General features: G+C 58.3%; 63 protein-coding genes (2 of these 63 cut by a window edge). 19 read left to right on the top strand and 44 right to left on the bottom strand.

The genetic code is table 11. From position 1 onward, the window contains the following. The 20 genes from HKX44_RS03170 to fabD form a co-directional block, all read right to left on the bottom strand. Positions 1–270, bottom strand: partial view of a phage tail tape measure protein gene (locus HKX44_RS03170; RefSeq protein WP_276149847.1) — the beginning only. 390 nt of this gene lie to the left of the window's left edge; only the first 270 of its 660 coding nucleotides appear in the window; the start codon lies at positions 268–270; its stop codon lies beyond the left edge, outside the window. Beyond that, on the bottom strand, positions 263–478 hold the full coding sequence (locus HKX44_RS03165; protein ID WP_276149846.1) for a rcc01693 family protein: 216 nt from the start codon (positions 476–478) through the stop codon (positions 263–265). Before HKX44_RS03165 ends, HKX44_RS03170 begins: the two co-directional genes overlap by 8 nt. Continuing rightward, positions 475–789 carry a gene transfer agent family protein gene (locus HKX44_RS03160; RefSeq protein WP_276149845.1) on the bottom strand — a complete coding sequence of 105 codons (315 nt, stop codon included), beginning with the start codon at positions 787–789 and terminating at the stop codon, positions 475–477. Before HKX44_RS03160 ends, HKX44_RS03165 begins: the two co-directional genes overlap by 4 nt. 2 nt (positions 790–791) lie before the next feature. Further along, positions 792–1,214, bottom strand: coding sequence for a phage major tail protein, TP901-1 family (locus tag HKX44_RS03155; protein ID WP_276149844.1), 423 nt, complete (start codon positions 1,212–1,214; stop codon positions 792–794). Positions 1,215–1,240: 26 nt separating this feature from the next. Next, positions 1,241–1,651: a DUF3168 domain-containing protein gene (locus HKX44_RS03150; RefSeq protein ID WP_276149843.1), complete on the bottom strand. Its 411-nt coding sequence runs from the start codon at positions 1,649–1,651 to the stop codon at positions 1,241–1,243. After that, entirely contained in the window at positions 1,648–1,986 is a 339-nt protein-coding gene (locus HKX44_RS03145) for a phage head closure protein (RefSeq protein ID WP_276149842.1), read from the bottom strand. Before HKX44_RS03145 ends, HKX44_RS03150 begins: the two co-directional genes overlap by 4 nt. Then, entirely contained in the window at positions 1,983–2,582 is a 600-nt protein-coding gene (locus HKX44_RS03140; protein WP_276149841.1) for a head-tail connector protein, read from the bottom strand. Before HKX44_RS03140 ends, HKX44_RS03145 begins: the two co-directional genes overlap by 4 nt. A gap of 159 nt (positions 2,583–2,741) precedes the next feature. Then, the gene (locus HKX44_RS03135; RefSeq protein WP_276149840.1) at positions 2,742–3,905 is read right to left on the bottom strand and encodes a phage major capsid protein; all 1,164 of its coding nucleotides are present in this window, start codon (positions 3,903–3,905) and stop codon (positions 2,742–2,744) included. 87 nt (positions 3,906–3,992) lie between these two features. After that, complete coding sequence (locus HKX44_RS03130) at positions 3,993–4,571, bottom strand: HK97 family phage prohead protease (RefSeq protein ID WP_276150792.1); 579 nt, start codon at positions 4,569–4,571, stop codon at positions 3,993–3,995. Positions 4,572–4,648: 77 nt separating this feature from the next. After that, positions 4,649–4,873, bottom strand: a complete 225-nt coding sequence (locus HKX44_RS03125; RefSeq protein ID WP_276149839.1) for a hypothetical protein — start codon at positions 4,871–4,873, stop codon at positions 4,649–4,651. Beyond that, positions 4,866–6,038, bottom strand: coding sequence for a phage portal protein (locus HKX44_RS03120; RefSeq protein WP_276149838.1), 1,173 nt, complete (start codon positions 6,036–6,038; stop codon positions 4,866–4,868). Before HKX44_RS03120 ends, HKX44_RS03125 begins: the two co-directional genes overlap by 8 nt. Before the next feature lie 193 nt (positions 6,039–6,231). Then, on the bottom strand, positions 6,232–7,458 hold the full coding sequence (locus HKX44_RS03115) for a terminase family protein (protein ID WP_276150791.1): 1,227 nt from the start codon (positions 7,456–7,458) through the stop codon (positions 6,232–6,234). Positions 7,459–7,510: 52 nt separating this feature from the next. Further along, on the bottom strand, positions 7,511–7,855 hold the full coding sequence (locus tag HKX44_RS03110) for a hypothetical protein (RefSeq protein ID WP_276149837.1): 345 nt from the start codon (positions 7,853–7,855) through the stop codon (positions 7,511–7,513). A 292-nt stretch (positions 7,856–8,147) separates the two neighbouring features. Further along, entirely contained in the window at positions 8,148–9,308 is a 1,161-nt protein-coding gene (gene mltG / locus HKX44_RS03105; protein WP_276149836.1) for an endolytic transglycosylase MltG, read from the bottom strand. Positions 9,309–9,311: 3 nt separating this feature from the next. After that, entirely contained in the window at positions 9,312–10,568 is a 1,257-nt protein-coding gene (fabF, locus tag HKX44_RS03100) for a beta-ketoacyl-ACP synthase II (protein WP_276149835.1), read from the bottom strand. Between the two features lie 82 nt (positions 10,569–10,650). Then, positions 10,651–11,184, bottom strand: coding sequence for a GNAT family N-acetyltransferase (locus HKX44_RS03095; protein ID WP_276149834.1), 534 nt, complete (start codon positions 11,182–11,184; stop codon positions 10,651–10,653). A 167-nt stretch (positions 11,185–11,351) separates the two neighbouring features. Beyond that, a complete protein-coding gene (locus HKX44_RS03090) occupies positions 11,352–11,585 on the bottom strand; it encodes an acyl carrier protein (protein WP_276149833.1) in 234 nt (77 codons plus the stop codon). 201 nt (positions 11,586–11,786) lie between these two features. Continuing rightward, positions 11,787–12,524, bottom strand: coding sequence for a 3-oxoacyl-[acyl-carrier-protein] reductase (fabG, locus tag HKX44_RS03085; RefSeq protein ID WP_276149832.1), 738 nt, complete (start codon positions 12,522–12,524; stop codon positions 11,787–11,789). Between the two features lie 16 nt (positions 12,525–12,540). After that, positions 12,541–13,104 carry a hypothetical protein gene (locus tag HKX44_RS03080; RefSeq protein WP_276153183.1) on the bottom strand — a complete coding sequence of 188 codons (564 nt, stop codon included), beginning with the start codon at positions 13,102–13,104 and terminating at the stop codon, positions 12,541–12,543. Next, positions 13,104–14,036 (bottom strand): ACP S-malonyltransferase, encoded by a 933-nt coding sequence (gene fabD, locus HKX44_RS03075; RefSeq protein ID WP_276149830.1) that lies wholly within the window; start codon positions 14,034–14,036, stop codon positions 13,104–13,106. Before fabD ends, HKX44_RS03080 begins: the two co-directional genes overlap by 1 nt. A 142-nt stretch (positions 14,037–14,178) precedes the next feature. Between fabD and HKX44_RS03070 the strand changes: the two genes are divergently transcribed. Continuing rightward, positions 14,179–15,381: a cytochrome b/b6 domain-containing protein gene (locus HKX44_RS03070; protein WP_276149829.1), complete on the top strand. Its 1,203-nt coding sequence runs from the start codon at positions 14,179–14,181 to the stop codon at positions 15,379–15,381. Positions 15,382–15,464: 83 nt separating this feature from the next. Here the strand turns inward: HKX44_RS03070 and HKX44_RS03065 are convergent, their stop codons facing one another. Beyond that, a complete protein-coding gene (locus HKX44_RS03065) occupies positions 15,465–16,034 on the bottom strand; it encodes a YceI family protein (protein WP_276149828.1) in 570 nt (189 codons plus the stop codon). Positions 16,035–16,286: 252 nt separating this feature from the next. Further along, on the bottom strand, positions 16,287–16,781 hold the full coding sequence (locus tag HKX44_RS03060) for a hypothetical protein (RefSeq protein ID WP_276149827.1): 495 nt from the start codon (positions 16,779–16,781) through the stop codon (positions 16,287–16,289). 333 nt (positions 16,782–17,114) lie between these two features. Here HKX44_RS03060 and HKX44_RS03055 point away from each other — a divergent pair, with 333 nt between their 5' ends. The 4 genes from HKX44_RS03055 to rplI all read left to right on the top strand — a co-directional run bounded on the left by HKX44_RS03055 (position 17,115) and on the right by rplI (position 19,909). Then, positions 17,115–18,494, top strand: a complete 1,380-nt coding sequence (locus HKX44_RS03055; RefSeq protein WP_276149826.1) for an MATE family efflux transporter — start codon at positions 17,115–17,117, stop codon at positions 18,492–18,494. A 151-nt stretch (positions 18,495–18,645) separates the two neighbouring features. Then, positions 18,646–19,008: a 30S ribosomal protein S6 gene (gene rpsF / locus HKX44_RS03050; protein WP_276149825.1), complete on the top strand. Its 363-nt coding sequence runs from the start codon at positions 18,646–18,648 to the stop codon at positions 19,006–19,008. A gap of 29 nt (positions 19,009–19,037) precedes the next feature. Further along, positions 19,038–19,265, top strand: coding sequence for a 30S ribosomal protein S18 (rpsR, locus tag HKX44_RS03045; RefSeq protein ID WP_005852865.1), 228 nt, complete (start codon positions 19,038–19,040; stop codon positions 19,263–19,265). A gap of 11 nt (positions 19,266–19,276) precedes the next feature. After that, positions 19,277–19,909, top strand: a complete 633-nt coding sequence (gene rplI / locus HKX44_RS03040) for a 50S ribosomal protein L9 (RefSeq protein WP_276149824.1) — start codon at positions 19,277–19,279, stop codon at positions 19,907–19,909. A gap of 437 nt (positions 19,910–20,346) precedes the next feature. On the opposite strand, the gene HKX44_RS03035 is transcribed toward rplI, so the two are convergent. The 4 genes from HKX44_RS03035 to HKX44_RS03020 form a co-directional block, all read right to left on the bottom strand. Then, the gene (locus HKX44_RS03035; protein ID WP_276149823.1) at positions 20,347–20,652 is read right to left on the bottom strand and encodes a hypothetical protein; all 306 of its coding nucleotides are present in this window, start codon (positions 20,650–20,652) and stop codon (positions 20,347–20,349) included. Positions 20,653–20,884: 232 nt separating this feature from the next. Beyond that, entirely contained in the window at positions 20,885–22,219 is a 1,335-nt protein-coding gene (gene tig / locus HKX44_RS03030; protein ID WP_276149822.1) for a trigger factor, read from the bottom strand. Positions 22,220–22,378: 159 nt separating this feature from the next. After that, positions 22,379–23,263, bottom strand: a complete 885-nt coding sequence (locus HKX44_RS03025) for a type IV pili methyl-accepting chemotaxis transducer N-terminal domain-containing protein (RefSeq protein ID WP_276149821.1) — start codon at positions 23,261–23,263, stop codon at positions 22,379–22,381. Positions 23,264–23,368: 105 nt separating this feature from the next. Then, on the bottom strand, positions 23,369–23,665 hold the full coding sequence (locus tag HKX44_RS03020; protein ID WP_276149820.1) for a DUF2312 domain-containing protein: 297 nt from the start codon (positions 23,663–23,665) through the stop codon (positions 23,369–23,371). Positions 23,666–23,779: 114 nt separating this feature from the next. On the opposite strand from HKX44_RS03020, the gene HKX44_RS03015 reads away from it, so the two are divergent. Both HKX44_RS03015 and HKX44_RS03010 read left to right on the top strand, forming a co-directional pair. Then, on the top strand, positions 23,780–24,019 hold the full coding sequence (locus tag HKX44_RS03015; protein WP_276149819.1) for a hypothetical protein: 240 nt from the start codon (positions 23,780–23,782) through the stop codon (positions 24,017–24,019). A gap of 161 nt (positions 24,020–24,180) precedes the next feature. Further along, the gene (locus tag HKX44_RS03010) at positions 24,181–24,603 is read left to right on the top strand and encodes a TIGR01244 family sulfur transferase (RefSeq protein WP_276149818.1); all 423 of its coding nucleotides are present in this window, start codon (positions 24,181–24,183) and stop codon (positions 24,601–24,603) included. 119 nt (positions 24,604–24,722) lie between these two features. Here HKX44_RS03010 and HKX44_RS03005 read toward each other — a convergent pair whose 3' ends face one another. The 5 genes from HKX44_RS03005 to HKX44_RS02985 all read right to left on the bottom strand — a co-directional run bounded on the left by HKX44_RS03005 (position 24,723) and on the right by HKX44_RS02985 (position 30,833). Then, positions 24,723–25,991 carry a FliM/FliN family flagellar motor C-terminal domain-containing protein gene (locus HKX44_RS03005; protein ID WP_276149817.1) on the bottom strand — a complete coding sequence of 423 codons (1,269 nt, stop codon included), beginning with the start codon at positions 25,989–25,991 and terminating at the stop codon, positions 24,723–24,725. An 81-nt stretch (positions 25,992–26,072) separates the two neighbouring features. Further along, complete coding sequence (locus HKX44_RS03000) at positions 26,073–28,778, bottom strand: sensor histidine kinase (protein WP_276149816.1); 2,706 nt, start codon at positions 28,776–28,778, stop codon at positions 26,073–26,075. After that, positions 28,775–29,041: a hypothetical protein gene (locus HKX44_RS02995; protein WP_276149815.1), complete on the bottom strand. Its 267-nt coding sequence runs from the start codon at positions 29,039–29,041 to the stop codon at positions 28,775–28,777. Before HKX44_RS02995 ends, HKX44_RS03000 begins: the two co-directional genes overlap by 4 nt. Before the next feature lie 13 nt (positions 29,042–29,054). Continuing rightward, entirely contained in the window at positions 29,055–29,420 is a 366-nt protein-coding gene (locus tag HKX44_RS02990; RefSeq protein ID WP_276149814.1) for a response regulator, read from the bottom strand. A 117-nt stretch (positions 29,421–29,537) separates the two neighbouring features. Then, positions 29,538–30,833 carry a helix-turn-helix transcriptional regulator gene (locus HKX44_RS02985; protein WP_276149813.1) on the bottom strand — a complete coding sequence of 432 codons (1,296 nt, stop codon included), beginning with the start codon at positions 30,831–30,833 and terminating at the stop codon, positions 29,538–29,540. Positions 30,834–31,070: 237 nt separating this feature from the next. Here HKX44_RS02985 and HKX44_RS02980 point away from each other — a divergent pair, with 237 nt between their 5' ends. The 5 genes from HKX44_RS02980 (at position 31,071) to HKX44_RS02960 (ending at position 36,409) form a co-directional block, all read left to right on the top strand. Next, positions 31,071–32,417: a substrate-binding protein gene (locus tag HKX44_RS02980; RefSeq protein WP_276149812.1), complete on the top strand. Its 1,347-nt coding sequence runs from the start codon at positions 31,071–31,073 to the stop codon at positions 32,415–32,417. Between the two features lie 105 nt (positions 32,418–32,522). Next, on the top strand, positions 32,523–33,554 hold the full coding sequence (locus tag HKX44_RS02975; protein ID WP_276149811.1) for a branched-chain amino acid ABC transporter permease: 1,032 nt from the start codon (positions 32,523–32,525) through the stop codon (positions 33,552–33,554). Positions 33,555–33,558: 4 nt separating this feature from the next. Next, the gene (locus HKX44_RS02970) at positions 33,559–34,758 is read left to right on the top strand and encodes a branched-chain amino acid ABC transporter permease (RefSeq protein ID WP_276149810.1); all 1,200 of its coding nucleotides are present in this window, start codon (positions 33,559–33,561) and stop codon (positions 34,756–34,758) included. An 11-nt stretch (positions 34,759–34,769) separates the two neighbouring features. Further along, the gene (locus tag HKX44_RS02965; RefSeq protein WP_276149809.1) at positions 34,770–35,534 is read left to right on the top strand and encodes an ABC transporter ATP-binding protein; all 765 of its coding nucleotides are present in this window, start codon (positions 34,770–34,772) and stop codon (positions 35,532–35,534) included. Between the two features lie 122 nt (positions 35,535–35,656). Further along, the gene (locus tag HKX44_RS02960; protein ID WP_276149808.1) at positions 35,657–36,409 is read left to right on the top strand and encodes an ABC transporter ATP-binding protein; all 753 of its coding nucleotides are present in this window, start codon (positions 35,657–35,659) and stop codon (positions 36,407–36,409) included. A 68-nt stretch (positions 36,410–36,477) separates the two neighbouring features. Here HKX44_RS02960 and HKX44_RS02955 read toward each other — a convergent pair whose 3' ends face one another. Then, the gene (locus HKX44_RS02955; protein WP_276149807.1) at positions 36,478–37,986 is read right to left on the bottom strand and encodes an AMP-binding protein; all 1,509 of its coding nucleotides are present in this window, start codon (positions 37,984–37,986) and stop codon (positions 36,478–36,480) included. Positions 37,987–38,129: 143 nt separating this feature from the next. On the opposite strand from HKX44_RS02955, the gene accB reads away from it, so the two are divergent. From accB to aat, 3 genes are read left to right on the top strand one after another with little or no spacing between them, the layout of a single operon-like run. Beyond that, positions 38,130–38,633 carry an acetyl-CoA carboxylase biotin carboxyl carrier protein gene (gene accB / locus HKX44_RS02950; RefSeq protein ID WP_276149806.1) on the top strand — a complete coding sequence of 168 codons (504 nt, stop codon included), beginning with the start codon at positions 38,130–38,132 and terminating at the stop codon, positions 38,631–38,633. A gap of 11 nt (positions 38,634–38,644) precedes the next feature. Continuing rightward, the gene (gene accC / locus HKX44_RS02945; RefSeq protein ID WP_276149805.1) at positions 38,645–39,997 is read left to right on the top strand and encodes an acetyl-CoA carboxylase biotin carboxylase subunit; all 1,353 of its coding nucleotides are present in this window, start codon (positions 38,645–38,647) and stop codon (positions 39,995–39,997) included. A gap of 6 nt (positions 39,998–40,003) precedes the next feature. Then, a complete protein-coding gene (gene aat, locus HKX44_RS02940; RefSeq protein WP_276149804.1) occupies positions 40,004–40,639 on the top strand; it encodes a leucyl/phenylalanyl-tRNA--protein transferase in 636 nt (211 codons plus the stop codon). Here the strand turns inward: aat and HKX44_RS02935 are convergent. Next, the gene (locus tag HKX44_RS02935; RefSeq protein WP_346348165.1) at positions 40,603–40,980 is read right to left on the bottom strand and encodes a DUF2155 domain-containing protein; all 378 of its coding nucleotides are present in this window, start codon (positions 40,978–40,980) and stop codon (positions 40,603–40,605) included. The genes aat and HKX44_RS02935 overlap by 37 nt on opposite strands. After that, entirely contained in the window at positions 40,977–41,360 is a 384-nt protein-coding gene (locus HKX44_RS02930) for an NADH:ubiquinone oxidoreductase subunit NDUFA12 (protein WP_276150789.1), read from the bottom strand. Before HKX44_RS02930 ends, HKX44_RS02935 begins: the two co-directional genes overlap by 4 nt. A 177-nt stretch (positions 41,361–41,537) precedes the next feature. On the opposite strand from HKX44_RS02930, the gene HKX44_RS02925 reads away from it, so the two are divergent. Further along, on the top strand, positions 41,538–43,253 hold the full coding sequence (locus HKX44_RS02925; protein WP_276149803.1) for a glycosyltransferase 61 family protein: 1,716 nt from the start codon (positions 41,538–41,540) through the stop codon (positions 43,251–43,253). On the opposite strand, the gene HKX44_RS02920 is transcribed toward HKX44_RS02925, so the two are convergent. The 4 genes from HKX44_RS02920 to HKX44_RS02905 form a co-directional block, all read right to left on the bottom strand. Further along, a complete protein-coding gene (locus HKX44_RS02920) occupies positions 43,250–43,612 on the bottom strand; it encodes a RidA family protein (RefSeq protein ID WP_276150788.1) in 363 nt (120 codons plus the stop codon). The two genes, HKX44_RS02925 and HKX44_RS02920, sit on opposite strands and share 4 nt — an antisense overlap. 268 nt (positions 43,613–43,880) lie before the next feature. Next, the gene (gene clpX / locus HKX44_RS02915) at positions 43,881–45,146 is read right to left on the bottom strand and encodes an ATP-dependent Clp protease ATP-binding subunit ClpX (RefSeq protein ID WP_276149802.1); all 1,266 of its coding nucleotides are present in this window, start codon (positions 45,144–45,146) and stop codon (positions 43,881–43,883) included. A gap of 123 nt (positions 45,147–45,269) precedes the next feature. Further along, positions 45,270–45,935 (bottom strand): ATP-dependent Clp protease proteolytic subunit, encoded by a 666-nt coding sequence (locus HKX44_RS02910; protein WP_276149801.1) that lies wholly within the window; start codon positions 45,933–45,935, stop codon positions 45,270–45,272. A gap of 384 nt (positions 45,936–46,319) precedes the next feature. Further along, positions 46,320–47,543 carry a zinc ABC transporter substrate-binding protein gene (locus HKX44_RS02905; RefSeq protein WP_276149800.1) on the bottom strand — a complete coding sequence of 408 codons (1,224 nt, stop codon included), beginning with the start codon at positions 47,541–47,543 and terminating at the stop codon, positions 46,320–46,322. A 78-nt stretch (positions 47,544–47,621) separates the two neighbouring features. Here HKX44_RS02905 and HKX44_RS02900 point away from each other — a divergent pair, with 78 nt between their 5' ends. From HKX44_RS02900 to HKX44_RS02890, 3 genes are read left to right on the top strand one after another with little or no spacing between them, the layout of a single operon-like run. Then, positions 47,622–48,101, top strand: coding sequence for a transcriptional repressor (locus HKX44_RS02900; protein WP_276149799.1), 480 nt, complete (start codon positions 47,622–47,624; stop codon positions 48,099–48,101). Then, positions 48,098–48,847 (top strand): metal ABC transporter ATP-binding protein, encoded by a 750-nt coding sequence (locus tag HKX44_RS02895; protein ID WP_276149798.1) that lies wholly within the window; start codon positions 48,098–48,100, stop codon positions 48,845–48,847. The genes HKX44_RS02900 and HKX44_RS02895 overlap by 4 nt, the downstream gene beginning before the upstream one ends. After that, positions 48,844–49,638: a metal ABC transporter permease gene (locus tag HKX44_RS02890; RefSeq protein ID WP_276149797.1), complete on the top strand. Its 795-nt coding sequence runs from the start codon at positions 48,844–48,846 to the stop codon at positions 49,636–49,638. Before HKX44_RS02895 ends, HKX44_RS02890 begins: the two co-directional genes overlap by 4 nt. Before the next feature lie 5 nt (positions 49,639–49,643). Here the strand turns inward: HKX44_RS02890 and kynU are convergent, their stop codons facing one another. The 6 genes in view from kynU to HKX44_RS02860 are tightly spaced (at most 56 nt apart) and all read right to left on the bottom strand, a layout consistent with a single transcriptional unit that may run on beyond the window. After that, positions 49,644–50,834 carry a kynureninase gene (kynU, locus tag HKX44_RS02885; RefSeq protein ID WP_276149796.1) on the bottom strand — a complete coding sequence of 397 codons (1,191 nt, stop codon included), beginning with the start codon at positions 50,832–50,834 and terminating at the stop codon, positions 49,644–49,646. Next, positions 50,835–51,662, bottom strand: a complete 828-nt coding sequence (locus HKX44_RS02880) for a tryptophan 2,3-dioxygenase family protein (RefSeq protein WP_276149795.1) — start codon at positions 51,660–51,662, stop codon at positions 50,835–50,837. Beyond that, positions 51,659–53,278 (bottom strand): AMP-binding protein, encoded by a 1,620-nt coding sequence (locus HKX44_RS02875; RefSeq protein ID WP_276149794.1) that lies wholly within the window; start codon positions 53,276–53,278, stop codon positions 51,659–51,661. The genes HKX44_RS02880 and HKX44_RS02875 overlap by 4 nt, the downstream gene beginning before the upstream one ends. A gap of 1 nt (position 53,279) precedes the next feature. After that, positions 53,280–54,428, bottom strand: a complete 1,149-nt coding sequence (locus HKX44_RS02870) for an acyl-CoA dehydrogenase family protein (RefSeq protein WP_276149793.1) — start codon at positions 54,426–54,428, stop codon at positions 53,280–53,282. Positions 54,429–54,484: 56 nt separating this feature from the next. After that, positions 54,485–55,285 carry an enoyl-CoA hydratase family protein gene (locus tag HKX44_RS02865; protein ID WP_276149792.1) on the bottom strand — a complete coding sequence of 267 codons (801 nt, stop codon included), beginning with the start codon at positions 55,283–55,285 and terminating at the stop codon, positions 54,485–54,487. After that, a protein-coding gene (locus HKX44_RS02860; protein ID WP_276149791.1) for a MarR family transcriptional regulator crosses the window boundary here: on the bottom strand, positions 55,275–55,379 show its 3' end. 360 nt of this gene lie beyond the right edge of the window; only the last 105 of its 465 coding nucleotides appear in the window; the start codon falls outside the window, past its right edge — the gene reads right to left on this strand; it ends in the stop codon at positions 55,275–55,277. Before HKX44_RS02860 ends, HKX44_RS02865 begins: the two co-directional genes overlap by 11 nt.

Below are 55,379 nucleotides of genomic sequence, written 5' to 3'. Positions count from 1 at the left end.
GTATGTGGTGTTGGCCAACGACTGCGCTACGGTTTTCAAAGCGTCCGACATCTTCATGCCGTCAAAAATCACCCCATCAAACGCACGCCGCAATCCCTTGCTCAACCCCTTCTCTAGTGTCTGAATATCCTTGCCAGTCGCCGCGAGCGATCCGCTCATGCGGCGTAGTTCGCTGTCAAAACCCGAAACCAGCGCACCCGTGGTGGCCAGTGTTGCATTCAGATCTTCGGCATGGCCTTCAAGCCCACCATAATCGTCAAAATCACCCATCATCCTGCCCCTTTTCCCTGTCTGGATAGGCGGCCATCAGCGCCGCCAGCCCGTCGCGCAACATCGGCTTTTCCTGTGCAGAAGTGCCCAGCATCAGCTGCAATTCAACTGGCGTCAGCGCCCAGAACACGTCCGGTGCCAACCCCAACCCGTGCAGCCCGACACGCATCAGCGCTGGCCAGTCCAGCCCCTGTCCGGCCTGCGTCATTCGGGCATCACAAATGACCGCGCCAACAGTTCCGCCGCCACCTTTGCCGCCGCCGTCGGCCCGCCTTCAATTTTGGCCTTTGCCACTTGCGCGTCGGTTATCTCGCTGCCGCCACCACGCAGCCCGGCGCCCAGCAAGGCTACCACATCGCGGCTGGTGAAGCGGCTCGTCTCAAAACGTTCCACCAATCCAACCATTGAAGCCTCGCCCAACCCCTCTTCCAGCTCGGCCAGCGCCCCAAGGGTCAGCCGCGCAATGCACCGTTTCCCGTCAATAACAAGGGCCACATCCCCTCTCCACCGGTTGGCCATGCTCAGACCACCACGTCAGGGGTGAAAATCAGAATACCTGCGGATTGCAGGCTCAGCTCATAAGTCGCCTCGCCATTCAATTGCCCCGCATATTCCAGCGCCGTCACCTGAAACGACCCTTCAACCACACCAAAGGCCGGGATCACGATCTGAAAATCCGGCGTCAGCCCGTCAAAAAACAACTGGCGTGCGCGCTCATCTGTCCCCTCGTCACGAAACACCCCCGAACCGCTAATGGCCGCCGACCGCACACCGGCCCCCGCCAACAGCTCGCGCCAGCCGCCCTCACTGTCCAGCGTCGTCACATCCACCGCCTCGGCGTTAAAACTCACCCGTGTCGCCCGCAGGCCCGCGATGGTTTCAAACTGACCGTCGCTTGTCATATCCACTTTGACCAAAAGGTCCTTACCTGCCTGAACAGCCATCGCTTTTCTCCTGTAAATCCAAAAATTCAGTCGTCCTGCACACGTGCGGCAAAGCGCAGATCAATCTGACGCGTTGCGGCCGCTTCCACCCGTGCCGCCCGCGCCCGCTCAAACCGCAGGCTCACCAGCCGCCCGCGGCTCAACACCAGATCACCGTCGTGCAAAACATCGCTGATCGCGGCGGCGGCCTCCTTGGCCTGTGCAAACCCGGGGCTTGAGGTGATCACCGATACCGTGAACCGGTGAACCGCCCCCGCACCACTGCCATCCGATGCGTCCCGGACCTCTTCACTGCCCAAACGCACATAGATCACAGGCAAGGTCCCCGTTGGCACAGCGTCATAAATCGCACTACCCACGATCCCCCCCAGCGCACTATCTGCGTTCAGGGTCTCGTAAACCGCCCGTTGCAAAGGGCCCGACATCGCAAAGCTCATACTACGACCTCCTCTTCGACAAAGCAGGTCAGGTAGCGCCCCTCGGGGTCACGTTCCGCCACGGCCTCAATCGGAAAAATCCGCACGCCCTGTCGGAACCTTTGCTGTGGTTTCGGGCGTTCCGGTGTGCCAAAGGGGGCGCCGCGCACAACGATCTTGAACCCCATGCGGCTGACCGCTGTGCCGATCTGTGCCGTCTCACGACCGCTACGCGCCGTGATCTCTCCCCAGACCGTGCCCAACACGACCCACCCCTCGATAAAGCCACCAGCCCCATCACTGGCCCGCTCGGGCGCTTCCAGCACAAACGCCTGGTTCAATCGCGGCGCACTCATTTCACGGCCCCCGCACCAATGCGGAGGTGCCGATACCGCTCCACCAGGCTCGATACACCAAAGGGCATACACCCGTTGCTCAGGCCGGTGTCGTGGCGGTATTCATAGTAATGCGCGGCCAGCATCAGGACCGCCTGACGCAGATCGCTGGGCACCCCATCCCAATCCGTCGCAAACCCCGCATCAAAGGAAATCACCACAGAACCGCCAGATGGCACAGCAGGCAAACTTGCACCGGTGGCCCGCAGTTTCGGCGTATCCGTGTGCCGCTCAAGCCACCAGCTGCCAGCAGCGACATCGGTCCGGCTACCATCGCGCCCGACCTGTTCCACCCCGCTCACCGCATTCACCGGCGCAACCGGCAAGACATGTGCCCCACTATCGCGCCAGGCGGAAACCGATGTCGAAAAACTGCGCTCCAACAATACCTTACCTGTGCGCCCCTCAATAGCGGCAAGCGCGGCTCTCAGAAACGACCCCAGAACCACGTCCTGCACGTCATCCACCGCAAACCCACTGCCCAAACGCAAATGCGCCTTAAAAACCTCTACCGGCAGGGCCGCGTCAGGAATGGCTGTCTCTTCGATCAACATCATGGAATTCTCCAATTTTCGGTCCCCGGCCTGCGGGTCTGCTAAACTCGGACGCGCGACCACCTGCCCTGCTCGGTCAGAGGGGAGCAGCTAGGCAAAGCAGGCAACACAGACGCGCGTCCGAACCGGGGTCAAACGCCCCCGGTTCGCTGTCGGTGCGCCTTAAGCCACGCCGAGTTTCATCAACTTGATTGCCGCAAAATCGCTGACATCACCGCCCACACGTTTGGTGGCATAGAACAGGACATGCGGTTTGGCGCTGAACGGGTCGCGCAGGATGCGCAGATCAGGGCGTTCGGCCACGGTGTACCCAGCGCGGAAATCACCAAAGGCAATCGAGAAACTGTTGCTGGCCGCATCCGGCATGTCCTCGGCCACCAGCACCGGATAGCCCATCAGCTGCGCAGGTTCCCCCGCCGCCAAACCGTCAGACCACAAGAACCGCCCATCTGCATCGGTCAGCTTGCGCACCAACCCCGCCACCTTGGAGTTCATCACAAACGCACCGTTGGCGCGGTACTGCGCCCCCAGCGCATATACCAGATCAACAATTGCTTCCGCCGTCACCTCCGCGTCAACCTCAGAAGGCACATAGCCAAGGTTGCCCCAGGTCCAGACGTCATTGTCCACCGCCGGATGGGTCAGAAACCCCATGGGCTTGTCGATCCCGTCACCGTTCACAAAGGCACCCGCCTCAGCTCGGGCAAACTTGTCTGCAATCCGGCCGGCCAGCCAACCCTCGATGTCAAACGCGCTGTCATCCAGCAACCGCTGCGATGCCTTGGGCAAGGCGCTCAATTCATGCAAGCCGATGGTGATCCGGTCAATCTGCGGCGTGTCTGTCTCGGCCTGTGGTCCCGCCTCTGTCGCCCATCCAGCCCCTACATCCGTGTGATCCACCAGCACGTCATAGGATGTCGCCTCGACCTGCACGACGCTCGAAATCGCCCGGATCGACGCAGTTGCATTCAGCACGGATTGCACCGTTGCACTGGTCTGCGGATCAACCAGATAACCGCCATCGGAATTCACCGCCGTCGACAGGGATTTCCCTTCCAGCTCAAGCCCGCGCAGCCCATCATCATCACCATTGCGCAGATAAGTACTAAACGCTTTCTGATGCGGCGCTCCGGTCTCTGTCGCTCCCGCAAGGGGGGTACGCGCAGGCAGTGTCATTTTTCGATCCAGCATGGTCATCCGTTCTTCTGTTTGTTGAATTTTTGTCTCGATTTCAGCCTGAAAGCCCTTGAAGTCAGTGACAAATCCCGTCACTGCCGCGCGCACTTCCTCAGCCGGGGACACCCGCCCCAGTTCCGTCTTGCTCATCCGTCACTCCCGAGTTTGCCGCGACACTTTGTGTTTCTGTCGGATGTGGATGCATCTCACGATGCCCACCAACACAACGCGCCTTGGCTAGATTTCCGGCGCTGGCTCCCGCTGCGCCAACCTCTGCCGCGCCCCCTCAAAGGACGCCGCCATATCACGCAGCATGTCACCGACGGCGATCACCTCGCCTTTCGCTGATACCCGCGCACTGGGCAGCATCGGAAAGGTCACCAGTGACACCTCCCAAAGCTCCAGTTCCGACAAGAGCCGCTGGCCCTTGGTGTTCTTTGTCGCCTTCACCGTGCGATAGCCGATCGACAACCCGTCAATTGCACCCGCAGCCACCAGCGCCGCCGCCTCGCGTCCTTTGGCGACACTGTCCAGAATGCGCCCCTTAACGAACAACCCCTTGCTGTCCTCGCGCACTTCATCCCAAATACCGATTGGTTGTGATGGATCATGTTGCCACAGCATTTTGATGCTGCGCCCCGCCTGCGCCACGGTCTTTAGCGACGTTTCATAAGCGCCGGCCACAACCATATCGCCACCCTGATCCACCGCACCAAACAGGCTCGCATAGCCGCTGATCTCAGTGCCGCCTTGCACTTTACTCACCTCTTGAAACGCCACAAACTTGCGTTCCAAATCCGGCAGGCCACCAGACATATCTTTCCCGTTCTCCAGCCCAAAGCCGAAGTCACCTACGTCATATCCCATGACAACTCCTGTTTAATTTCAGTGCCCTAAGGCGCGACTGTCATGACGCCCTGCACCGCTTGCGCCAGCATCAGTGCGACCACCCCATAAACCGTCAGCCACAACCGCCGCTCCATGCGTTCCATCATTTCATCCAACCGGTCCATGCGTCTGCTCAGGTTTTCCTGCTGGATCGCCATTAACCGCTCATGCGCCTCCAGCTTCAGACCCGGCGCGCAGTCGAACCGTTCGTACATCGCGGGATCACCCATCTGTCGCCACCGCTGGCAGCCCCAACAGGCTGCGCTTTTCGGCCTCGGTCAGGAAATCCGCCTGTGCCACACGGGACCATTGCGCATCCCTTTCAGCAGCCAAGGCCGGCACCTGATCCAGATCGGGCCGCACCTCCACCGCCTCCCCCGTGAACCCGCCAAGCCAGGACGCCAAGGTCGCCGTCACTCGGGTTGCCAACGGCAGCACCGTCAGCCTGTAAAATGCCCGATGGGCCTCCTGATAATTTGCATAGGTCGCGTCCCCCTGAATGCCCAGCAACATCGGCGGCACACCATAGGCCAAAGCAATCTCGCGCGCTGCGGCTTCTTTGGTCTTGTGAAACTCCATGTCAGAGGGCGAGAACCCCATCGGTTTCCAATCCAGCCCCCCTTCCAGCAACATCGGTCGCCCTGCATTGCGCGCTCCCTGATGATGGCTTTCCATTTCTGCCACCAACCGCTCGTATTGCTCGGTACTCAGGTGCCCCTGTCCTTCGGACCCTTTGTAAACCATCGCGCCAGATGGCCGTGCCGCATTGTCCAATAGCGCCTTGGACCACCGCGAGGCCGCATTATGTACATCCATCGCCATGGCCGCCGCCTGCATCGGGGCAAACCCGTAGTGATCGTCTTGGGGGTGGAAACTTCTGAAATGGCACACCGGTTTCGCCGCACCCGACACATTAAACCGGTGTTTGCGCCCGCCTACAGCATATTCATAGGCCACCGGCCATCCGTCTGCCCCCGGCACCACTGACATCCTGTCGGACCGCAACACATGCAATTCCTGCGGCAGCCCCTCTCCGACCGCCTCGACATAACCGTTCCCACTCAGCAACAACTGCGCATAAAGTGCCTCCAACAGCTCTGCCTTGCCCTGCGCCCCGTTTGGCGTGGCCAACAGGGAAATTACCGGATGGGTATCATAGCGGCGCTCACTGTCCTGCACCACCAAGGGCAAAGCCGCCGCTGCCTCTGCAATCAACTTAACAGAACGGAACCCCACCGGATTTCCGCAAAACCCCACTTTGGTCAAGCTCACGGTATCCCGTGGGCTCCATGCAACCCGGCCAGACGTCTGATAAGCAACCACCGGCCCCGTCGCCGAGGCCTTGGCCTCCGGCACAGAAGCCGCCGCCGTTCCCCGTCGCAGAAAATCAAACATATGTTCCCATCCTTGTCCGCCGTTTCGTCTTGAAAACAATTTGCCTCAAATTGATTAATTCGCCGCGACCTCACCGTGCGCCGGGCCGCGCAACATCGCAAACGTGCCACGCGGCCTCGGTTTCTTTCAAAGAAACCAATTCGGGCTTTTCAAAAAAGCCCGCCCTAATTTCATCAGAAGAAATTGCATCCTCTCACAGAGTTCGAAGCGCCGGACGCCGCCACTTGGCCGCCGGCTCAATCATCAGCTCATGCAAGGCCCAGACCAACGCATCCACCCTGTCCGGCGATCCACCCCCCTCATAGCCCTGCGCGGTCATCCGGCACATCTGATCCTCCAGCTGCTCAAGCCCGCGAAGGTGCCCTACCCGTCCCTGCTCGTACAGGGCCGCCACAGGTTCCGCCCGGGCCACCTTGCCCCGCGACGCATATACCGATTTCAGCGGCACCAGCGGGTCAATCTGGCGCAGGACCTCCCCAACCATCGCGCCCCCCTGATTGACCTCCGCCACCAGCTTGTCGGCACCAAACTGTTCCATCGCCGCAATTGCGGCCTTGGCCCAGCCGCTGGGCGTCGCCCCTTGGATCGTACAATCCGCCAAAACAACCGCCCGCCAATGCTGCACCGCTCCTTGTGTCACCGCACCGACAACCACAATTCCGCATTCATCCGCCCCCATGCCCGCTGATGCCGCAGGGTCCAGCCCCACAACAATCCGATCAAACGCGGGCGGATGTTCAACCCGCTGCGCCTCCAGCGACTGCGAGGTCCACAACGCTCCTTCGGTATCGGCCAGCAAAACCCCGTCCAGCTCTTGGCGCCCCAACCTCGTGCCTTTATAGCGCGCCTTGACTTCCTCTAAAAAGGACGACGCCAGGTTGGCCGCGTTCGCCTCAGTCGGCGCATGGGTCTGAACCGTTGACGGTGAACCCAACAGCCGCTTTAACACATCGACATTGCGCGGCGTCGTTGTGACACAGACCCGCGGGTCCTCGCCCAAGCGCAAAGCAAACTGCAACTGATCCCACGCCTCCTGCCCGCGCTTCCACTTGGCCAATTCATCGACCCAAGCTGCATCAAACTGCGGTCCGCGCAGCCCTTCGGGGTCATGCGCCGTATGCACCGTGGCAATCGCGCCGTTAGGCCAGACCAGCCGCTTGCGCCCTGCTTCCCATACCGGGCGACGGTCCTCTGGCGAACAGGCAAGAATACCGCTGTCGCCAAACACCATCACCTCGCGCACCTGTTCGATCGTCTCACCGACCAAGGCGATCCGGCGGCACTTGCCAGGGTCCAAGGGCCGCGCCCCCTCAACGACCGAACGAATCCATTCCGCACCCGCCCGCGTTTTGCCCGCACCGCGGCCGCCCATCACAACCCAAGTGCGCCACGCCCCGTCCGGGGGCAGTTGATGATCCATTGCCCAGAATTCAAATAGAAAGGGCAGCGCCAACAGCTCGACTTCATCCAGTTCATTCAGGAACTGCTCTTGGACGGCCGCATCGGCGCAAGCGATCCAATTTGCACCCGATCTCAACCCGCGCTCTATCGAGGTCAAGGGCATAGCCGCCTCTTGCAACGCCATCCTGTTTGCTTTTGCATTCATTGAGATAGTTCTCCGCCTTGATGCATTGCATCACCAGATCCTTGAGCTTGCCCAAGGACTGCTTTGCTGCTGTTTCATTTATGGTATTTTCGGACTGCGCCTGCTGCGTCAGCCCCTCGATCTCTTGCCTCAGATCGGTGATTGCATCATGCACAGAAGCAAGCAGTTCGCTGCCGCGCGCAATGTCTTGGTCGTGGGTGTCTAGTGCCATTGTCGCCCCTACCTTTCACAGGTCCCCCGACCGAGCGGACATAAAAAAAGCGGCCCTCGGGATCCCTCCCAAAGCCGCTTACCCACGTCCTCTAGCATGTCAGAATTTGTACTTCAGAGCGTTCTCAAAGTCAAGGAAAAGAGGGTTATCAAAACCTTGTAACCCCGTGCGTTCATTGATTAAATATTGGTTAAACGCCCGACTTCAAATCGGAGTCCGGGTTCCCCGCCACCCTGAAACAGGCCGGCGGGGGAATTCTCATGCAGTCAATTTACCACAATTTTTGGGCTCTTCACTCTGAACCAGCAGCGCGTTCCGCCTCGATCTTGCGCCAGCGCGCGACGTTCTCGTTATGCTCGGCCAAGGTGACAGCAAAGGCGTGCCCGCCGGTCCCATCAGCCACAAAAAAGATGAACTCGCTTTCGTCGGGCTGTGCCGCAGCCATCAAGCTCGCACGTCCGGGGTTGGCAATCGGTGTCGGGGGCAAGCCGTTGATAACATAAGTATTCCACGGCGTTTCCGCCCGCAGTTCAGAACGACGCAAGCCCCGTCCCAGAACACCTTCCCCCTTGGTGATGCCGTAGATCACTGTCGGGTCAGTCTGCAACCGCATACCTTGGTTCAACCGGTTCACAAACACCGCTGCAACCTGACGCCGCTCTGCGGCCACGCCGGTCTCTTTCTCGACAATCGACGCCAACGTCAGCAACTCTTCAGGGCTTTCAATCGGCAGATCCGGGTCGCGTGCTTCCCATGCCTCGGCAAGGCGGACCTCCTGTGCGGCAATCATGCGCTGCAATACCGCAGCGCGGGCGTCACCCGGACGCACCTCATAGCTGTCAGGTGCCAAAGTCCCCTCGGCTGGCACATCCCCAGCCGCACCTTCCAGCACATCCATGGCCTTCATTGCGTTGACCACCTGCCAGCTGGTCACACCCTCGGCCAATGTAATGCGGAACCGCGTGTCCGCTTCGGCCTTGGTTTTCACATAGGCCTCGGGAACTTCATCCGCGCCGGGCACAAATTCAGCGCGCTCTTCAAACCGGTTCGTCACCGGATCCAGTTCACGCACCTGCACCGATACGCGGTTGATCCCGATGCGGTACACCACTTCAGTGCCGCAGGTGCTTGCGCCGCCCTTGGTCACCGTATCGACAATCTCGGACATCGACGCGCCCGCCTCGACCAGAAAACTCCCCGCCTTCAACTGGCTGGTCTTTTCCTCATAGTCCGCCCCCATCCGGAAAATCGCTGCCGAACTGACAGCCCCCTCATCGGCCAGATCCTTTGAAACCCGCCGCATGGTAAATCCCGGTTTGACCTGTACACAGATCGCATTTTCCAGCGGACCCTCCGCCTGATAGGTGGACCGACCCCAAAGGATCACCCCCCCCAGCAGAAAAAGAACCACGACCAGAAAACTGAACGCGTTCGAGGCAACATTGCGCCACATGTATCAGACCTTTCCGAACAGAACGCTGGCGTTGGTGCCACCGAACCCGAAGGAATTGCTCAGCGCGACATTGATTTCGCGTTTCACAGCCTTGTTCGCAGCCAGATCAATCTTGGTCTCTACCGCTGGGTTGTCCAGGTTGATCGTCGGCGGTGCCACTTGATCGCGGATCGCAAGGATCGAAAAGATCGCTTCAATCGCACCCGCTGCGCCCAACAGATGGCCCGTGGCGGATTTCGTCGAGGACATGGTCACCTTTGACGCATACTCGCCCATCATTCGCTCAACCGCACCCAGCTCGATGGTATCGGCCATTGTCGAGGTGCCATGCGCGTTGATGTAGTCAATATCCTTGGGTTCCTTGCCCGCGCCGCGCAATGCCGCCCGCATAGACCGCTCGCCACCCTCGCCATCCTCAGAGGGTGCGGTGATGTGATAGGCATCGCCAGACAGACCATAGCCGATCACTTCGGCGTAGATCTTGGCACCGCGCGCCTTGGCATGTTCGTATTCCTCCAACACGACGATCCCCGCACCTTCCCCCATGACAAAGCCGTCCCGGTCCGCATCATAGGGACGGGATGCCTTTTGTGGATCATCACCGCGTTTGGTGCTGAGCGCCTTACAGGCGTTGAAACCGGCAATGCCAATTTCGCAAATCGCCGCTTCCGCACCGCCCGCAACCATCACATCCGCATCCCCGTGCTGAATCAGACGAGACGCATCACCAATTGCATGGGCCCCTGTTGAACAGGCCGTCACAACCGAATGGTTTGGTCCGCGGAAACCGTATTTGATCGACACCTGACCCGAGATCAGGTTGATCAAGGCACCGGGCACAAAGAACGGGCTGACGCGGCGCGGGCCTTTTTCCTTCATCATCACGGCTGTGTTGGCGATAGAGTTCAGCCCGCCAATACCGGACCCGATCAGAACACCGGTGCGTTCCTGATCCTCACGCGCCTCAGGCATCCAACCAGAGTCTTCTACGGCCTGCTGTGCTGCCGCCATGCCGAACAGAATAAAGGTATCGACTTTACGCTGCTCTTTTGGGGCCATGTATTTGTCAGCGTTAAACGTCCCGTCCGTGCCATCGCCCAACGGCACCTCACAGGCATACTGTGTGACCAATGCCGACGCATCAAAACCAGTGATCGCCCCGCCGCCAGACTGCCCATCCAGAATGCGGCTCCAGCTTTCTTCAACCCCGTCAGCCAAAGGCGTTACCAGCCCCAACCCCGTTACAACTACTCTGCGCATAAACCTGCCCCTAAATTCGATTTGTGTCGGCTATACCTTGCGAGCGGGCAAATATTCAAGACTTGTGCTGTTCTCGCCCCCTTCAAACCGGCGGCCCTTTGCGTGTCATCAGACAGACATTTTCGCCATCAATCCCGACTTCGCGTAACAAATGATACCCCAGCACCTCGGCAATCCTCAGCGATGCCCGGTTCTGTGGTGCAATCATACACACCGTACGCCCCGCAATCACCCGATCAAACCAGTCATGCGCGGCCTGCGCCGCATCCAGCCCCAACCCCTTGCCTTGCGCGTCTGGTGACAACACCCAACCCGCTTCTGGATAAGGATCATAGTCCTCCCCCAACCCCCGGGAACCAAAGAAAAAGCCGCACTGCCCCGCCATCTGTCCCGCGCCATGCGGCTGAATTGCCCATTGCCCGAAACCACTGATCTGCCAATGGCCGGCATTGCGCAGAAACGCATCCCAGGATTGCGGCTTACTGCGGGGTTGGCCGGAGATATGGGTGACAACTTCGGGTGTGGCCCAGATTTCCGCGAAACGGTTAAAGTCCTCGGCGCGCATGGCCCTCAGGGTCACGCGTGACGTGTTGATGGTAGGAATTGTTCGCGACATTGCCCGGTCTGCCCCTCACACTTTTGTGCGTTTGACACAGTGTGCGAAGCGCGCCGCCGATGAGCAACCCCGGATGCGCCCTGCGCAAAAAGAAACGGCGTTATTCCGCTTGGAACAACGCCGTTTCAGATTATGATTGCCGATGCCCCGTTCAGGGCACTGCGGACTTAAGAGGCTTCAGTGATGAATTTAACCGCATCGCCGAACGTCTGAATGTTTTCAGCCGCGTCATCAGGGATTTCGATGCCGAATTCTTCTTCGAACGCCATCACCAGCTCAACGGTATCAAGGCTGTCAGCGCCCAGATCGTCGATGAATGACGCATTCTCGACAACTTTGTCTTCTTCAACACCAAGGTGTTCTACAACGATCTTTTTAACGCGGTCTGCGACGTCGCTCATAATAAAGTCCTCATTCTTCCGGGCCAACCGACCCATTTTATATCCGCACGCCCTGTTAGGCAGTTGGAGGATGCCCCCGGATCCGGAGGCGGCTCTTATCCCTGTTTGCACAAGGCGGGGGCGACAAAGCAGCCTCCCCGATTTCGATTCTGCACCCCTTTAGCACATGGCACGCCATGCGCAAACGGTATCAGATACGCTTTACAACATGGCCATACCGCCGTTGACATGCAAGGTGGCACCGGTGACATAGCCCGCTTCGGCACTTGCCAGATAGACCACAGCACTGGCGATTTCCGCGGGATTGCCCATCCGACCGGCAGGAATTTGCCCCATGATACCCGACTTTTGATCATCGGTCAGCTTGTCCGTCATGGCCGTTTCAATAAACCCCGGTGCAATTGCATTTACCGTGATGCCACGGCTCGCCACCTCATAGGCCAGTGATTTTGACATGCCGATCATACCCGCTTTGCTGGCGGCATAGTTCGCCTGCCCCGGGTTGCCAGTGGCCCCGACAACGCTGGAAATATTGACGATCCGGCCCCAACGCGCCTTCATCATGCCCCGCATCACACCTTTGCACAGCTTGAACGTCGCGGTCATGTTGACGTTGACCACAGAGTTCCATTCGTCATCCGACATCCGCATGAACAGGTTGTCGCGGGTGATACCGGCGTTATTGACCAGAATATCAACCGATCCCATTGCCTCTGCGGCCTGTTTGGGCAGTGCTTCAACCGCCTCCATATCACTCAGATTGCAAGGCAATACATGCGCCCGCTCCCCCAGTTCGGCGGCCAGTGCCTCCAACGGCTCCACCCGTGTGCCCGACAGGCCCACAACCGCGCCCTGCACATGCAGCTGGCGCGCGATTTCTGCACCAATGCCGCCCGAAGCACCTGTCACCAGCGCATTTTTCCCTGTCAGATCAAACATATCCGTTCCTTTTCTTTCATTCCGTCACCAGCCCGAAACCTGTGATCTCGGCCTGTGTTAACACATGTATCCCGTCCGACGGCGCTGCCTGCAAGGTAAACCAGTAAAACGCGTCACTGCCCAGCATCGCGCGGGTATAGGCGACATTGCCGGCATGTTCCCCCGCATCCCGCGGATAGTTGCTGCCCTCGCCAAACCCATCCGCCCAGGAATGCACCCCCAGTATGGCACCAGGTTCAATGGTGCGCCGGTTGCCCGCCAGAAACAGGTTCACCGCCCCTGAATAAATCTCGCTTTCGGCCGTCAAATGCGTGTCCAGCCCACGGTTACGAATGGCATCCCCCATCCGGTAGACCGCCTCTTCATCCGTTGAGCCAGCCATATCAAATGGCACAATCACCTGCACCTGCGGGTTTGCATTCAAGGCCGCGATGAAATGCGCCGGTGTGCGGCTGGTGATCTCTCCATTCAGCACCAACCGCGCACCATCCAGCTGCATCGTTGTGCGGTCCACCGCATTGTCAGCAACCGCACAGCCCAGCACCAAAAGGGCCAGTCCAAGGACAGCCCCCAGACGCATCACGCGTCTTTCAATGCCGCAACATCCTCAGGCGTGCCAACAGCCCGCAAGGCACTTTCTTTGGCAATACGCCGGATCATCCCCGAAAGGGCCTTGCCGGCACCGATCTCCCAGAACTCCGTAACGCCCTGGGCCGCCATCCACTCAACAGAAGACCGCCAGCGCACACGCCCTGTGACCTGCTCGACCAACAAGGCCTTGATCCGGGTCGCATCTGATTCCGCATCCGCCAGAACATTCGCCACCAGAGGCACGGAAGGGTTGTCGAACTGCACCGCCTCCAGCGCCTTTGCCATTTCATCCGCTGCCGGCTGCATCAGCGCGCAGTGGAACGGAGCTGAAACCGGCAAAGGCAAGGCCCGCTTGGCACCAGCCTCTTTGGCCAGCACAACAGCACGTTCAATCGCCGCCTTGTCGCCAGACAATACATTCTGCGTCGGATCGTTTTCATTGGCCAATTGGCAGACATCGCCTTGCGCGGCATCCTCGGCCACCTTGGCTGCTGTTTCCGCATCCAGCCCCAGGACCGCCGCCATCGCGCCCTGCCCGACCGGCACCGCCGCTTGCATGGCCCGTCCGCGAATGCGCAACAGACGCGCCGTATCCGCCAGCGATACGGCCCCCGCCGCACAAAGCGCCGAATATTCGCCCAGCGAATGCCCCGCGACGAAAGCCGCCCGATCCAGCCCGACGCCCTCGGCCTTCATCGCCGCCATTGCCGCCATCGACGTTGCCATCAACGCAGGTTGCGCATTTTCGGTAAGGGTCAACGCCTCAATCTCGCCCGACCAGATGAGCGCGGACAGTTTCTCTCCCAAGGCGTCGTCGACCTCGTCAAAAACCGCCTGCGCTGCCGGATAGGCCTTGGCCAAGGCCTGCCCCATGCCGATGGTCTGGGCCCCTTGCCCCGGAAAAACAAATGCGATGCTCATGACTGGCCCTTTCACTGATTTGGCATCCCGTCTAGCCCGCCATGATTGAGGGAACAAGAGCGCAGAAGCCCTGTGCGCAAACATCAGATTGCCCCCGCCCCCCTGTGCAGTAACTATGCAGAACACACAGCAGGAGCAAAAGATGGCCATCACCAACACCGAAACCCGCTATGGCAGCATCAGCAAAGGCTTTCACTGGCTGACCGCATTGTTGATCCTGACATTGCTGCCGCTGGGATTGATTGCCAACTGGCTGCCTTATGAAACCGACGCCCAACTGGCGCAGAAGGCATGGCTGTTTTCGCTGCACAAAACCCTGGGCGTGAGCGCATTCCTTGTCGCGGTGCTGCGCATCCTCTGGGCCCTGTCCCAAGCCAAACCCGGCCTGTTGAACGCCGACAAACCGGCAGAAAGCTTTGCCGCCGAACTGGTGCATTGGTTGCTTTATGCCGCCCTTGTCATTGTGCCCCTGTCCGGCTGGATTTCCCATGCCGCGGCCGCCGGCTTTGCCCCGATCTGGTGGCCCTTTGGTCAGGGGCTGCCCCTGGTGCCAAAATCCACAGGTGTCGAACATGTCTTTGGCGCGCTGCACTGGATCGCGACCAAGGTTCTTGCCCTGTCGCTGGCGCTGCACATTGCTGGTGCGCTGAAACACCACGTTATTGACCGCGATGCCACACTGCGGCGGATGTTGCCGGGTGAGCCGGTGATCGGACCACTGCCCGCCCAAACCCACAGCAAAACGCCAGTCCTTGCGGCCAGCCTTGTCTGGGCGATGGTGATTGCTGCCGGTTCGGTGATGGGCACAACTGGCAAGGATACCGCCAGACCCGATGTTGCCCTTGCGGATGTCACCTCGCAATGGCGTGTTCAGGACGGCAGCATCGCCATCACTGTTGTGCAATTTGGCAATGAAGTCTCTGGCAGTTTCGTAGACTGGACTGCCGCTATCCAGTTTGACGAAACAATTCCCGATGGCGAGGTCGGCCATGTCACCACAACAATCGCAGTTCCGTCTTTGACGCTTGGCTCTGTAACCCAGCAGGCAATGGGCGCAGATTTCTTTGACGCAGAAACCTATGCCACCGCGGTCTATGATGGTGTAATTCGCCACGGCATCGACGGTTATGAAGCGGCGGGCACTTTGACCATCAAAGACCGCTCTGTCCCTTTGGTGATGCCGTTCGGTCTGGCTGTGAACGGGGACGTCGCCGAAATGCGGGCGGACCTGACATTGGATCGGCGCGACTTTGGCATTGGTGACAATGTTGGTGACGAGGGCAGCCTGGCCTTTGCGGTCAAGCTGGCCGTGAAACTGACCGCCACCCGCGCGCCAGAGGAATAGTCCGCAGGCCGCCCCCAAGATAGGAAAAAGCCCGCCGGATCAGCAATCCGGCGGGCTTTCTCTTGGTGATCATTCAGCCCGGCTTATTCGGCTTTCATCGCCTCAACTGAAATGTTCAGCGCAACCGCATCGCTCACGGCGGGGGCAAAGGCACCCAAGCCGAAGTCAGAGCGCAGCACTGTCGCCGTGGCATCAAAACCCATCCACTTCTTACCGGCCATTGGGTGGGTGTCTGCCTTGTTCAATTTGGCATCCAACACGACGGACTTGGTCACGTCATTCATGGTCAAATCGCCAGTGATCTTGGCGGTGTCATCGCCGGTGATTTCAATACCGGTGGAGGCGAAAGTCACCATGTCGCCGTCTTGCGCATCAAAGAAATCGGCCGTCATGAAGTGGCCAGTGCGTTTCTCCCAACCGGTAAACATCGAACTCACCGGCATAGATACTGTCACAGAAGAGTCCGCTGGTGCATCAGCATCGAACATGATCTCGCCCTCGAAACCCGAGAACATCCCGTAGGTTGTCGAAAACCCGAGGTGGTTATAGCTAAACAGTACCTGACTGTGGCTTGCATCCAGAACATATTTATCAGCGGCAAAGGCGCTGCTGGCACCAAGGGCCAACGCGGCGGCAAGGATCATTGTTTTCATCGGGTCTCTCTCTTGTGATTAAGGGGCTGTCCCGGTTAGTTTGCCATGCCCCGCGTCGTTTACAACCCTGTACCACCCCACAGCCTTTGCGCTCTTGCGCACATATACATGGCGAATAACCGCCAAACCCACAAAAACGCACGATACTGTGATCTGCCGTGATAAGATGTCGGGCCTACGGATGCTTCTGACAGCTTGCGCCAAGGACCATGCGTCAGCCACAAACATCCAGCCGCTGGCATTCAGGGCTTTTCAGGCCAGCTTGCCGGCGTCCCGCAATCCGGCGACAAGGCTGGTCAGGGCGTTGCGGTCTGTGAGGCTTACCTCTGCCAGAAACCGGCCAGCCGGATCCCACAAACGCACGTTATTGCCCTCGTGTTCGGCATGGGACAGATCGGCAAAACTGCTACTTTGCAAAACCTGATCCTCCATCCCGCGCTGCCGGCGCACAAGACGAACCTCGCGGCGAATGGTGTCGATCTCAACTTCGGGGGCCCGCGGTGACGCCCCCTGACTGATCAGACCAAGACCTGCGATGATGGCGGTCAGTGACAAGATCAGCTTGAACAACATAACATCGCTTTCCCATGATGACCCCGGTGCAAGCCACAGCCCCAATGCGGCAAGCGTTAAGGACACACCAACCAGACGCTGGGCACCACGTGCAATCATACGCCCCCCGTCCGCCATACGAACCGGCTCAATGGCTTGGGGCCGGGCATTTGCAAAATCAGCTGCTATCGTCATTGTCTCGATTCCTCAGTCTTCTTTTGTTTTTCGTTTCCTGTTGATTAACCATTGCTGCGCAAACGCGGCGCAAATGCGGCACCAACTGGCCCGGCCTGCGTCGATGTCTGGGTAATACGATGCCGAACCGCACCAACACGATCATGCCGAAACAGGCTTGCGCAGGAACATCCAAGCGATTAGCCAATGAACTTATGGTCCGGCCACCAGCCGCTCGCGGGTTTTTCCTTGGTGAAGTGTCGACATTATTCCGTCTGACCTTTGTCCAATGTTCCCGACGGTCGGCAATGCGAGCCCCCTCTTACATGCGGAACATCTGAAAAGAGGTTCAAGATGTCACACCCCAATTCCTTCACGCATGGTCCCCTGGGCCAAATTTTCGCCAAGACCGCCTTGCCCATCATTTTTGTGATGGGCATGAACGGGCTGCTTACCGTGGTCGATGCCATCTTTCTGGGGCGCTATGTCGGTGCCGAAGCCCTCAGCGCCGTTACCCTGATCTTTCCGTTCTATATGCTGATTGTTGCCCTCGCCACCTTGGTATCTGGGGGCATGTCCAGTATTCTTGCGCGTCAGTTGGGCGCGGCAGACATGGCCGGTGCCCGCGCTACCTTTGCCGGGGCACATGGCTTTGCCCTGTTCGTGAGCGCGGCCCTGATCCTTGGCTACCTGCTGTTTGGTCGCACACTCAGTCTGGCACTTGCCTCCGGCTCTGAACCGCTGGCGGATATGGCGCAGACCTATCTGGCCATCACCGCCTTTGTGTCGCCCTTGGCCTTCCTGTTGTCTGTCCATTCTGACGCCCTGCGCAATGAGGGCCGCGTGGGGTTTATGGCCGCGATGAGCCTGCTGGTTTCGATCTCCAACATCGGGTTCAACTATGTGCTGATCGCCATGATGGGCCTTGGTGTGGCCGGATCTGCCATTGGGACCGCCCTTGCCCAGCTGCTGGCCTTTGCGATTATTCTCACTTACCGACTGACGGACCACGCCGAGCTGCACCCGCGGGTCGTCATGCAGACCTCGCTCACGCAGGGCTGGTCGCGCATCCTTGCTCTTGGTGCCCCGCAAAGCCTGAACTTCATCGGGATCGCGCTTGGGTCTGCTGCCGTGATCACTGCGCTGCAAATGTTTGAGGTCCTAAATTATGCAAACACGGTATCTGCCTTCGGGATCGTTACCCGCGTGATGACGTTTCTGTTCTTGCCCCTGCTGGGGCTGACCTTTGCTTTGCAATCCATTGTCGGAAACAACTACGGGGCGCAGGAATGGCAGCGGTCGGATCAAAGCTTGCGACTGGGGATCTGGATTGCCTTCATCTATTGCAGCTTCTTTCAAGTGATCCTGATGGTATTTCCCGAAACCATCGCAAAAGCATTTGTGGATGACCCCGCGGTGATTGCAGCCTTTGCCCATATCATCTCCTTCACGGTTGCCATGCTCTGGCTCGCCGGGCCGTTGATCGTCATCGCAAGCTATTTCCAAGCCATCGGCAACGCGTCCCGCGCTGCAATCCTCGGCCTGAGCAAACCCTATGCTTTTGCCTTGCCGCTAACATTCGCCCTTCCCGCGATCTGGGGTGAACCCGGTATCTGGATGGCCGGCCCGCTTGCCGAAATCCTGATGGCGCTTTTGACCATTGCCGTTCTGCATCAGGCGTCAACGGCCCTGAACCTGCGGCGCGGGCTTTTCACGGCTGCCGCCTCACGGTAACGGCACCGCGCAGCCCCCTTGCCCTGCCCGCTATACCGTGTATATGGGCAGTTCCTTTGCAAGACGAATGAACCGCGCAGTCTCTCGTGGTAGGGCCGCAAAGGATATTGCCCTGCCTATGAAATGCGCCTTGATATAAATAGGAGTGCACATGCCGCTATATGAGCATGTTATGATTGCGCGTCAGGACCTGTCCAACACGCAAGCTGAAGGCCTTATCGAACATTTTGGCACCGTCCTCGCCGACAACGGCGGGAAACTCGTGGATAGCGAGTACTGGGGCGTCAAGACAATGGCCTATAAGATCAACAAAAACCGCAAGGGCCACTATGCCTTCCTGCGTTCGGATGCACCAGCAACCGCCGTTCAGGAAATGGAACGCCTGATGCGTCTGCACGACGACGTGATGCGCGTTTTGACCATCAAAATGGACGAGCACAAAGAGCTGCCATCCGTTCAGATGCAAAAGCGTGACGAGCGTCCCGAGCGCGGCGAACGCCGCGAGCGCCGTTGATCACCAGCTTGAAGAAAAGGACTTAAACCATGGCTGCAAAACCATTTTTCCGCCGTCGCAAAGTCTGCCCTTTCTCGGGCGACAATGCACCTGCGATCGATTACAAAGACACACGTCTGCTGCAACGCTACATCTCTGAGCGCGGCAAAATCGTTCCTTCCCGTATCACAGCCGTATCGGCGAAAAAGCAGCGTGAACTGGCCCGTGCCATCAAACGCGCCCGCTTCCTCGCCCTGCTGCCCTACGCCGTTAAGTAAGGAGAACCATCATGCAAGTTATCCTTCTCCAACGTGTGGCCAAACTGGGCCAGATGGGCGACGTCGTTGACGTAAAGCCAGGCTTTGCGCGCAACTTCCTGTTGCCACAGGGCAAGGCGCTGTCCGCGTCCAAAGCCAACATCGAAGCTTTCGAGGGCCGCAAGGCACAACTCGAAGCGCAGAACCTTGAGACCAAAGCAGAAGCAGAAGCAATGTCTGCCAAGCTCGACGGTCAGCAGTTCATCGTGATTCGTTCTGCGTCTGACGCTGGCGCGCTTTACGGTTCCGTCACCACCCGTGACGCAGCCGAAGCGGCAACTGCCGAAGGCTTTACCGTGGATCGCAAACAGGTTGTCCTGTCCGCGCCCATCAAAGAGCTGGGCCTGCACGACGTTTCTGTTGTTCTGCACCCCGAAGTGGAAGCCACCATTCAGCTGAACGTTGCACGTTCCGTTGAAGAGGCTGAGCTTCAGGCATCTGGCAAGTCCATTCAGGAACTGGCCGCTGAAGAAGAAGCCGCTGCAGACTTCGAAATCGCAGAACTGTTCGACGATATCGGTGCCGCGGCATCCGAAGACGACGATCTGGTTTCGACACCTGAGGGCGAAGAAGCCGGCGACCAGGACGACACAGCCAGCGCCTAAAACGGCAAAGGCTTAAGGGCCGTGTTGAAAAGAAATAGAAACGCCGCGCAGTCCTCTGCGCGGCGTTTTGCTTTGCCCTGATAGCGCCCCGATCTGATCACCCCTGCCCCACAATGACGAGCATGCGCGCCAATGACAGCACCGCAAAAGTCAGCCACTGCCCAGTAAAGCCTTCCACCTTTAACCTGAGCCATCATAATCGCTTTTCGCGTTCGACCAAAGTGAGAAGCCGCGAACGAGAGTTTCATGTTTAAGGCGGGATGCTCTAGGGTCCTGCCCCTAACACGCATGGTCTGCCTAATTCACTGTCTGGTTTTTACTGGAATACCCCAATGGTCAACCGGCAAGAAGGCGGGTCAGTTGACCATTCCGGGGGCTAAAAGGGCGCTTTGCGCCGTACAAAGCTGGGCCATACTGGCCCAACTCCGCGTTTGGTACTACGTGTTATCCCGGAAAATCCGGCTTAACAACTGGCGGCCCTTGCTGGGGAAACCTTTTAGTAGGGTATGTCCCTGTTCCGGCGATACAAGCGGCAATTCCTCGGCCTCGCCCCTTGGCGTATTCGCGGCACAGTTCTGACAATATGCGGTCCATCCAAATCCAGCCGCTGGCGTCGCTCTGGAATGGCCGGTCTCTGCCGGAAACCGGGAAAACTCCCCCGCGTCCTCGGCAAGTAAGGCAGCAATGGATTTCAGTGTTAAAACAATCCTTTCAGGATCATCTTCACTCTCAATAGGATCCATTCTTTCAAAGTCCATTTCCGTAGTCTCCCAAAACCTCTCCCAAGATCAGGATACCCACCGATCTCTTCTAAGCGCAGCAAATGACGTCGAATTGTGGTCACTTAGTGAAATGGGTTAGGCGATTGATGGGCATAGGTTGCATTCCAAAAATCAAATACATCTATAACGTGATGTGAAAAAAGGGGCCGTACATTCCTGCACGGCCCCTTCTAAATCAGTAGTTAAGGTGATCTCACTCAGAGTCTTCGAGTGCCTCAACCGCCTTCTGAAGATCTTCCTTGGAAACGGTTTTTTCGGTCACATTCGCACCTTCCGCAATGTGATCGACAACTTTGTCCTCGAACAAAGGTGCACGCAACTGCTGCTGCATCTGCTGGTTTTGCTGAACGAACTCAAAGAACTGGCGCTCCTGACCCGGGTACTGACGTGCCTGGTTCATGATTGCCTGTGTCATTTCGGCGTCGGTCACCTCAACTTCGGCTTTCTGACCCAGTTCGGCCAACAGCAGGCCCAAGCGCACGCGGCGTGTTGCCAGTGTCTTGTGTTCATCCGTGGTTTCGATTTCAGGGTGGTCGTGGCCCTGAACTTCAGGGTTTTCCTCGTGCCACAGCTGATGTGCGATCTGGCCAGCTTCGGCTTCAACCAAGGAAGGGGGCAGATCGAAATCAACCATCTTGTCCAGTTCGTCCAGCAGACCGCGCTTCATGACCGCGCGGGATGCGCCAGCGTATTCGGCTTCCAGACGTTCAGCGATCTGGGTCTTCAGACCAGCAAGATCTTCGGCACCGAACTTGGCCGCCATCTCGTCGTTGATCTCGGCGGCGACAGGTTCTTTTACTTCTTTGATCGAGCATTCGAAGGTGGCTTCTTTGCCCTTCAGATGCTCGGCCTGATAATCGTCAGGGAAGCTGACTGTGACCAGTTTCTCTTCTTCGGCTTTCACGCCAACCAGCTGCTCTTCGAAGCCCGGGATAAAGTTGCCGGAGCCCAGCACCAGCGGGAAATCTTCAGCTGCGCCGCCCTCAAAGGCTTCGCCATCAACCTTGCCAAGGAAATCCATAACAACCTGATCGCCGTCTTTGGCTTTTGACCCCTTTTTGCGGACCTTAAAGTCCTGTGCGGTCTCGGCCAGATTGGTCAGCGCTTCGTCGATGGCTGCATCGTCGGCTTTAACAACCAATTTTTCCAAATTGATTTTGGACATGTCCAGTTCTGGAATTTCAGGCAGCGCCTCATAGGACATTTCAACGTTAACGTCGTCGCCCTCTTTCCAGTCTTCGTTGGTCATTTTGACTTCAGGCTGCATCGCTGGGCGGTCGCCGGATTTTTCAAAATGCTCGGCCATGGCGCCATCAATGCTCTCCTGCATCGCTTCGCCCATAACACGCTGGCCAAACTGCTTTTTCAACAGCGCCATTGGCACTTTGCCTTTGCGGAAACCCTTCATCTCGACTTCTGGCTGCGCTTCGACCAGCTTTTCGTTGACCTTGGCTTCCAGTTCGGCGGCCGTAACCACGATGGAATATCCGCGTTTCAGACCTTCGTTCAGCGTCTCATTGACCTGCATGTGTGCTCCATAGGAATAAGCCGCGCGGGGCCCGCGCGGGGTAAAATTTTCATCCTTCTATTTGGGTGCGTGCCAAGGTGCAAGAGGCCTTTGCGCAGGGCTGTATCAGGGAATAGCCCCCGGCGCACCTCAGGCTAGAGCCACACAAACAAAGCGACCTCAGTTTGCGGCTGCGTGCTTTGCCCAAAACCCGACTGCGCGATTCATCTCGACCAAAACCAGATCTATCTCTGCGACAACAGTCAACATCTGGGCCAGAGACAATTGTTGTTCGTTCAATGTGCTTTTGAATGCTGGCTCCACGCCGGACCAAAGCTCCGCCACCAGCGCCAGTTGTTCTTTGATTTCGGGCGTCGGTGCAGCCAACAAGCCAAGTTTTGCATTCCCGTCGATCAAGCCGCGCAATGTCTCTTGAAACAGAAACATCGAGCTGCGCAAATCTGCCAAACTGGCATCCACGTCCATCCCGACGTTAATAAAGCACATGTCCTTGGCAATCCGCTGGCTGAGCATCCGCTGGCGGCCCGCCAGATCAAGTGTGGTTTTTACATCCGCACCCAAACCAGAGCCGCCTGCCGCCTGCACGATCAGGCCAACCGCCTCGTTCATCCGTTTCAGGGTCGGCAGGTTACGCTCAATCACCAATTGCATCGGCACGGAATGCAGATCACCAGCGGCAAGTTGCAAGGTTGATTGCACCAATGGGTGCGCTATGCTTTGAACGTCATCAAGCGCGGCGCGGGCCGCCCCCTCGTTCTCCCCGCCCATTTCAGCGTTGCCATTCAGCAGAAAGTCCAAATTTTCAGCGAATTCAATCGCTGAGGTGGAGGCAATCCGGCGTTGGTTGTCAGCGTCGATCCCGACAATGGCATAACATACCGCCTTTGACATCCTCTGACTGAGCATCCGCTGGCGGCCCGCAATATTAATCCGCTTGGATATTTGCGCGCTTGTCCATTTCGATGGGCCGGCGATACTTTGGGAAAGAGGGGAAAAAGCCGCAAATGAAAGTAAGAGCGCGCTTACCAGCAGGAGTTTGCGCATATCAAGCATTCCTCTTAATCCGTTTCTCGGCATGTTCGGGTCAACAGCTCTGAGAAACGGACTAAGGGCAGGATATTTCTATTTCGTTATCATCGGCACAGGGCGTTACATGCCCAATGCTTCTTTATACATTTCCATGACCGCCTCTTCTTCGGCGATGTCATCTTTGTCACGCTTGCGCAGGGCAATCACCTTGCGCAGCACTTTGACATCGTAACCGCGTGATTTGGCTTCGGCCATGACCTCTTTCTGCTGCTCAGCCAGATCTTTCTTTTCGGCGTCCAACCGTTCGATCCGTTCGACAAACTGGCGCAATTCGTTGGCGGTGACACGATAGGTCGCATCGCCCTGTGCCTCGACAACATCGGATTGCGGGGCGGGATTGGTGGAAAAGTCGCTCATATATTCGGGATCCTGACGTTGAGGTGTGTCTGTTTCCCTGCCTGATTACCGCCCCGCCCTGCGACCTGCAAGCCGCCCTTGCCCTGCCATTTCATTTGTCGTAGCCAAGCGCCCATGGAACCAAAAGTAACATCAGTTTTCGACATCATCATCTGGACGGGTGCCGGATTGTCCATGCTGGGCCTGTTCGGGCTGGTCTGGTGCATCGTACGGGTCAGCCGCGCCAAACGGGCCAATCTGGATGACGAGGCAATGCGCAAGGTGATCCAGTCCGCGATGCCGCTCAATCTGGGCGCATTGTTCCTGTCCGTAATCGGGCTTATGATGGTGATCATCGGCATATTCCTGGCCTAGGTGCCCTGCCCACCACTGGAAAACCCCAGCATCCGCGAAGCCTTTTTCCACCCCGACACCAATACCAGCTCTCAACGTTCTCCCTGCCCCCCAGCCTGATTTGATGGGCGGACAGAAAGACACCTATGGACAGGCCGGGTGGGCTTTCGTACATCTGCCCCATGGATATCAGACAGTTGACCCCCCGCTATTTCGTGAGCCCCCAGATTGCCGCCGAAGATATGGCCGACCTGGCCGCGGCTGGCATTACACGCATCCTGTGCAACCGTCCGGATGCCGAAGTGCCGCCCAGTCACAGCGCCGCAGCCATCCGCGCGGCAGCCGAGGCCGCCGGCCTGTCCTTTGATGCGCAGCCCCTGACCCATCAGACCATGGTGCCCGAGGTGATCGCCAACAATCGCGCGCTTGGCGTAGACACCGGCGACGTCGTTCTGGCCTATTGTGCATCGGGCACACGCTCAACAATCGCGTGGGCTCTTGGCCAAGCCGGCGAGATGGAACCGGACACCATTATTCAGGCGGCACAGGATGGTGGATATGATCTGTCCAACATGCGTCAGGTGCTGGCGCAGAAATTCGGCTAAGGCCATGCCTCTGTGCTAGTGGGGTAAGACACTTCAGAACTTAAGTGTCCCCAGCACCGCGCAATGGCCATTCTGCACTCCAGGCAAACAGGCATGAAAGACGCCCTTTTCCAAGGGCGTTATCCCGCGTCTAATTCTGGCAGGTCCGGGCTTAACTCAAGGTCGGGTAAATCGGACATATCCGGCAAATCAGGCAGATCCGGCAAAACATCAGCCGGCGCTATTGCCCCCTCGTCATCAAGCCCGGGAAGATCAGACATGTCTGGCATATCCGGCAGGTCTGGTAGATCGGGTAAATCTGGCAGATCAGGCAAACCTGAGGCCTGCGCCTGTGCTGATGCCCCCCCCTGCTCTGTGGTATCGGCAGTGAATGCCGGGGCAGAGATATCCGGCAGGTCCATCTGCTCACGATCACTAGCGCGGCGTTGCATTTTTGGCAGGACATCGCCGGTTGCGTCCAATTGCACGGCCCGCACCCCGTCAAGCTGGCCCAATGTTCCGCGACCGACCCCACGCCCTGCAAGCGTCTGAACGCGCACTTTGGCGAAATCGGTTGCTCCAAGGTCAAGGATATCTCCCGCTGCCAACTTGCCCAGATCCCGCAACGGGATACGCAACCGGGCCAGCGATATACGCAAATCAACTGACAGCTTCATCACCGTATCAGCCAAGGTGACCGGTTGCTGAGGGCGGACGGGTGTCGGCGTTTGGCTGTCTTGTCCTTGCGGTTCAGGAATAGCCCCGCCTTCTTCCACCTGCGGCAAACACATCACGATGCGGCCCTGCCGCACGCCCCCCGCGATATCAACGTCAACATGCAGGATCTTGTACGCGGGCGCGTCCAGCGACAGGGCCATCACGCGAACATCCTCGACCGGCGCACCGAACCGAAAACCAGAAATGAGCCGCTGCTCTGCCGGATCTTCGGGCAAAACGGCCGCACGCACCAGCAAGGCATCCAGAAACGGGGCGGCAATGGCAGCATCTGTCGGGGTCATCGGACGTGGTGCGGCATCGGTTTCCGGCAGCACCCGCCCCATGGTTTGCTGCTGGATCAAGGCCCCGACCATCGCCGGGTTCATCATCAAAGCGGCGCGCGCCCCATCGGGCCCATCAAACAACATAAGCAAGTCCTTTTCGCTTAGCTGTTGGTCAATTTCCTCGCCCTCGCACATCTGGCTGCGGATGCTGAGGGCGGCGAGTGACATTTCAAACTTTTCTTCCGCAACCTTGGCCAGCGTCACGCGCAGCGCCTTGGCAAGGGACATCGCCCGGGCCTGATGCTCGGCACGCCCCGCTTTGGCCTTGCGATGCAAGATTGTGTCCATGGGTGCATCGCCACTTTCTGCGGTGCTTGCCGACCCTGCCATATCCTGTTCTGATCCCATCAACTTTACCCGCTCATGCGGTCCCTGATGTCAGATATAGCGGAACAAGTATTACCAGAGCCTTTAGGCAGGCCCAACGGATCAAGGAGACGGAACGGTTTTCACCACCAGTGCTTTATGTGGCAGGGTGACCTGAAACGCGCCACCTTGCATCCCGGCCAGATAGCGCACCTTGCCACCCAACCGCTCCATGATCTCCTGACAAATGGCTAGGCCAAGCCCGGCCCCATCGCCCTGTGATCCGCCGACACGGTAGAATTTCTCGAACACAACGGCCTGTTCATCGCCGGCGATCCCCTTGCCATTATCAACGAAATCAATCGTCAGCCCCGTTGCGGTCAGACGGGGGGTGATGGTCAGTTCGGGGGTCTCAGCCTGACAGTATTTCCGTGCATTGCTGATCAGATTGATAAAAACCTGCACCAACCGGTCAAGGTCGGTGTTCAGCACCACATGGGTTTCCTGCGGTGCCACCCGAACGTGCAACCCCTCTTCGCCGCCCGACACCACCGTCGTCACCGCCCGTTCAAGCACAGCGTGCAGCGGCTCTTGCCCCAGATGCAAAGAAACCTGACCATTTTCCAGCACCGACAAATCCAGCAAATCATCCAGCAACCGGGTCAGGCGGATCGTTTCGGCGTGGATGATCGAAGCATAGCGCGTCTTGTCCGCCTCGCTCAGACTCCCGGTATCGCGCAGAATTTCCGAGAACGACCGGATTGAGGTCATCGGCGTGCGCAACTCATGGCTGATCTGGCTCAGGAACCCGTCTTTTTGCAGCGACAGCTGGGTCAGCTTCTCGTTTGCGGCCCGCAACTGCGCCGCTGTGACAGACAGCTCGCGTGATTTCTGTTCCAACTGGCTGGAATACTCCAGCATTTGCGCCGATTCATCAGCAACCGCCAGCAAATCCTGCACCGATATCGAACTGCCCCCGACAATCTGTCCGACCATCGCATGGGCGGTCGCCGCCCCGACAGAGGCCGCCAGCTCGCGCTCAAGCGCTTCGATAAAGGCTGGCGTCGGTTCTGGCAAATGCCCCGACAGGCCCTGTGCCTGTGTCTGTTTGCGAAAAAATGCCTGCGCCTCGGCAGCGCCCATGATGCGCTGGCTCATGATCATCAAATCTTCGCTGCCCGCCACCGAAGCGGTCCAGACCCGCGAGGGACCGGCATGATCCGTCACATTTACAAACTGCGCCCCCTGCAACCGCTCGACCGGCTCGGGGAAGGAAAAGATCGAGATCACAGTGAACACAAGCGTATTCAGCGACAGGCTCCAGACCACCGCATGTACAGTCGGGTCCAACCCTTCGATCCCAAACAAGGCCCGTGGCCGCAGCCAGCCCGCCCCCAGCAGCCCCTGATCAAAGGTCTCTTTTGACAGCGCCACGTCGATGCCGAAACTGGGCAACAGCATGGTAAACACCCACAAGGCAAAGCCGGTACCCAAGCCACAAAACGCCCCGGTCCTTGTGGCCCCGCGCCAGAATATGCCCCCAAGCAGCGCCGGAAGGAACTGCGCCACACCGCCAAAGCTGATGGTGCCAATCGCCGCCAATGCGCCGCTGCCGCCAGAAGCGCGATAATAAAGGAACCCCAATGCGATCACCAACAGGATGCAAAACCGCCGCGACTGGATAATCACGCCGCGCACATCCCCCGATTGCGCCGCCCCGCCCTGACGCAGCGCCAGCCAGACCGGCATAATGATATGGTTGCTAACCATGGTACTCAGTGCGAGGGTTGCCACGATCACCATCGAGGTCGCCGAAGAAAATCCGCCCAAAAACGACAGCATCGCCAACCCGTTCTGGTTCTGGCTCAGCGGCAGGCTGAGAACAAAGAGGTCCGGGTTTGATCCCGCTGGCAACAGGTCCAGCCCAACAACCGCGATGGGCACGACAAAGAGGCTCATCAACATCAGATAGGCAGGAAAGGCCCACGAGGCGATCTGCAAAGAGCGGTCATCGTCGTTTTCGACCACCATCACCTGAAACATCCGCGGCAGGCACAAAAAGGCCGCGGCTGACAACAGGGTCAGCGTTGCCCAGCGGCTGCTTTGCACCTCCCATTCGCCAATGTCTGACGCGTCGATCCGCGCCAGCATTTCAGTCAACCCCCCGGCAAGCCCCCAGACCACAAAGATGCCCACCGCCAGCAAAGCTACAAGTTTGACAACAGCCTCAACGGCGACGGCGATGACGATGCCGTGGTGGCGCTCGTTGACGTTTAGGTTGCGGGTGCCGAACAGTACCGTAAACAGCGCCAACCCCATCGCCACCCAAAAGGCCGCGCGGATCGGGTGCAGCCCTTGTCCGCCGCCCCCGTCAGATGTGGCAAAGATCGAAAAGGACAAGACAACCGATTGTAATTGCAAAGCAATATAGGGTGTCACCCCAATAACTGCCATCAGGGTAACAACAATCGCCAAGGCGTTCGACTTGCCATAGCGCGATGAAATCAGGTCGGCAATCGACGTCACCCTCTGGCTGCGCCCGATGCTGACAAGGCGGCGCAATATCCACCACCAGCCGATCATCACCAACGAGGGCCCCAGATAGATCGTCAGATACTCCAGCCCTGAACGGGCGGCATAGCCTACCGCGCCGTAAAACGTCCATGCGGTGCAATAGATTGACAAGGACAGGGTATAAACCAAGGGCGAGCGCAGGATGGCGGCGAAACGCCCCCGTGCCGACGCCCGTTCCGCAAGGAAAGCAACCACGAACAGAAAAACCACATAGGCCAGACATACAAAAATCAGCTGGTTGATGCCGACACTCATTCAGGCGCATCCGTTTCACGTTCGCGCAGCCGGGCGGTTTTCCACCACAGCACCGCCCGCATTGCCACCAGCATCAGCCAGACGCCAAACAGGTAGAGCAATGCCGTACTCATGGCGATGCCACCGTCTTCGGCTTGCGGCAAGGGCCACATCAGGGGCACCATCCATAACGCCAGACCAAAGAGCGGCAACAGGCGCACCGCATCCATCAATCGCCTTGCCCGGTAGGACCGGCGTTCCAGAAAAACAGGACCGTTCGCCATTGGCACCCCCTGCTCAGCTGGTCAGCTCGCGCACTGCGTCCAGCATTTCCGAATTCGAAAACGGCTTGGTCATGAACCGGCTGACACCTGCCTTTTCCGCCATCTCGCGGTCGCGGGCCTGTCCCCGCGCAGTGAGCATCAAAACCGGCAAGCCCTGCATCGCCGGGTCGGCCCGCAAATCGTGCAGAATATCGAACCCTGATTTGCCGGGTAACATCACATCCAGCATCACCAGATCGGGTGCTGCCTTGCGGATCACCTCGACTGCGGTCGCCCCATTGGCAAGCGTTTCAACCCGCCATCCCTCGTTGGACAGCAGAAACCGGATCGCTTCGGCAATGTTCAGTTCATCCTCGACCAGCACAACATGTTTACTCATGCGCAGCGCCACCTCCCCTTGTCCCATATGCCGTCCGTCTATCGCGAAAGGTCACACAGTGGCGGCAACCATGCACCGGACGGGAGAGGCTGTCAAAAGATGATCTGCCGGCCCGGCTTAAACGCCCGCACTGATCACCGACGGTTCACGCCGCGCGCGGCAGGGTTCCTGCGGACAGACCCTGCACGTTGAGCCAACAGCCACTGCATCCCCGGTGCCCGCCCCTGCGGGCAACAGCAACATAACCGCCTGCATCAGCGGTGCCGCGTTATATCCCTGCGTTGCGATGGCCCCGGCGGCGGCATAACCAACAAATGGCGCATCCGCGCGCCCCGATTGGGTGACATGGCTGCGGATTACACTGCCGGGCTGACCAAGCGCCGAGAATAGCGGCCACAAGGGGCAGCAGGCCCCGTGACGCGGCACCGTGAACCCTTCGATGGATTTGCGGAAAATAACCGTGCCCGAACGATCACAGACCACCAACCCGGCCCCAAGCTCAGGCAAGGCCGCCATCCGGCGCAAAAGGCAGGGCATCGGGCAATTCAGATGGCTGGCCAGTGCCAAAGGATCGGTGCCAAGACTGGTGACCGCCGCGCGCAGTGTCGACAGTTTGAGGAGTGCAGCGTCCTCAGTCACCTGCCGCAACACCAGCCCAGCAATGAATTTCGCGCCTTGAGACCGCAGTTGCGGGGCGCTTTGGACCATTTGGTCGATCAGATGAGGGGCAACATGATCCGCCTCCAGCGCGGCAAAGCTGAAATCCTGCGCAGACAGGTAGGATTCGACTTCTTCCTGCGGTGAACTGGCTGCATCTGCGGTATCCGCATCGGCATCCAGATAGGCCACAATTGCCTCGGTGCTGTCGGACAGGCGGCGGCTGTCTTCATCAATGTTGGCATGAAACCGGTTGCGCCACTCCGGCTCAAGCGTTTCGTTCTCGGCCAGAATGGCCGCCGTGGACCGGATGGCCGCTGCCGTCGACAACAGCTCGTGCATCGAAGCCGCCAAATGCGGATCATGGGCAAGGCGATCACTCAGGGCTTCGACTGTTTGCTCCAGCGCTGCGGCGCGTTTTGCCGTGCCTGCCAGCACATCCGCCCACCCGGGGAATCGCCCGGCAAATTCATCAGCGCGCGTAACTTCATCCCCGCTCATGCCCGCTGCATCCGCCGCGTCGCGCAGGGTAGCGATCAGGGCCGCTTCTGCCCCATCAGTCAGCGCCTGCGCCTCGACGCCCAAAGCGCCGGCAATGTTCAGCAGCAGTTTGCCGCCGATTCTGCGCCGGTTGTGTTCAATCAAATTCAGATAGCTGGGCGAGATGCCGGCCAGACGCGCCAGATCTGCCTGCTTTATGCCCGCCATAATCCGCCGTTCCCGGATCCGACTGCCCGTTAGTGCTTCACGTGCCATCAAATACAACCTTTGATCAAATGGGCAAAACCGCGCAATTTCAATGCGTTTCTGCGCTGCAACATTAGAGAATTTACAATTTCATAGATACCGCAGCTAAAATATTTACAAATTTAGCGAGACGTTCAAGGGGGTTATTGATCAATTTTCGCAATATCGGCGATAGTTGCTTTGCACAATTGTGCCGCACTGCTTGGGAGAAAAGAGGCAGGCGATTTACAACCCCGGGAGGAACTCATGTCATTTTCGAACCCCACACGTCGTGGTCTGATTAAAACAGGTGCTGTTGCAAGCGCCGGTCTGGCGCTGCCGACCTATTTGCGCGCCGACGGCCATGCCGGTTTCACCAACGCACCGCAGGGCAGCACTGTCACATTGGGCTTTAACGTCCCCCAATCCGGCCCCTATGCCGACGAGGGTGCTGACGAACTGCGCGCCTACGAGTTGGCTGTTGAACACCTGAATGGTGGCGGCGATGGCGGCCTGATGAACACTTTCAGCTCGGATGCGTTGAAAGGAAACGGTATTCTCGGCAAGAAGGTCGAGTACGTCACAGGCGATACACAGACCAAATCAGATGCTGCACGCGCCTCTGCAAAGTCGATGATCGAAAAAGACGGTGCCGTAATGGTCACCGGCGGTTCGTCCTCTGGTGTGGCCGTTGCGGTTCAGGCGCTTTGCCAAGAGGCGGGCGTTATCTTTATGGCGGGCCTCACGCACTCCAACGACACAACAGGTAAGGACAAGCGGGCCAATGGCTTCCGCCACTTCTTCAACTCCTATATGTCCGGTGCCGCCCTTGCGCCGGTTCTGGCCGCCAACTATGGCACAGACCGCAAGGCATATCACCTGACCGCGGATTACAACTGGGGTTACACAACCGAGGAAGCGGTTCGTTCCTCAACAGAGGCCATGGGCTGGGAAACAGTTGCGGCTGTAAAGACACCGCTGACCCAGACCGACTTTTCTGCCTATATCGCGCCTGTGCTGCAATCCGGCGCGGATGTGCTGGTGCTGAACCACTACGGCGGCAACATGGTGAACTCGCTGACGAATGCGGTTCAGTTTGGCCTGCGTGACAAGCTGGTCAACGACAAGAACTTTGAAATCGTTGTTCCACTCTACTCGCGCCTGATGGCGAAAGGTGCCGGTGCCAACGTTAAAGGCATCTTTGGTTCCACCAACTGGCACTGGTCGTTGCAAGACGAAGGTTCAAAGGCCTTTGTCAAATCCTTCGGCACGAAATACGGCTTCCCTCCCTCACAGGCGGCACACACCTGCTATGTTCAGGCGCTGCTCTATGCGGATGCGGTTGAACGGGCTGGGTCTTTCAACCCCTGTGCGGTTGTTGAAGCGCTGGAAGATTTCGAATTCGACGGCATGGGCAACGGCAAGACCCTCTACCGTGGCGCGGATCACCAGTGCTTTAAGGACGTGTTGGTTGTGAAGGGTAAAGAGAACCCGACATCGGAATTCGATCTTCTGGAAATCGTGGAAGTGACCCCTGTCGAGCAGGTAACATACGATCCCGATCACCCGCAGATGGCGGGCGGCTCACTGGGGTCCTGTAACCCGGGCGCATAAGCGCGACAGGGTCAAGTTACTTAATCAACTGAACTTTCAGGGCGAGGACCTTCTTCGCCCTGACCTTGGCCCATTTGGGCTGACCGCGCTTGGAGGTGGGGCACCATGGACGCAATTATCCTGCAAATTCTCAACGGTCTGGACAAGGGATCTGCCTATGCGCTGATTGCCTTGGGGCTGACCTTGATCTTCGGTACGCTTGGTGTGGTAAACTTTGCCCACGGCGCGCTGTTTATGATTGGTGCCTTCTGCGCCGTAACCTTTAGCAAGATGCTGTCGTTCAGCCATACGATCATCGACGAGACGCAAAAGGACTTCCTTGGCAATCCGCTTAAGGTGGACGTCCCCTATATCCATGACCTGTTCGGACAGGCCACCGGGAACGCGATCATCGACTGGGCGGTGCCGCTTTCGATCCTGTTCACCATCCCTGTGATGATCGGCATCGGCTTTGTAATGGAACGCGGGCTGATCAAACATTTCTACAAACGCCCCCATGCGGACCAGATCCTTGTGACCTTCGGCCTTGCGATCGTTTTGCAAGAGGTGATCAAGTATTTCTACGGGGCCAACCCCATTCCAACCCCCGCCCCGGCGGTCTTTGCCGGATCATTCGATTTCGGCGCAATGTTGGGGTTTGACGCTAATTCCATCATCTACCCCTACTGGCGACTGGTCTATTTTGCGTTTTCGGCGCTAATCATCGGCGCGGTCTTTGCGTTCTTGCAATTCACCACCTTTGGCATGGTGGTACGGGCCGGCATGGCGGATCGGGAAACCGTGGGGCTGCTGGGCATCAATATCGACAAACGCTTTACCATCATGTTCGGCATCGCGGCTGCGGTCGCGGGGCTGGCCGGTGTGATGTATGCACCGATCAACTCACCCAATTACCATATGGGCATGGATTTTCTGGTTCTCAGCTTTGTGGTTGTGGTTGTCGGCGGCATGGGCTCCCTGCCCGGCGCGGTGCTGGCGGGCTTCCTGCTGGGTATTCTTGAAAGCTTTGCCTCAATGGCCGCCGTTTTGGAGATCATCCCCGGGATCAACCAGATCATCATCTATCTGGTGGCGATTATCATTCTATTGACCCGACCACGCGGCCTGATGGGGCGCAAAGGCGTGATGGAGGAGTAAGAACATGTTCGGACTTAACAAAAAAGACACGGGTATTCTGCTGGTCGTGGCCTTCCTCGCCCTTGCCGCCCCCTTCATCCTGAACCCCTTCCCCGAAGGTTCAGCCATGGCACAGTTCAACGCGGGCTATCCTGACCTGATGCAACGTCTGGTAATCTTTGGCATCTTTGCCATCGGGTTCAATATCCTGTTTGGCCTTACCGGCTATCTCAGCTTTGGCCATGCGGCGTTTCTGGGTGTCGGGTCTTATGCAGCAATCTGGATGATGAAGCTGCTGACAATGAACGTGGTGCCTGCCATCATCGTGTCAGTGCTGTTTGCCGGGCTATTCTCGCTGTTGGTGGGCTGGATTTCCCTGCGCCGCTCGGGCATCTACTTCTCGATCCTGACGCTGGCTTTTGCCCAGATGTCCTATGCTCTGGCCTATTCGGTTTTGACCCCGATTACCGGTGGTGAAACGGGCTTGCAGCCAAAATACGACGATCCGCGCATCCTTGACGGGACGTTGGAGGCAGGCCAGTCACCACGGGCAAACCTGTTCGGGCTGGAAATGAACGACGGGTTCGAGCTGGCCATGGGCAACTGGGTATTCACCTTTAACGCCGGCTATTACATCGCGGCGGTTGTCATGCTGATCGCCTTTTACCTGTCGATCCGCATCTTCCGCTCCCCTTTCGGGATGATGCTGCGGGCAGTCAAATCGAACCAGCAGCGGATGAATTACACCGGCCTGAACACCAAACCCTATACTTTGGCAGCTTTTGTCATCTCAGGCATGTATGCCGGTCTGGCCGGCGGCCTTCTGGTGGCGATGGACACGCAGGTGGGGGCGGAACGCATGTTTTGGACCGCATCCGGCGAAGTTGTCCTGATGACCATTCTAGGCGGTGCCGGCACTTTGATCGGCCCTGTGCTGGGCGCAGGCTTTATCAAATACATGGAGAACATCGTCTCCAAGATCAACAAATCGGTGTTGGAACAGTGGTTCGCCTTTATGCCCGACGGCATCGAAGACGTGATGATCGCGCTGGTCTATCCATTTGTCGGCAAAGGCTGGCACCTGACGCTGGGCCTGCTGTTCATGCTGGTTGTGATCTTTCTGCCCGGTGGTCTGGTTGAAGGCGGCCAGCGCATCGCGAAAATGTTCCGCGGCAAAAAGGCGTCGGACGACACAACTGACGCCAGCAAAACACCTGCAGAATAAGGAAAGACATCATGGCTATTCTTGAAGTAAAAAATGTAGGCAAACGGTTTGGCGGCCTTCAGGCGCTGGGCGATGTGAACCTGAACATCGCGGAAAACTCCTGTCATGCGATTATCGGGCCAAACGGGGCCGGTAAATCCACACTGTTGAATTGTCTGGTTGGCAAATTGACCCCCGACACCGGGTCAGTCATGTTTGACGGTCAGTCGGTGCTGGGGCGCAAACCTTATGAAATCAACCAGATGGGCATTTCTCGGGTGTTCCAGACACCCGAGATTTTCGGAGATCTGAACGTCATGGAAAACATGATGATCCCCTGTTTTGCCAAACGTGACGGTGCCTTTCGGATGCACGCGCTGGAAAGCATCGGTCAGGAACGCGACATCATCGCCAAAGCCGAGGAAATGCTGGTCGACATGAAGCTGATCGACAAGCGCGAGATGCAGGCATCCTCTATGTCGCGCGGCGACAAACGCCGTCTGGAAATCGCCATGTGTCTGGCGCAGGACCCACGCCTGTTGCTGCTGGATGAACCCACAGCGGGGATGGCGCGGGCGGACACCAACAATACCATCGACCTGTTGAAACAGATCAAGGAAGAGCGCGACATCACCATCGCCATCATCGAACATGACATGCATGTGGTGTTCTCCCTGTCGGATCGGATCACCGTTCTCGCCCAAGGCACCCCGCTGGTCGAAGACACTCCGGACAAAATCAAGGGCCACCCGAAAGTACGTGAGGCCTATCTGGGCGAAATTCAGGAAGCGGCCTGACCCGCGCGGGGTGCAGCGGGTAATGCTCGTATCACCCCGCCCTTCGCCCCCCTGCATGTCCTTCCGCCCCTCTGCCGACCCCCTAAGGTGGGTGCCCCCTGCCGTCAAAAAGGATCACGATTATGACCACCCAAACGCTTGAGAAAAACGCCAACCATGCAGCCACTGCCCCGGCCTTTCTGTCGGTCTGGAACCTTGAGGCCTATTATGGCGAAAGCTATATCGTTCAGGGCATCAGCTTTAATGTGCATGAGGGTGAAATCCTTGCCCTGCTGGGGCGCAACGGTGCTGGCAAAACCTCGACATTGCGCGCCATTGCGCGGATGTCCTCACCTGAAGTTCACAAAGGGGAAATCTGGCTTGATCACCAGCCCCTGCACAAGATGCAGTCCTTTGAGGCCGCCCAGGCCGGGCTGGGACTGGTGCCGGAAGACCGTTCCATCATTCCCGGCCTGACCGTCGAAGAGAACCTGAAACTGGCGCAAATCGCCCCGCCCATCGGGTGGTCACTGGAGCGTATCTATGACCTTTTCCCGCGTCTGGGGGAACGTAAATCACAGGATGGTGTCACCCTGTCGGGTGGCGAACAGCAGATGCTAGCAATTGCCCGGGCTTTGGCGCGCGACATCAAGGTGTTGTTGCTGGACGAACCCTATGAAGGTCTGGCACCGGTGATTGTGGACGAGATCGAAAAGACACTTGGCATCATCAAGGAACAGGGCATCACGACGATTCTGGTTGAACAGAACGCTGTGCGGGCGCTGCAACTGGCGGATCGTGCGGTCATTCTGGACACCGGCGGGATTGTCTTTGACGGCACTGCGCAAGAGGTGCTGGACAATGCTGAGCTGCGCGCGGAATACCTCGCGATCTGATCGGTACGGCTTGCAAACGGGCCAGATTTTATTGAAAAGTCCGGCCCGAAAATTTTAGAAATTTTCGGTCACTGCCGCGCGAGTAAGGCACGCAGATCGGTTTTCAAAACCTTGCCATAGTTGTTCTTCGGCAGAGCATCGAGCCAGACATAGACCTTGGGCCGTTTGAACCGCGCAATATGTTCAAGACACAGCTGGTCCAACGCCGCCTCCTTGGCCTCTCCCACAACGAACGCCACGATTTCCTCGCCCCATTCGGCATGTGGACGCCCCACCACCGAAACCTCGCGCACCCCGTCATGCATCAATATGACCTCCTCCACCTCGCGCGGATAGACGTTTGATCCGCCAGTGATGATCACATCCTTGCTGCGGTCCCTCAGGGTCAGGTATCCGGCCTTGTCCAACACCCCCACATCCCCTGTCATCAACCACCCATCGCGCAGAGTCTTTTCGGTTGCGCCCGGGTTCTGCCAATAGCCTGGCATCACCGTGGCACCGCGCACCATAATCTCGCCTTCGATGCCGGCCGGAACTGGCACCCCATCAGGGCCGGCGATCCGGACCTCGATGCCCGCTTGCGCGCGTCCAACCGAAGCCAGGCGGTTGCGCCAGTCGCGGTGTGTACGGTCCATCACATCAGCCCGCGACAGGGCGGTGATCCCCATCGGACATTCCCCCTGCCCGTAGATCTGCACAAAGACCGGTCCAAACCAATCTGAGGCCTCAAGAATATCCGCCAGATACATCGGCCCACCGGCATAGACGACCGTGCGCAACCCGGTGCCTTTTGCCCCCAGCGCCTTGGCCTTATGTGTCAGACGCTTGACCATTGTCGGGGCGGCGAACATGTGAACCGATCCATGTGCGGCGGCCAAGTCCAGTATCTCCTTTGGATCAAACCCGCCCGATACCGGAAAGACATGGCGCGCACCGGCCTGCACATGCATCACCGCATAGAGCCCGGCCCCATGGCTGAGCGGGGCGGCATAGAGGGCGGCATCTTCGGCACGGACAGTATCCACGTCGCGACCATAACTCTGCGCCATGGATGCTAGCATCCCGTGGGTGATGATCACCCCTTTGGGTTGGCCGGTGGTGCCCGAGGTATAGAAAAGCCAAGCCAGATCAGCGGCGCTGCGCGCGGTAATGTCGGTTCGGGCCACTGCGTCCGAAATCGCTTGGCCAAACCCGGTGTCATCCACATCTATCACCCGTGTGTGCAGGTTGGTCTGCACCAATGCGGCCGCCTGCCCGGCGCTGGCCAGCACCAGTTTCGCACCGGAATCCGCGACAATAAACGCCGCTTCCCGTCCATGCAGCTTGGCGTTGATGGGCACCGCGGCGGCCCCAACCTTCCAGATACCATAGAGACAGACCAGAAACGCCGGCGTGTTCTTCATGAAAATCGCAACCCGGTCGCCCGCCGATACGCCCTGTGCTTCCAGCCATCCCGCAACCTGACTGACGCGGCGGGCGAACCCCGCGTAATCCGCATCCTGCCCTGTGCCGGTGATCAACGCCGGTGCCCAAGGGGTCGCTTTGGCGGACCGGTCCAGCCCGTGTGACAAATTCATCCTGTTTCTCCTTGCATGGGCAACATGCATGCCATGTCCGCAACACACAACTGGCGGCTTTTCACGCTGCACACATTGGCCTATAAGCAACTCTGACGTAACGGCGCGAAACACCGCCGGACAAGGGACAAGTCGAGGAAAATATGACTAAAAATACCCATGACGCGGATGTGGCCTTCATCCGGGCGCTGGCCGAGTTGTTGAATGAAAATGACCTGACTGAATTGCAGGTCAAGCGTGACTATGCCGAGGACGACAGTCTGAACGTCCGCGTCAGCCGCAAACCGCCGCAACAAATCATGGCAGCGCCGCAGATGCAGGCCACTGTCGCCGCGCCCGCCGCTGCTGCCCCCGCCGCCGCCGCGGCGCCAGCAGCTGCCGCAACCGAAGAGGCCGCAGACCCGGCCAGCCATCCCGGGGCGGTCACGTCACCGATGGTCGGCACCGTCTATATGCAAGCGGAACCCGGCGCGCCCGCGTTCATCTCTGTCGGGGCCACGATTTCCGAAGGCGACACCCTGCTGATTGTCGAAGCGATGAAGACCATGAACCACATCCCCGCCCCGCGCTCTGGCACGATCAAGCGCATTCTGGTCGGTGACGGTGATGCGGTTGAATTCGGCGCACCGCTGGTCATCATCGAATAGGGTGGTCGCAAATGTTCAATAAAATCCTAGTCGCCAACCGGGGTGAAATTGCCCTGCGGGTGATCCGGGCCGCCCGCGAAATGGGCGTCGGCACTGTCGCTGTGCATTCCACGGCCGACAGCGATGCGATGCATGTGCGTATGGCCGATGAATCGGTCTGCGTTGGCCCGCCCTCGTCGATGCAATCCTATCTGTCGATCCCTGCAATCATTGCCGCCTGCGAAATCACCGGTGCCGAAGCGATCCACCCCGGCTATGGCTTTCTGTCTGAAAACGCCGGTTTTGTGCAGGTGGTTCAGGATCACGGGCTGACCTTTATCGGACCCACAGCCGAGCATATCAGGGTGATGGGGGATAAGATCACCGCCAAGGATACCATGAAAAAGCTGGGTGTGCCTTGCGTCCCGGGTTCTGCCGGGGGTGTTGCCACCCTTGAAGAAGCCAAAGCGCTTGGCGCGGAAATGGGCTATCCGGTGATCATCAAGGCCACGGCAGGTGGCGGCGGCAAGGGCATGAAGGTTGCGCAAACGGCAGCGGAAATGGAACGCGCCTTTCAGACCGCGCGCGCTGAGGGAAAATCAAACTTTGGCAATGACGAAGTCTATATTGAGAAATACCTGACCACGCCGCGCCACATCGAAATTCAAGTGTTCGGCGATGGCAAGGGTCGTGCCGTACATCTGGGCGAGCGGGATTGCTCCCTTCAGCGCCGCCACCAGAAGGTATTCGAAGAGGCCCCCGGCCCCGCGATTTCCGCTGAGGAACGCGCACGTATCGGCAAGGTCTGCGCCGACGCCATGGGCGATATCAACTATATCGGTGCCGGCACAATCGAGTTCCTTTATGAAAACGGCGAATTCTATTTCATCGAAATGAACACCCGTTTGCAGGTGGAACATCCAGTCACCGAAGCCATCTTTGGCGTCGATCTGGTACGCGAGCAAATCCGTGTCGCCGCCGGGATGGACATGTCGTTCCATCAGGAAGACCTGAAGATCAACGGCCACTCCATCGAGGTGCGGATCAACGCAGAGAAACTGCCGAACTTCAGCCCCTGCCCCGGACGGATCACCCAGTATCATGCGCCCGGCGGATTGGGGGTGCGGATGGACAGCGCCCTTTATGACGGCTATTCCATCCCCCCCTATTACGACAGTCTGATTGGTAAGCTGATCGTGCATGGTCGCGACCGCCCCGAAGCGCTGGCGCGTCTGAACCGTGCATTGGGTGAATTGATCGTTGATGGTGTCGATACCACTGTGCCGCTGTTTCACGCGCTTCTGGAAGAACCGGATGTGCAGGCAGGTAACTACAACATTCACTGGCTGGAACACTGGCTGGAAACCAACCTTGGTAATACCTGACTGGTAATGTCGGAACTGACGCCAGAGCTGCTCTTGCATGGCTATGCCATCGGGATTTTCCCGATGGCAGAACACCGTGATGACCCGGAAATTTTCTGGGTCGATCCGGAACGGCGCGGCATCCTGCCCTTGGACGGTTTTCACCTTTCCCGATCTTTGGCCCGCGCCATGCGACGCAGCACATTCAACGTGCGTATCAACAGTGATTTTGACGGTGTGGTCGCCGCCTGTGCAGACCGGCCTGAAACCTGGATAAACGCCGAAATCTCTTTACTTTACAGTGCCCTGCACGCCAAAGGCAAAGCCCATTCCTTTGAAATCTGGGATAACGACGATCTGGTCGGCGGTGTTTACGGCGTGACATTGGGGGCTGCATTCTTCGGCGAAAGCATGTTTTCGCGGCGCACTAATGCATCAAAGATGGCATTAGCCGCATTGGTCGATCACCTGAACCGAACCGGCTTTGCGCTGTTTGACACGCAGTTCCTGACGTCACATCTGGCTTCACTCGGGGCCATGGAAATCACCCGCCGCGCGTATCATGCACGCCTTGAACACGCGACCGCACAGCAAGCCCTATTTACCTCGGAAGATGTTTTACCACTCTATGATGTTGTGCAGCGGATGACCCAAACGTCATAACGCTGGTGTTCCAAAGCGGACAGCGCCGGTGCGGATGCGATCATCCAACCCGAAAACAGCACACCTTCTTTACCGTTTTCAGAAATTTCCAACGCAGCATAGGCGTTGCCAGAGGGATTCCCCGCAGGATAGCGGCATTCGTTCATCACGATCTGCAAAGACCCAATGCGAAAGGCCTGACCCGCGCGCATTTCAAAATCGGTGGTCTGACCGGAGGTCTTATCGAGCGCACGCAGAACACCGCCCGACGCATTGCTGGCCTGCTGCGCGGCAAGCGGCGCGCCAGCCAGCGCGCCAAGGGCTGCCATCACCGCCAGAACGGAACGAAACGGCGTTTTCACTCGGGGCTCCACGCCTCGTAGTCTGAACGGTCTTTCGGGGTTTCCTTACGCAGTGATCCCGCAGGCGCATAGGCCAGCATGGTCCCTGTCAGGTTCTCAACATGCGGCTTTTCCCATGGCTTATGCGCCATCGGCTTGTCCGTGGGCGGCTCATCCCAGGTATGGTGCAACCAGCCGTGCCAATCAGGTGACACGCGGCTCGCCTCCATCTCGCCATTAAACATAACCCAGCGACGGGTGTTATCAGCGTTACGAAAATAGGTATTTCCCTGCTCGTCCTCGCCAACTTTCACGCCCTTACGCCAGCTCCAAAGCTGTGTGTTCAGGGTGTTGCCATGCCACCAGGTCAATCCCCGGAATATAGTGTTCAGAATGCCCATGATGCTCTCCGCGCTCAACTTGATCCGGTTATGCACCACTGCGTCGGCCACGTCCAGCAGACCTGTACAAGTGTTGCGGCAAAGACTCGTGTAAAGACCGCAAAATCGTTGAAATTCGTATAGCCATTGGCGCGCTTTGCCCGCGAAGCTATTGTTTCCAAAACGGAGACACCGGTGATGCCAGCCAAACCCACCAGAGATGACGCCAGCACCCATGTGGCCGAATGCCACGGGATCATGGTGCCGGACAGCCCGATGCTCACCCCCGTCTGGATCAACAAGATCAACGCGGCACGGTACGAACGCCACGAAATTGCCGGCGCGCTCAAGGTTGTCCGACAAGGCGATACCGTGCTGGAAATCGGCGCGGAAATCGGGCTGCTTGGGGCGGTAGTCGCCCGAAACGCCAAGCCAGCCAGAATTGTCACTGTAGAAAGCGATCCTGCGCGGATTGCCCCTATCAATGCCTTATATCAGATGAACGGATTGGACCGCACGATTGAGCTGCGCAGTGCCGCCTTGACCTACGCAACTGCTGGGGTGGATCACCCCCCGGTCCATCCCGACGTACCAACTGCGAATTTTAAACAACTGCACAAGGAACTTGCCCCCGACGTGGTGTTGATCAAGGCGGCAGGTGGCGAACTGGGGCTTTTGCGTGCGGCATCGCTAAAGGGCATCCGCGCGCTGGTCATCGAGTTCAACCCAGACGTTTACGGGCGCGACGGTATGCGCGAATGCAAAACCCTGATCGAAAATGCCGGCTTTGCCAAGGTGCCCGATCATTGCACACGGTTTGTCTGGACCTGTGTGCGCGATGAAACGCTGCAAGGGCCGATGCCCGACGTCGCATGGACCTCGCAAACCACTACCCTGGAAAACGCTATTGTTGTCCCGCCAAGCGATCAGGAATTTGTGCAACAGGCAGGCGTGCTGACCGCAGAGGGTACGTATCACGGCGAAGGGGCATTGTGGCGCAACGGACGTGCCCTGACCATCGCGCCGCAAATGCCCGAGGGACCGTTGAAAACCCGCAAGGGCACGTGGCTTTGGGGCGGGGTTCTGTGGATGCACTTTGGTCACTTTCTAGTGGAAAGCACATCACGACTCTGGGCGCTTGACCACCTGAAGCATGAAATTGACGGCATCCTGTTTGTGCCCAAACGCCCCCGCAATGCGGATGAGGTGTCGCAATACCAACGCGATCTGGTGCGCCTGATGGGCACCGATGCCCCGGTGGTCTGTACCCCCGACCCCGAACAGGTCGAACGGCTTATTGTGCCCGGACAGGGATTTGGCCTTGGCCCGATGATCACCGGCACCGATGCCTTCCGCCAAGCCTTTGCCAATCGCTTTGCCAAAAGCGTTCAGGCGGACGGGCCGGAAAAACTCTATGTCAGCCGCAGCAAACTGCCCTCAGGGCGGGGTAACCTGATCGGCGAAACAGAGCTGGAAACCTATCTGATCAAAGAAGGCTATGTCGTCTATCATCCGGAAAAACACGATATTCACCACCAGATCGCGACCTATAAAGGGGCCAGAAAAGTCATCGCCGCCGAAGGATCAACCCTGCATATGCTGGCAATGGTTGCGGACCCCGCCACCGATGTCGCAATGATCGTTCGCCGCCCTTCTGGTGCGACGCGCAACCTTGAGCGCCACCTGGAATCCTTTACTGGCCGCGCCCCCGTCAGCATCACCCACCTGTTGCGCTCATGGAAACCGCTGGGTGCCGCCAAACCCCGGATGTGGATGGGCGAACTGGACATGCCAGCCCTGCAAAACGCACTGGCCGAGGCCGGCTTCATTTCCCAAACATCCACGCCTTGGGTGTCGCTTGACCCCGAGGATGTCCAAAAACGTCTTGGCGACAAATTTGAGGTGGTGACCTAAGCGGGCAACACCGCTGTCACCTCGATTTCGATCCGGTATTTGGGGTCGATCAAGCCGCATTCGATCATCGTAGCGGCTGGCGGGTTCTCGCCAAACGCCGCAACCAGAACCGGCCAACACGGGGCAAATTCCTGCCGATCCGGCAGCATATAGGTCACCCGCACCACATCGGCAAACCCAACACCCGCCTCTTCCAGCGCCTTTCCAATGACCTCCAGCGCGTGGCGGCATTGGCTGACCACATCTTCGCCCTGCCCCACAGTGCCGGCCACATGGACAAAACCACCTGCCACAACCGCACGGCAATAGCCAATTTTGGCCTCAAATTCGCCGCCTGAATAAATCCGCTTCATCGCCATTTTCCTGTTGGTTTCGGAGCCGCCCTTGCCTGAGAACAGACAGCCTGATGGGCGCGGCAACGTCAAGGGAAATTGCCGAGGGCCCCGCTTGCGGGAGACGGCCATTTCACTTGAGGGTGGCGCGCCCATCAGGCAGGCAGAGATCAGTCAAGGGAGGGGCCGCAAACCAATGTTGGTTATGGTGAGCCCCGCGGCCCCTTTTCCCTGCACAAACAAAAAGGGCGCGTCCATGACACGCCCCTTTCAAAAACCTATACGTCAACGCGCCTTAGCCTGCGCTTGCGGGCTCTTTTTCGGCTTCGCCGTGGATCATCAAGGGCGCAGCGTCCGAAGTAACGGACTCTTCATTGACCACAACCTCATTGACCGATTCCAACCCGGGCAGATCAAACATCGTATCCAGCAGGATATCTTCAAGGATAGAGCGCAACCCGCGCGCACCGGTCTTGCGTTCGATGGCCCGCTTGGCAATCGCCATCAGTGCATCATCGGTAAAGCTCAACTGGGTATCTTCCAGTTCGAACAAACGCTGGTATTGCTTGACCAAAGCGTTCTTAGGCTGCGTCAGGATTGTGACCAGCGCGTCCTCGTCCAGATCTTCCAGCGTTGCCAACACCGGCAAACGGCCAACAAATTCCGGGATCAAACCGAATTTCAGCAGGTCTTCCGGCTCAAGATCGGTGAAAATCTCGCCGATGCCGCGGGCGTCATTGTCACGCACATCCGCGCCGAACCCCATCGCAGACCCTTTGCCACGTGCGGCAATGATCTTGTCCAGACCAGCAAAGGCACCGCCACAGATGAACAGAATGTTCGTTGTGTCGACCTGCAGGAATTCCTGTTGCGGATGCTTGCGCCCGCCCTGTGGTGGTACAGAGGCGACTGTGCCTTCCATCAACTTCAGCAAGGCCTGCTGCACACCCTCACCCGACACGTCACGGGTAATCGACGGGTTCTCGGATTTGCGCGTGATTTTGTCGACCTCGTCAATATAGACGATGCCGCGCTGCGCACGCTCAACATTGTACTCGGATGCCTGCAACAGCTTGAGAATAATGTTCTCAACATCTTCACCGACATAGCCAGCTTCGGTCAATGTGGTCGCATCCGCCATTGTAAACGGTACGTCCAGAATCCGCGCCAGTGTCTGGGCCAACAGGGTCTTACCGCAACCGGTCGGACCAATCAGCAGGATGTTGGATTTCGCCAGTTCGATATCGCCGCCCTTCTGGGCATGGTTCAACCGCTTGTAGTGGTTGTGTACCGCCACCGACAAAACCCGTTTCGCCGTGGCCTGACCGATCACATAATCGTCCAGAACCTCGCAGATATCTTTGGGCGTGGGCACACCATCCGTGGCTTTCAGCCCTGACGCCTTGGTCTCTTCGCGGATGATGTCCATGCACAGTTCGACACATTCATCACAGATGAACACGGTCGGCCCGGCAATTAGCTTGCGCACCTCATGCTGGCTTTTGCCGCAGAAACTACAGTAGAGGGTGTTTTTGCTATCACCGCTGGAATTATTCGCCATGTCAGCCCTTTCAGGTCTGTCGTGAATTGTGCGCGCCAAATCAGACGCGCGGTCCTAACCTCAAACACTAAGCCAGTGCCTAGGGCGCTACAATCGCAAAATCGCAGCGCCTAAGGCTTTGGCCTACTTGTCGCCTTTGCCCTTCTTAGGCTTGCTTTTCGGCGCGTCGTTATCGTCTTCTTTGCCGCGGTTTGCAACAATCTCGTCGATGTGGCCCCACTCCAATGCCTCGCTTGGCGTCATCCAGAGGTCGCGATCCAGCGCTTTTTGCACAGTCTCATAATCCTGACCGGAGTGTTTCATGTAAAGCTGGTACATCCGTTCACGGGTCTGTTCGATGTGGCGCGCCGAAATCAGGATATCGGTGGCCTTGCCTTGGGAACCGCCTGAGGGCTGGTGTACCATCACTTCGGCGTTTGGCAGGGCAAAACGCATGCCTTTTTCGCCACCGATGGCAATCACCGACCCCATCGAGGCCGCCATACCACAGATCAGCGTCGACACCTTGGGGCGGATGTACTGCATGGTGTCATAGATCGACAGACCGGCAGAGACTTCGCCACCGGGCGAGTTGATATACATGCTGATTTCCTTGGACGGGTTTTCCGCTTCAAGGTGCAGCAGCTGCGCCACGATCAGGTGGCTCATGCCGCTGTGGATCGGCCCATTGATGAAAATGATCCGTTCTTTCAACAGCCGCGAGAAAATATCGTAGGCCCGTTCGCCCCTGCTGGTCTGTTCAACGACCATGGGAACGAGGTTCATGTAGGTTTCATAGGGATCATTCATCTGTGCTTGCCTGTATCTGCGTTTGCGGGACCATACCCGCATAACCGTTATCATCAGATTAGTCGCGGGCCGGGGGAGCTTCAAGGGGGGCGCAGCCCAGGGAGGCGGGAATACGGGCCGCCCCCCTCTTAATCACAGGCAATGACAATGAGGTTAATGACAAGCGCAAGGCGGTTGGGCCTGCGCAGACAAGGGGTTGCGCGGGCCGGTGCCACCGTAGTCGGATGCCGGCATGAACACATAAATTTGTTTGCATCCCGGTTTGGCACCAGAGTGCCCGCGCACTATGTCAGAAAACAACAGGGCGACCCCAGCAAGGACCGCCCTGACAAACCACACAGATCGTTGCCCGCCCCCGAGTGAGGTTGGCAGGGCCGCAGCAGGTTATGGTGCGAGGCAATCCGCGATGGACGTGGCAACACCACGGATCAGATCACCATAAAGGTCAGCCCCCGGCGTCAACGCTGCCCCAAGCGGATCAAGCATCGCCAGCTTTGTCGCCTGCCCTTCGAACACGGTCTCCAACAACGCGGTGTTCATCTGTGGTTCTGCAAAAGCACAGACAGGCGCTGCCTCGGTTACCTGAGCGCGCAAAGCTGCGACCCGCGCCGCCCCCGGAGCCGCCGCATCGCCGGTGCTGACTGCGGCAACGGATTCGACACCAAACCGCGCTTCGAAATAATGATAAGCGTCGTGGAATACGATAAACGGACGCCCCTGTGCGGCTTTCAACTGCGCGGTTACTTCTTGTGTAAGGGTCGCCAATTCGGCCTGACCCTCTTCGGCATTCTGATGGTAGATCGTCGCGTTTTCCGGATCCAGATCAGACAGGGCAACGGCGATTGCCTCAAGTGCGACAGCGGCGTTTGCCGGGTCGAGCCAGATATGGGGGTCCTGCCGTTCACCATCAGCGTGCTGTGCATGGGCGTCATTAGATTTTTCATGGTCGTGATCGTCATGGCCCTCTTCGTTATGGGCCGCTTCATCATGGGCATGATCACCCTCTTCTTTGTGGCTGTCCTCCGCATGGGCGTCGTGGTTGTGTTCATCATGGGCATGCTCGTCATGTCCTTCGTGATCGGCGTGATCATGACCTTCGTGCTTACCATCATCATGGGCCGCTGCGTCGTGTCCGTGCCCCTCATGGTCTTCATGCCCCTCATGATCATCGTGGCCTTCATGATCATCGTGGTCTTCATGATCATCATGGGCGTCGTGCCCTCCATGATCATGCCCGTGATCATGGTCATGGGCGTTTTCAAAACCTGCTCCGGTACGGAACCCAAGCAACGACATGCCATCTGCATCCATCAGCGCCAGTTTATGCGCCTGCGGGGCCAATGCGTCGATCGGGTCGGCAAGCCAGGGCGTCAATCCGGAACCGACCCAAACCACCAGATCTGCACCGCTCAGGCTGCGGGCCTCGGAAGGGCGCATCGCGTAGCCATGCGGCGAGGCACCGGGCGGAACCACCAGATCGGGTGTTCCCACGCCCTGCATCACACGGGACACAAGACTATGCACCGGTGCGATGTCCACCGCGACGGCAGGCACCTCTGCGCGGGCCATTGCAGGCAGGACCGTTAAGGCTAGAAATAGATAACGCATGGTATCCTCCAAATGAAATTCGAGGGCTTGCTACAGTTAATGTTATAACATATCAATAGCCAAGATTTGGAGGCCCTCATGAACACCATCGGATTTGCGCCGCACGATCACGGAAACTGCGTCGCGGACACGTTGCGAAAGGCCGAACAACACTGTGCGGACAACGGGTTGCGCCTGACGCCGGTGCGCCGCCGTTCGTTGGAGATCCTGTTGGCTGATCACCGCGCATTAGGGGCCTATGATCTGCTGGCAGTGCTCGCCACAGAAGGTCTGGGGGCACAGCCGCCGGTCGCCTATCGCGCTTTGGACTTTCTGGTGAAAGCGGGGTTTGCCCATAAAATCGAAGCGCTTAACGCCTATATCGCCTGCGCCCATTTAGGCGAATGCCAGATGCCCGCCTTTCTAATCTGCCGGGCCTGCAATTCTGTCGCCGAAACCGACACAACCCTTGGCAGAGGGCGGTTGAATGATGCGGCGTCAGATGCGGGTTTCCGGATCGAACGCACCGTGGTAGAGGCCGAAGGCCTGTGTCCAAGCTGCCAGAAAGATACCGCGTGAGCCTGATTAACACCCAGAACCTGACATTGGGATACCGCGGTGCCCCGGTGCTGCGTGATGTGACTTTTGCCATCGAACGCGGCGAAATCGTCACCATCGTCGGCCCCAACGGATCGGGCAAATCCAGCCTGCTGCGCGCCCTGATCGGGGCCTTGAAACCGGTGTCGGGCAGTGTCACGCGGGCAGATGGGCTGCGCATTGGCTATGTCCCTCAGAAGCTGCACATTGATGCCACCCTGCCCTTGACCGTTCATCGTTTTCTGAACCTGCCCAAGCGCCAGAAGACAGATGAGATACAGGGGGCGCTGCTCCGTGCAGGTGTACCGGAACTGGGCCGCGCCCAGATGGCCGCCTTGTCGGGGGGCCAGTTCCAGCGCGTGCTTTTGGCGCGGGCGCTGCTGGGGACGCCGGACATCCTGATCCTTGACGAAGCGACACAGGGGCTGGACCAACCCGGTGCTGCCGCCTTTTACCGCCAGATCGAAGAAGTCCGCCACGCCTTGGGCATTGCTGTGTTGATGGTGTCGCACGATCTGCATGTCGTCATGGCCGCCTCTGACCGGGTGCTGTGCCTGAACGGTCATATTTGTTGCGAAGGCACCCCCGAAATTGTTGCGGATGCCCCGGAATACCGCGCCCTGTTTGGCACCGGCACACAGGGCACGCTGGCGCTTTACCGGCACCAGCACGATCACGCGCATCACCATTCTCACGATCACGATCACACCGACGAGCATTGCCAATGATGGACGACTTTGTTTTTCGCGCCGCCCTTGCGGGTCTTGGCGTTGCTTTGGCCGCTGCCCCTCTGGGCTGTTTTGTGGTCTGGCGGCGTATGGCCTATTTCGGGGATGCCACCAGCCACGCCGCGCTCTTGGGGGTTGCCCTTGCGCTGGCGATGGATCTACCGGTGATTGGTGGTGTTTTGGTTGTCGCCCTTGCTATGGCCCTGATCGTCAGCACCCTGTCAGAACATAATGTCAGCACGGATACTCTTTTGGGGGTTCTGGCCCATGCGGGGCTGGCGCTGGGGCTTGTCGCGATCTCCCTTGTTCCGGGGCAACGCATTGATCTTTCTGCCTATTTGTTCGGTGACATTCTGGCCGTGAACAAAGGCGATGTCCTGTTAATCTGGTCGGGTGCCATATTGGTGGCGCTACTGCTGCTTTGGCGCTGGCAAGCCTTGCTGACGGCCACACTGAACCCCGATCTGGCCACAGCGTCAGGGGGACATCCCAAACGTGAACAGCTCATTCTGACGGTTGCACTTGCGATCACGGTTGCGGTTGCCCTCAAGGTGGTTGGTGCCTTGCTGATTGCCGCCATGCTGATCATCCCGGCCGCTGCTGCCCGCCCCTTTGCCCGCACACCGGAGATGATGGTGCTTTGGGCCATGGCGCTGGGGGCGGTTGCGGTGGGTGCGGGGCTGCTGGGCTCGTTCCAGTTTGACACGCCCACCGGCCCCAGCATTGTTACCGCAGCGGCGGTGATCTTTATTTTTTCGACCGGTCTGTCGCCGCTGCTGCGTACCCGCTGACCCAATCAGGTCACGCGGCTGCGCACCTTGTATTTCGGATCATCCCAAAGCGCATTGGTCATTACATCCTTGATCACCGCAACGGCTGCACTCACGTCACCGGAATCCAGATAGAGCGGTGTGAAACCAAAACGCATGATGTCCGGCGCGCGGAAATCCCCAACAACGCCGCGTTCGATCACCGCCTGCATCGCCGCATAGCCATGTTCAAAGCGAAACGAGACCTGCGAGCCACGTGTGCTTGAATCACGCGGGCTGGCCAGCTCAAGTTCGGGCACCGCCTGTTCAACCTCTTCGATGAACTGCTCTTGCAATGCGATGGATGCCTGCCGGACATCGGCCATATCCACGCCGTCCCAGACTTTCATCGCCTCTTCCAATGCGGCCATCTGCAATACCGGCGGCGTGCCGACACGCATCCGCTCGATCCCTTTGCCGGGGGTGTAATGCAGATCAAAATCAAATGGGTTGGCATGACCCAACCATCCACTCAACGCCGGCTCTGCCGTGTCGGCCAGATCAGGGCGCACATAGATAAAGGCCGGCGCACCGGGGCCACCGTTGAGATATTTATAGGTACAACCCACAGCAAATTCACAATTGGAGGCCGCAAGATCGACAGGAATGGCCCCTGCCGAATGGGCCAGATCCCAGACCATCACCGCGCCCGCATCATGGGCCAGTTTGGTCATCGCCGGCATGTCATGCACGCGTCCGCTGCGGTAATCCACTTGTGTCAACATCACCACGGCAATGTCGTCGGTGATGGATTTGGCGACTTCTTCGGGGGCGACGGTGCGCAGCTCATAGCCCTGCCCCAGCAACCCCACCAACCCTTCAGCCATGTAAAGGTCGCTTGGAAAGTTGCCCGTGTCGCTCAGGATCACCCGGCGCTCTGGCCGCATCTTAATACCAGCGGCCAGCGCCTGATACACCTTGACCGAAAGGGTATCCCCCATAACGACCGAACCGGCGGCCGCACCAACCAATCGCCCTACGGAGTTACCAACTTCGCTTGGCTGGGCCATCCATCCAGCTTTGTTCCAGCCGCCGATCAGCATCTGGGCCCATTCTTCGTTCATCACATTGGCCAGACGCGCCGGCACGGATTTGGGCATTGGCCCCAGCGAGTTACCATCCAGATAAATGACTCCCTCAGGCAGGATAAACTGCTCTTTTCTCACTACATTCGTCACTTACAAGACTCCTCTGACTTGCCATAATTCGGGAAACAGCTCAACTTCGAGCATTTTGCGCAGATAGGCCACCCCCGATGTTCCCCCCGTACCTCGTTTGAACCCGATGATCCGTTCGACGGTTGTCACATGGTTAAACCGCCAACGTCGAAAATAGTCTTCCAGATCAACGAGCTTTTCAGCCAGTTCGTAAAGCTCCCAATGGGCTTTAGGATCTTGGTAAACCTGCTGCCACATATCCTGAACCGCCGGAACGGCCTGCCAATCGCCCTCTCCGGGCAGTCCCGCCAAAGACGCTATGCCCAGACGCGCGCAGGTCACATCAATCGCCACCTGATAGAGGCTTGGCTGAGCCAGTTCGGCGCTCAAGGCGTCAAAAGCTGCGGCTTTGTGTTTGTGCAGCGCCATCAGCGCCCCGATACGGTTGCCCAAGAGGTATTCAACAAGCCGGTATTGATGCGACTGAAACCCCGATGAATTGCCCAAGGAGGGGCGAAAAGCGGTGTATTCACTGGGCGTCATGGTGCGCAACACATCCCAGGCAGAATTCAGTTGCTCGAATATCCGGGCCACCCGGGTCAACATTTTGAAGGCCGGCTTCAGCCCCCCTGCCAACATAACGCGCCGCGCCTCTTGCAACTCGTGAATCGCCAGCCGCATCCACAGCTCAGATGTCTGATGCTGCACGATAAAAAGCATCTCGTCATGGGCATCACTTAACGGATGCTGCGCCGACAAAATGGCATCAAGCCCCAGATAATCACCATAGGACATGTCCTTGGCGAAATCCATTTTGGCCCCCTCGGCGGCCTTTTCGAAATCGGTCATTTCTGCTCCCTTAGGGCAAATCGCTGAATCTTGCCGGTCGCTGTCTTGGGCAAGGCGTCAATAAATCGGATGTCACGTGGATATTTGAAGGGCGCGATGGTTTGCTTGACATGATCCTGCAGTGTTTTCACCAAGGCATCATCCCCGGTCACCCCGTCAACCAGCACGATATGGGCCTGTACAATCGAGCCGCGCGCCTCGTTTGGGGCGCCGACCACACCGCATTCGCTGACCGCCGGATGGCTCAGCAATGCGGCCTCAACCTCGGGGCCGGCAATGTTATATCCAGAACTGATGATCATATCGTCGTTGCGCGCGGCAAAATACAGGTAACCCTCTGCGTCCATTGAAAAACTATCGCCAGTAATATTCCATCCGTCCTGCACATAGGCGGCTTGGCGATCGTCCGCGAGATACCGACAGCCCGTTGGCCCTCGGACGGCCAACCGGCCCACTTCGCCACGCGCCACTTCGACGCCGTCGGCGTCCACCACCTTAGCCTCGTAGCCCGTCACCGGCTTGCCGGTACAAGACGCTTTGTGGTCATCAAACCGGTTCGAGATAAAGATATGCAGCATTTCTGTCGCACCGATCCCGTCCAGCATGGGCTTGCCGGTTTTTGCCTCCCAGTCGTGGTAGACTGGTGCCGGCAGGGTCTCGCCCGCACTGACCGCCGCCCTAAGCGAAGACAGGTCCGCGCCCTCTTCCATCGCCTGCAACATTGCCCGATAGGCTGTCGGCGCGGTGAAACATACTGTGGCTTTGAATTTTTCGATGATCTCGATCATGTTGGGCGGGCTGGCCGCTTCCAACAGCGTCGCCGCCGCCCCAAACCGCAGCGGAAAGATCGCCAAACCACCCAGCCCGAAGGTAAAGGCTAAAGGCGGTGATCCGACAAAGACATCCTGCGGTGTGACCTGCAAAACCTCACGGCCATAGCCATCCGCGATGATCAGCAAATCCCGATGAAAATGCATTGTTGCCTTTGGGTCACCCGTCGTTCCTGATGTAAAACCCAGCAAGGCAACATCGTCTTGCGCCGTGTCCACCGCATCAAACTGCACCGGTTTCTCCAGCGCCAGACGGTCCAGCTCGGCGTCATGATTGCTGGTCCCGTCAAACCCGACCACGGTTTTCAGATAGGACGAAGTTTTGGCGCAGCCCGTCATCTCATCCATCAGCCTTGTGTCACAAAGCGCATGGCTGATTTCGGCCTTATCGACAATCGCCCCCAATTCGCCCGCCCGCAGCATCGGCATGGTATTCACAACCACCGCCCCCGCTTTGGTTGCGGCCAGCCAACAGGCCACCATCGCCGGGTTGTTGGCCGAACGGATCAGCACCCGGTTGCCCGGCTTGATCCCAAGGTTTTCAACCATCGCTGCCGCCAGCTTGTTGGTCCAGTCGGCCAGTTCCTTATAGGTGCGCCGGCGCCCGTTGCCGATCAGGGCAGTGTGATCACCGAACCCTTTTTCCACCATCTTATCCGTCAGTTCGACGCCAACATTCAGCCGCTCGGGATAGGCGAACCCGTCCAGCAACAATTCAGGCCAGGCCGCCACATCCGGCAGATTGTCCCGCGTAAATCCATCCACATGCCCCGAGCGTCCCAACATCTTAACGTCCTCCCAAAGTCTGGCGCGCAATCACCACCCGCTGCACATCAGACGCGCCTTCGTAAATCCGCAAAGCACGTATTTCACGGTAAAGGCTTTCGACCATCTGGCCCTGCCGCACACCATCACCGCCATGTAATTGAACTGCTTTATCAATAACTTGCTGGGCGTGATCGGTGGCAAACAGTTTCGCCATCGCCGCCTCGCGGGTGACCCGCGCCGCACCGGAATCCTTTGCCCATGCCGCCCGGTAAATCAGCAATGCGGAGGCGTCCACATCCACCGCCATATCCGCAATATGCCCCTGCACCATTTGCAAATCCGACAACGGGGCCCCCTGAACATGGCGCGTGGTGACACGCTCCACCGCCTCGTCCAAGGCACGGCGTGCAAACCCCAAGGCCGCCGCCGCGACAGTCGAGCGGAACACATCCAGAACCGACATGGCGATACCAAAACCCTTGCCCGCCTCTCCGATCAGGGCCGTTGCCGGCACTCTGACTCCATCGAAATGCAATGTCGCAAGCGGATGTGGCGCAATCACCTCCAACCGCGCCTCTACCTTCAAACCGGGCGTGTCCGCAGGCACAACAAAGGCTGACAGCCCTTTGGCACCCGGCCCCTCACCGGTACGGGCAAACACAGTATAGACATCAGCAATCCCACCATTGGAAATCCAGGTCTTATGCCCGTCCAAAACGAAATCGTCGCCTTCCCGTGTCGCGGTCATCGTGGAACTGGCCACATCCGATCCCGATTGCGGCTCCGTCAGTGCAAAAGCGGAAATCGCCTGGCCTTCACGTGTTTTGGGCAACCAGGCTGCCTGTTGTTCGGCAGTGCCAAAAAGCGAAAGCGCACCGGTGCCAAGCCCCTGCATCGCAAAACAAAAATCCGCCAACCCGTCGTGACGAGCAAGGGTTTCGCGTGTCAGGCAGAGGGACCGCACATCCAACCTCTCTTCCCCCATGGCTGCCGAATGACGCAGCCACCCACCGGCACCCATCATTTCAACCAAGGACCGGCAAGCCGCGTCCGTATCCCTGTGATCAACGCCGGCCAGGTTGCTCGCCGCCCACACATCCAATGCTTCCGCCAACTCCCGATGCCGATCTTCAAAAAACGGCCAGGTCAAAAAACTCCGGTCAGACATGAATTGCGCTCCCCAATTTCATCTTGCCAATAAACTCATTCCGCGGCGGGCTACGCCTAGTCGCCTTGGAAAACCGGGCGCTCTTTGGCAACAAACGCTTTATAGGCCCGCTCGAAATCGCCGGTCTGCATACAGATCGCCTGCGCCTGTGCCTCGGCCTCAATCGCCTGTTCAATCGACATCGACCATTCTTGTGCCAACATTGTCTTGGTCATCATATGAGCGAAATTCGGACCGGCCTGAATTTGCTTTGCAAAGGCCAAGGCCTCGGCCTCCAACTCCTCTGCCGAAACCAACCGGTTGAAAAAGCCCCAGCGGTCGCCTTCCTCGGCGCTCATAGAGCGTCCAGTATAGAGCAGTTCCGCCGCCCGGGTTTGACCGATAATACGCGGCAGGATGGCGCAGGCCCCCATATCACAGCCCGCCAATCCGACTCGGGTGAACAGGAACGCGGTCTTTGCCTCAGGTGTGGCTATGCGCAAATCCGAGGCCATTGCGATAATCGCACCGGCCCCGACACAAATCCCGTCCACCGCCGCAATCACTGGCTTACCGCAATTCACAATCGCCTTGACCAGATCACCAGTCATACGGGTGAACTGCAACAGTTCCTTCATATTCATGCGCGTCAAAGGTCCAATGATATCATGCACATCGCCGCCGGAGCTAAAGTTACCGCCGTTCGATCCAAAGACCACCACATCCACGTCGTCCGCGTAAACCAGATCCCGAAACCAATCGCGCATCTCGGCATAGCTTTCAAAAGTCAGCGGGTTTTTGCGGTCCGGCCGGTCCAGCCGCACGGTGGCAATTCCATCTTCGATTTCACATAGAAAGTGCTTCACATCACTGCGCATCTGTCGTTTTCTCCATCGTCATCTCGGCTGCATCAGCAAAATCCTGAAGCCGCGCGGCCATGGCACGCGCCTCTTCGGGACTAACACCACTGAG

Source organism: Sulfitobacter sp. M05 (assembly GCF_029285175.1).
In the GTDB taxonomy this organism is placed as follows: Bacteria; Pseudomonadota; Alphaproteobacteria; order Rhodobacterales; family Rhodobacteraceae; genus Sulfitobacter.
Note: the sequence above shows the minus strand (reverse complement) of the source record. Positions and strands in the feature narration are given on the sequence as shown.

Coding starts and splice junctions, on each gene's coding strand:
- HKX44_RS03125 (WP_276149839.1), bottom strand. CDS start 4,873: ATGGGTGATCCCGCGATGTACGAACGGTTCGACTGCGCGCCGGGTCTG.
- HKX44_RS03140 (WP_276149841.1), bottom strand. CDS start 2,582: ATGATGTTGATCGAAGAGACAGCCATTCCTGACGCGGCCCTGCCGGTA.
- HKX44_RS02905 (WP_276149800.1), bottom strand. CDS start 47,543: ATGCGTTATCTATTTCTAGCCTTAACGGTCCTGCCTGCAATGGCCCGC.
- HKX44_RS02865 (WP_276149792.1), bottom strand. CDS start 55,285: ATGCGCAGTGATGTGAAGCACTTTCTATGTGAAATCGAAGATGGAATT.
- HKX44_RS03130 (WP_276150792.1), bottom strand. CDS start 4,571: ATGTCTGGTGGCCTGCCGGATTTGGAACGCAAGTTTGTGGCGTTTCAA.
- fabD (WP_276149830.1), bottom strand. CDS start 14,036: ATGAGCATCGCATTTGTTTTTCCGGGGCAAGGGGCCCAGACCATCGGC.
- HKX44_RS03010 (WP_276149818.1), top strand. CDS start 24,181: ATGGATATCAGACAGTTGACCCCCCGCTATTTCGTGAGCCCCCAGATT.
- HKX44_RS02995 (WP_276149815.1), bottom strand. CDS start 29,041: ATGGCGAACGGTCCTGTTTTTCTGGAACGCCGGTCCTACCGGGCAAGG.
- HKX44_RS03135 (WP_276149840.1), bottom strand. CDS start 3,905: ATGAGCAAGACGGAACTGGGGCGGGTGTCCCCGGCTGAGGAAGTGCGC.
- rpsR (WP_005852865.1), top strand. CDS start 19,038: ATGGCTGCAAAACCATTTTTCCGCCGTCGCAAAGTCTGCCCTTTCTCG.
- HKX44_RS03150 (WP_276149843.1), bottom strand. CDS start 1,651: ATGAGCTTTGCGATGTCGGGCCCTTTGCAACGGGCGGTTTACGAGACC.
- HKX44_RS02875 (WP_276149794.1), bottom strand. CDS start 53,278: ATGTTGGGACGCTCGGGGCATGTGGATGGATTTACGCGGGACAATCTG.
- HKX44_RS02920 (WP_276150788.1), bottom strand. CDS start 43,612: ATGGCGATGAAGCGGATTTATTCAGGCGGCGAATTTGAGGCCAAAATT.
- tig (WP_276149822.1), bottom strand. CDS start 22,219: ATGCAGGTCAATGAGACGCTGAACGAAGGTCTGAAACGCGGATATTCC.
- HKX44_RS03080 (WP_276153183.1), bottom strand. CDS start 13,104: ATGCGTCTGGGGGCTGTCCTTGGACTGGCCCTTTTGGTGCTGGGCTGT.
- HKX44_RS02980 (WP_276149812.1), top strand. CDS start 31,071: ATGTCATTTTCGAACCCCACACGTCGTGGTCTGATTAAAACAGGTGCT.
- rplI (WP_276149824.1), top strand. CDS start 19,277: ATGCAAGTTATCCTTCTCCAACGTGTGGCCAAACTGGGCCAGATGGGC.
- HKX44_RS03035 (WP_276149823.1), bottom strand. CDS start 20,652: ATGGATCCTATTGAGAGTGAAGATGATCCTGAAAGGATTGTTTTAACA.
- HKX44_RS03055 (WP_276149826.1), top strand. CDS start 17,115: ATGTCACACCCCAATTCCTTCACGCATGGTCCCCTGGGCCAAATTTTC.
- HKX44_RS03070 (WP_276149829.1), top strand. CDS start 14,179: ATGGCCATCACCAACACCGAAACCCGCTATGGCAGCATCAGCAAAGGC.
- HKX44_RS03095 (WP_276149834.1), bottom strand. CDS start 11,184: ATGTCGCGAACAATTCCTACCATCAACACGTCACGCGTGACCCTGAGG.
- HKX44_RS02925 (WP_276149803.1), top strand. CDS start 41,538: ATGCCAGCCAAACCCACCAGAGATGACGCCAGCACCCATGTGGCCGAA.
- accC (WP_276149805.1), top strand. CDS start 38,645: ATGTTCAATAAAATCCTAGTCGCCAACCGGGGTGAAATTGCCCTGCGG.
- HKX44_RS03065 (WP_276149828.1), bottom strand. CDS start 16,034: ATGAAAACAATGATCCTTGCCGCCGCGTTGGCCCTTGGTGCCAGCAGC.
- HKX44_RS03110 (WP_276149837.1), bottom strand. CDS start 7,855: ATGGCACTAGACACCCACGACCAAGACATTGCGCGCGGCAGCGAACTG.
- HKX44_RS03060 (WP_276149827.1), bottom strand. CDS start 16,781: ATGACGATAGCAGCTGATTTTGCAAATGCCCGGCCCCAAGCCATTGAG.
- HKX44_RS03115 (WP_276150791.1), bottom strand. CDS start 7,458: ATGGATCATCAACTGCCCCCGGACGGGGCGTGGCGCACTTGGGTTGTG.
- HKX44_RS02890 (WP_276149797.1), top strand. CDS start 48,844: ATGATGGACGACTTTGTTTTTCGCGCCGCCCTTGCGGGTCTTGGCGTT.
- rpsF (WP_276149825.1), top strand. CDS start 18,646: ATGCCGCTATATGAGCATGTTATGATTGCGCGTCAGGACCTGTCCAAC.
- HKX44_RS02960 (WP_276149808.1), top strand. CDS start 35,657: ATGACCACCCAAACGCTTGAGAAAAACGCCAACCATGCAGCCACTGCC.
- HKX44_RS03000 (WP_276149816.1), bottom strand. CDS start 28,778: ATGAGTGTCGGCATCAACCAGCTGATTTTTGTATGTCTGGCCTATGTG.
- HKX44_RS03160 (WP_276149845.1), bottom strand. CDS start 789: ATGGCCAACCGGTGGAGAGGGGATGTGGCCCTTGTTATTGACGGGAAA.
- HKX44_RS02975 (WP_276149811.1), top strand. CDS start 32,523: ATGGACGCAATTATCCTGCAAATTCTCAACGGTCTGGACAAGGGATCT.
- fabG (WP_276149832.1), bottom strand. CDS start 12,524: ATGTTTGATCTGACAGGGAAAAATGCGCTGGTGACAGGTGCTTCGGGC.
- HKX44_RS02870 (WP_276149793.1), bottom strand. CDS start 54,428: ATGTCTGACCGGAGTTTTTTGACCTGGCCGTTTTTTGAAGATCGGCAT.
- clpX (WP_276149802.1), bottom strand. CDS start 45,146: ATGGCGAATAATTCCAGCGGTGATAGCAAAAACACCCTCTACTGTAGT.
- fabF (WP_276149835.1), bottom strand. CDS start 10,568: ATGCGCAGAGTAGTTGTAACGGGGTTGGGGCTGGTAACGCCTTTGGCT.
- HKX44_RS02930 (WP_276150789.1), bottom strand. CDS start 41,360: ATGGGCATTCTGAACACTATATTCCGGGGATTGACCTGGTGGCATGGC.
- HKX44_RS03120 (WP_276149838.1), bottom strand. CDS start 6,038: ATGTTTGATTTTCTGCGACGGGGAACGGCGGCGGCTTCTGTGCCGGAG.
- HKX44_RS03165 (WP_276149846.1), bottom strand. CDS start 478: ATGACGCAGGCCGGACAGGGGCTGGACTGGCCAGCGCTGATGCGTGTC.
- HKX44_RS02900 (WP_276149799.1), top strand. CDS start 47,622: ATGAACACCATCGGATTTGCGCCGCACGATCACGGAAACTGCGTCGCG.
- mltG (WP_276149836.1), bottom strand. CDS start 9,308: ATGTGGCGCAATGTTGCCTCGAACGCGTTCAGTTTTCTGGTCGTGGTT.
- HKX44_RS03020 (WP_276149820.1), bottom strand. CDS start 23,665: ATGAGCGACTTTTCCACCAATCCCGCCCCGCAATCCGATGTTGTCGAG.
- HKX44_RS03145 (WP_276149842.1), bottom strand. CDS start 1,986: ATGAGTGCGCCGCGATTGAACCAGGCGTTTGTGCTGGAAGCGCCCGAG.
- HKX44_RS03005 (WP_276149817.1), bottom strand. CDS start 25,991: ATGGGATCAGAACAGGATATGGCAGGGTCGGCAAGCACCGCAGAAAGT.
- HKX44_RS03015 (WP_276149819.1), top strand. CDS start 23,780: ATGGAACCAAAAGTAACATCAGTTTTCGACATCATCATCTGGACGGGT.
- HKX44_RS02970 (WP_276149810.1), top strand. CDS start 33,559: ATGTTCGGACTTAACAAAAAAGACACGGGTATTCTGCTGGTCGTGGCC.
- HKX44_RS03090 (WP_276149833.1), bottom strand. CDS start 11,585: ATGAGCGACGTCGCAGACCGCGTTAAAAAGATCGTTGTAGAACACCTT.
- HKX44_RS02965 (WP_276149809.1), top strand. CDS start 34,770: ATGGCTATTCTTGAAGTAAAAAATGTAGGCAAACGGTTTGGCGGCCTT.
- HKX44_RS02880 (WP_276149795.1), bottom strand. CDS start 51,662: ATGACCGATTTCGAAAAGGCCGCCGAGGGGGCCAAAATGGATTTCGCC.
- HKX44_RS02985 (WP_276149813.1), bottom strand. CDS start 30,833: ATGGCACGTGAAGCACTAACGGGCAGTCGGATCCGGGAACGGCGGATT.
- accB (WP_276149806.1), top strand. CDS start 38,130: ATGACTAAAAATACCCATGACGCGGATGTGGCCTTCATCCGGGCGCTG.
- HKX44_RS03155 (WP_276149844.1), bottom strand. CDS start 1,214: ATGGCTGTTCAGGCAGGTAAGGACCTTTTGGTCAAAGTGGATATGACA.
- aat (WP_276149804.1), top strand. CDS start 40,004: ATGTCGGAACTGACGCCAGAGCTGCTCTTGCATGGCTATGCCATCGGG.
- HKX44_RS02910 (WP_276149801.1), bottom strand. CDS start 45,935: ATGAATGATCCCTATGAAACCTACATGAACCTCGTTCCCATGGTCGTT.
- HKX44_RS03025 (WP_276149821.1), bottom strand. CDS start 23,263: ATGCGCAAACTCCTGCTGGTAAGCGCGCTCTTACTTTCATTTGCGGCT.
- HKX44_RS02955 (WP_276149807.1), bottom strand. CDS start 37,986: ATGAATTTGTCACACGGGCTGGACCGGTCCGCCAAAGCGACCCCTTGG.
- HKX44_RS02990 (WP_276149814.1), bottom strand. CDS start 29,420: ATGAGTAAACATGTTGTGCTGGTCGAGGATGAACTGAACATTGCCGAA.